The sequence below is a fragment of the Kitasatospora sp. NPDC085464 genome, from assembly GCF_044541955.1.
GTDB lineage: Bacteria > Actinomycetota > Actinomycetes > Streptomycetales > Streptomycetaceae > Kitasatospora.
In genome coordinates this window covers 1-55,586 of record NZ_JBITTM010000058.1, presented here as the reverse complement: position 1 = coordinate 55,586, position 55,586 = coordinate 1, and the positions used below count along the sequence as shown (strand labels likewise).

The 55,586-nt window shown below is 73.8% G+C and carries 42 protein-coding genes, 2 tRNA genes, 2 pseudogenes and 1 riboswitch; of the genes and pseudogenes, 14 read left to right on the top strand and 32 right to left on the bottom strand.

Annotated elements, in window-relative coordinates:
- Together ACIGG8_RS36445 and ACIGG8_RS36440 are read left to right on the top strand one after the other, a co-directional pair.
- Nucleotides 1-97: pseudogene (locus tag ACIGG8_RS36445) on the top strand (ABC transporter ATP-binding protein); the annotation flags it as partial.
- A 48-nt stretch (nucleotides 98-145) separates the two neighbouring features.
- Entirely contained in the window at nucleotides 146-2,704 is a 2,559-nt protein-coding gene (locus ACIGG8_RS36440; protein WP_396552904.1) for an ABC transporter permease, read from the top strand.
- A gap of 170 nt (nucleotides 2,705-2,874) precedes the next feature.
- On the opposite strand, the gene ACIGG8_RS36435 is transcribed toward ACIGG8_RS36440, so the two are convergent.
- The 7 genes and pseudogenes from ACIGG8_RS36435 to ACIGG8_RS36405 form a co-directional block, all read right to left on the bottom strand.
- Entirely contained in the window at nucleotides 2,875-4,242 is a 1,368-nt protein-coding gene (locus ACIGG8_RS36435) for an NAD(P)/FAD-dependent oxidoreductase (protein WP_350526160.1), read from the bottom strand.
- 428 nt (nucleotides 4,243-4,670) lie between these two features.
- Entirely contained in the window at nucleotides 4,671-5,606 is a 936-nt protein-coding gene (locus ACIGG8_RS36430) for a Ppx/GppA phosphatase family protein (RefSeq protein ID WP_350526165.1), read from the bottom strand.
- Between the two features lie 206 nt (nucleotides 5,607-5,812).
- Nucleotides 5,813-6,334 (bottom strand): annotated as a pseudogene (locus tag ACIGG8_RS36425) (DUF501 domain-containing protein); the annotation flags it as partial.
- Complete coding sequence (locus tag ACIGG8_RS36420) at nucleotides 6,306-6,788, bottom strand: septum formation initiator family protein (protein ID WP_396552903.1); 483 nt, start codon at nucleotides 6,786-6,788, stop codon at nucleotides 6,306-6,308. The pseudogene ACIGG8_RS36425 and the gene ACIGG8_RS36420, both read right to left, overlap by 29 nt.
- 141 nt (nucleotides 6,789-6,929) lie before the next feature.
- Nucleotides 6,930-8,216: a phosphopyruvate hydratase gene (gene eno / locus ACIGG8_RS36415; RefSeq protein WP_350526158.1), complete on the bottom strand. Its 1,287-nt coding sequence runs from the start codon at nucleotides 8,214-8,216 to the stop codon at nucleotides 6,930-6,932.
- Nucleotides 8,217-8,485: 269 nt separating this feature from the next.
- Complete coding sequence (locus ACIGG8_RS36410; protein ID WP_396552902.1) at nucleotides 8,486-9,289, bottom strand: transglycosylase family protein; 804 nt, start codon at nucleotides 9,287-9,289, stop codon at nucleotides 8,486-8,488.
- A 5-nt stretch (nucleotides 9,290-9,294) separates the two neighbouring features.
- Nucleotides 9,295-9,461, bottom strand: a riboswitch (cyclic di-AMP (ydaO/yuaA leader).
- Between the two features lie 243 nt (nucleotides 9,462-9,704).
- Complete coding sequence (locus ACIGG8_RS36405; RefSeq protein ID WP_396552901.1) at nucleotides 9,705-11,159, bottom strand: cytochrome P450; 1,455 nt, start codon at nucleotides 11,157-11,159, stop codon at nucleotides 9,705-9,707.
- Between the two features lie 266 nt (nucleotides 11,160-11,425).
- Here ACIGG8_RS36405 and ACIGG8_RS36400 point away from each other — a divergent pair, with 266 nt between their 5' ends.
- Nucleotides 11,426-11,851, top strand: coding sequence for an SDR family NAD(P)-dependent oxidoreductase (locus ACIGG8_RS36400; RefSeq protein WP_396552900.1), 426 nt, complete (start codon nucleotides 11,426-11,428; stop codon nucleotides 11,849-11,851).
- A gap of 4 nt (nucleotides 11,852-11,855) precedes the next feature.
- Here ACIGG8_RS36400 and ACIGG8_RS36395 read toward each other — a convergent pair whose 3' ends face one another.
- From ACIGG8_RS36395 to ACIGG8_RS36380, 4 genes are all read right to left on the bottom strand, one after another.
- Nucleotides 11,856-12,908 (bottom strand): MazG family protein, encoded by a 1,053-nt coding sequence (locus ACIGG8_RS36395; protein ID WP_396552899.1) that lies wholly within the window; start codon nucleotides 12,906-12,908, stop codon nucleotides 11,856-11,858.
- Nucleotides 12,909-13,711: 803 nt separating this feature from the next.
- Nucleotides 13,712-15,400, bottom strand: coding sequence for a protein kinase (locus ACIGG8_RS36390; protein ID WP_396552898.1), 1,689 nt, complete (start codon nucleotides 15,398-15,400; stop codon nucleotides 13,712-13,714).
- Nucleotides 15,397-16,119 (bottom strand): hypothetical protein, encoded by a 723-nt coding sequence (locus tag ACIGG8_RS36385; protein WP_396552897.1) that lies wholly within the window; start codon nucleotides 16,117-16,119, stop codon nucleotides 15,397-15,399. Before ACIGG8_RS36385 ends, ACIGG8_RS36390 begins: the two co-directional genes overlap by 4 nt.
- Nucleotides 16,120-16,300: 181 nt before the next feature.
- Nucleotides 16,301-18,532 (bottom strand): N-6 DNA methylase, encoded by a 2,232-nt coding sequence (locus tag ACIGG8_RS36380; RefSeq protein WP_396552896.1) that lies wholly within the window; start codon nucleotides 18,530-18,532, stop codon nucleotides 16,301-16,303.
- A 208-nt stretch (nucleotides 18,533-18,740) separates the two neighbouring features.
- Here ACIGG8_RS36380 and ACIGG8_RS36375 point away from each other — a divergent pair, with 208 nt between their 5' ends.
- Nucleotides 18,741-19,379, top strand: coding sequence for a DUF4352 domain-containing protein (locus tag ACIGG8_RS36375; RefSeq protein ID WP_396552895.1), 639 nt, complete (start codon nucleotides 18,741-18,743; stop codon nucleotides 19,377-19,379).
- A 129-nt stretch (nucleotides 19,380-19,508) separates the two neighbouring features.
- On the opposite strand, the gene mfd is transcribed toward ACIGG8_RS36375, so the two are convergent.
- From mfd to ACIGG8_RS36355, 4 genes are all read right to left on the bottom strand, one after another.
- Nucleotides 19,509-23,138 carry a transcription-repair coupling factor gene (mfd, locus tag ACIGG8_RS36370; protein ID WP_396552894.1) on the bottom strand — a complete coding sequence of 1,210 codons (3,630 nt, stop codon included), beginning with the start codon at nucleotides 23,136-23,138 and terminating at the stop codon, nucleotides 19,509-19,511.
- Nucleotides 23,139-23,852: 714 nt separating this feature from the next.
- A complete protein-coding gene (locus tag ACIGG8_RS36365) occupies nucleotides 23,853-25,370 on the bottom strand; it encodes a hypothetical protein (protein WP_396552893.1) in 1,518 nt (505 codons plus the stop codon).
- A gap of 265 nt (nucleotides 25,371-25,635) precedes the next feature.
- Entirely contained in the window at nucleotides 25,636-28,431 is a 2,796-nt protein-coding gene (locus ACIGG8_RS36360; RefSeq protein WP_396552892.1) for an SUKH-4 family immunity protein, read from the bottom strand.
- Between the two features lie 76 nt (nucleotides 28,432-28,507).
- Nucleotides 28,508-29,509 carry an SMI1/KNR4 family protein gene (locus tag ACIGG8_RS36355; RefSeq protein ID WP_350526146.1) on the bottom strand — a complete coding sequence of 334 codons (1,002 nt, stop codon included), beginning with the start codon at nucleotides 29,507-29,509 and terminating at the stop codon, nucleotides 28,508-28,510.
- 619 nt (nucleotides 29,510-30,128) lie between these two features.
- On the opposite strand from ACIGG8_RS36355, the gene ACIGG8_RS36350 reads away from it, so the two are divergent.
- Together ACIGG8_RS36350 and ACIGG8_RS36345 are read left to right on the top strand one after the other, a co-directional pair.
- Nucleotides 30,129-30,590 carry a YwqJ-related putative deaminase gene (locus ACIGG8_RS36350; RefSeq protein ID WP_350526145.1) on the top strand — a complete coding sequence of 154 codons (462 nt, stop codon included), beginning with the start codon at nucleotides 30,129-30,131 and terminating at the stop codon, nucleotides 30,588-30,590.
- 53 nt (nucleotides 30,591-30,643) lie between these two features.
- Nucleotides 30,644-31,222 (top strand): SUKH-3 domain-containing protein, encoded by a 579-nt coding sequence (locus tag ACIGG8_RS36345; RefSeq protein ID WP_396552906.1) that lies wholly within the window; start codon nucleotides 30,644-30,646, stop codon nucleotides 31,220-31,222.
- A 22-nt stretch (nucleotides 31,223-31,244) separates the two neighbouring features.
- Here the strand turns inward: ACIGG8_RS36345 and ACIGG8_RS36340 are convergent, their stop codons facing one another.
- Nucleotides 31,245-32,513 (bottom strand): histidine kinase, encoded by a 1,269-nt coding sequence (locus ACIGG8_RS36340; protein ID WP_350526144.1) that lies wholly within the window; start codon nucleotides 32,511-32,513, stop codon nucleotides 31,245-31,247.
- A gap of 337 nt (nucleotides 32,514-32,850) precedes the next feature.
- Between ACIGG8_RS36340 and ppc the strand changes: the two genes are divergently transcribed.
- Nucleotides 32,851-35,586: a phosphoenolpyruvate carboxylase gene (gene ppc, locus ACIGG8_RS36335; protein ID WP_396552905.1), complete on the top strand. Its 2,736-nt coding sequence runs from the start codon at nucleotides 32,851-32,853 to the stop codon at nucleotides 35,584-35,586.
- A gap of 55 nt (nucleotides 35,587-35,641) precedes the next feature.
- Here ppc and ACIGG8_RS36330 read toward each other — a convergent pair whose 3' ends face one another.
- From ACIGG8_RS36330 to ACIGG8_RS36295, 8 genes are all read right to left on the bottom strand, one after another.
- The gene (locus tag ACIGG8_RS36330; protein WP_396552891.1) at nucleotides 35,642-36,604 is read right to left on the bottom strand and encodes a hypothetical protein; all 963 of its coding nucleotides are present in this window, start codon (nucleotides 36,602-36,604) and stop codon (nucleotides 35,642-35,644) included.
- A complete protein-coding gene (locus ACIGG8_RS36325; RefSeq protein ID WP_396552890.1) occupies nucleotides 36,594-37,115 on the bottom strand; it encodes a SigE family RNA polymerase sigma factor in 522 nt (173 codons plus the stop codon). Before ACIGG8_RS36325 ends, ACIGG8_RS36330 begins: the two co-directional genes overlap by 11 nt.
- A gap of 104 nt (nucleotides 37,116-37,219) precedes the next feature.
- Nucleotides 37,220-37,534, bottom strand: coding sequence for a hypothetical protein (locus ACIGG8_RS36320; protein ID WP_350526140.1), 315 nt, complete (start codon nucleotides 37,532-37,534; stop codon nucleotides 37,220-37,222).
- Between the two features lie 136 nt (nucleotides 37,535-37,670).
- The gene (gene pth / locus ACIGG8_RS36315) at nucleotides 37,671-38,249 is read right to left on the bottom strand and encodes an aminoacyl-tRNA hydrolase (protein WP_350526163.1); all 579 of its coding nucleotides are present in this window, start codon (nucleotides 38,247-38,249) and stop codon (nucleotides 37,671-37,673) included.
- A gap of 129 nt (nucleotides 38,250-38,378) precedes the next feature.
- Nucleotides 38,379-38,966, bottom strand: coding sequence for a 50S ribosomal protein L25/general stress protein Ctc (locus tag ACIGG8_RS36310; RefSeq protein ID WP_396552889.1), 588 nt, complete (start codon nucleotides 38,964-38,966; stop codon nucleotides 38,379-38,381).
- A 280-nt stretch (nucleotides 38,967-39,246) separates the two neighbouring features.
- Nucleotides 39,247-40,224: a ribose-phosphate diphosphokinase gene (locus tag ACIGG8_RS36305; protein ID WP_396552888.1), complete on the bottom strand. Its 978-nt coding sequence runs from the start codon at nucleotides 40,222-40,224 to the stop codon at nucleotides 39,247-39,249.
- A gap of 204 nt (nucleotides 40,225-40,428) precedes the next feature.
- Complete coding sequence (glmU, locus tag ACIGG8_RS36300; protein ID WP_396552887.1) at nucleotides 40,429-41,883, bottom strand: bifunctional UDP-N-acetylglucosamine diphosphorylase/glucosamine-1-phosphate N-acetyltransferase GlmU; 1,455 nt, start codon at nucleotides 41,881-41,883, stop codon at nucleotides 40,429-40,431.
- A gap of 143 nt (nucleotides 41,884-42,026) precedes the next feature.
- A tRNA-Gln gene (locus tag ACIGG8_RS36295) sits at nucleotides 42,027-42,097 on the bottom strand.
- 248 nt (nucleotides 42,098-42,345) lie between these two features.
- Between ACIGG8_RS36295 and ACIGG8_RS36290 the strand changes: the two genes are divergently transcribed.
- Both ACIGG8_RS36290 and ACIGG8_RS36285 read left to right on the top strand, forming a co-directional pair.
- Complete coding sequence (locus ACIGG8_RS36290; protein ID WP_350526136.1) at nucleotides 42,346-43,341, top strand: fatty acid desaturase; 996 nt, start codon at nucleotides 42,346-42,348, stop codon at nucleotides 43,339-43,341.
- 179 nt (nucleotides 43,342-43,520) lie between these two features.
- Nucleotides 43,521-44,123 carry a TetR/AcrR family transcriptional regulator gene (locus ACIGG8_RS36285; RefSeq protein ID WP_350526162.1) on the top strand — a complete coding sequence of 201 codons (603 nt, stop codon included), beginning with the start codon at nucleotides 43,521-43,523 and terminating at the stop codon, nucleotides 44,121-44,123.
- 7 nt (nucleotides 44,124-44,130) lie between these two features.
- Here ACIGG8_RS36285 and ACIGG8_RS36280 read toward each other — a convergent pair whose 3' ends face one another.
- The gene (locus ACIGG8_RS36280; protein ID WP_396552886.1) at nucleotides 44,131-44,988 is read right to left on the bottom strand and encodes a methyltransferase domain-containing protein; all 858 of its coding nucleotides are present in this window, start codon (nucleotides 44,986-44,988) and stop codon (nucleotides 44,131-44,133) included.
- Nucleotides 44,989-45,099: 111 nt separating this feature from the next.
- On the opposite strand from ACIGG8_RS36280, the gene ACIGG8_RS36275 reads away from it, so the two are divergent.
- Nucleotides 45,100-45,597 carry a MarR family transcriptional regulator gene (locus ACIGG8_RS36275; RefSeq protein WP_350526134.1) on the top strand — a complete coding sequence of 166 codons (498 nt, stop codon included), beginning with the start codon at nucleotides 45,100-45,102 and terminating at the stop codon, nucleotides 45,595-45,597.
- A 12-nt stretch (nucleotides 45,598-45,609) separates the two neighbouring features.
- On the opposite strand, the gene ACIGG8_RS36270 is transcribed toward ACIGG8_RS36275, so the two are convergent.
- The 5 genes from ACIGG8_RS36270 to ACIGG8_RS36250 all read right to left on the bottom strand — a co-directional run bounded on the left by ACIGG8_RS36270 (nucleotide 45,610) and on the right by ACIGG8_RS36250 (nucleotide 49,587).
- On the bottom strand, nucleotides 45,610-46,617 hold the full coding sequence (locus ACIGG8_RS36270) for a LuxR C-terminal-related transcriptional regulator (protein ID WP_396552885.1): 1,008 nt from the start codon (nucleotides 46,615-46,617) through the stop codon (nucleotides 45,610-45,612).
- A gap of 336 nt (nucleotides 46,618-46,953) precedes the next feature.
- On the bottom strand, nucleotides 46,954-47,916 hold the full coding sequence (galE, locus tag ACIGG8_RS36265) for a UDP-glucose 4-epimerase GalE (protein ID WP_396552884.1): 963 nt from the start codon (nucleotides 47,914-47,916) through the stop codon (nucleotides 46,954-46,956).
- Between the two features lie 138 nt (nucleotides 47,917-48,054).
- The gene (locus tag ACIGG8_RS36260; RefSeq protein WP_350525998.1) at nucleotides 48,055-48,723 is read right to left on the bottom strand and encodes a response regulator transcription factor; all 669 of its coding nucleotides are present in this window, start codon (nucleotides 48,721-48,723) and stop codon (nucleotides 48,055-48,057) included.
- 162 nt (nucleotides 48,724-48,885) lie between these two features.
- Nucleotides 48,886-48,958, bottom strand: a tRNA-Thr gene (locus ACIGG8_RS36255).
- A gap of 176 nt (nucleotides 48,959-49,134) precedes the next feature.
- Nucleotides 49,135-49,587, bottom strand: coding sequence for a winged helix-turn-helix transcriptional regulator (locus tag ACIGG8_RS36250; RefSeq protein ID WP_396552883.1), 453 nt, complete (start codon nucleotides 49,585-49,587; stop codon nucleotides 49,135-49,137).
- 224 nt (nucleotides 49,588-49,811) lie between these two features.
- Here ACIGG8_RS36250 and ACIGG8_RS36245 point away from each other — a divergent pair, with 224 nt between their 5' ends.
- Nucleotides 49,812-50,408 carry a flavodoxin family protein gene (locus tag ACIGG8_RS36245; RefSeq protein ID WP_350525996.1) on the top strand — a complete coding sequence of 199 codons (597 nt, stop codon included), beginning with the start codon at nucleotides 49,812-49,814 and terminating at the stop codon, nucleotides 50,406-50,408.
- A 63-nt stretch (nucleotides 50,409-50,471) separates the two neighbouring features.
- Here ACIGG8_RS36245 and ACIGG8_RS36240 read toward each other — a convergent pair whose 3' ends face one another.
- A complete protein-coding gene (locus tag ACIGG8_RS36240; RefSeq protein ID WP_396552882.1) occupies nucleotides 50,472-51,878 on the bottom strand; it encodes an MFS transporter in 1,407 nt (468 codons plus the stop codon).
- Nucleotides 51,879-52,055: 177 nt separating this feature from the next.
- Here ACIGG8_RS36240 and ACIGG8_RS36235 point away from each other — a divergent pair, with 177 nt between their 5' ends.
- The 3 genes from ACIGG8_RS36235 to ACIGG8_RS36225 are packed head-to-tail and all read left to right on the top strand — an operon-like array spanning nucleotide 52,056 to nucleotide 54,627.
- Nucleotides 52,056-52,490 (top strand): hypothetical protein, encoded by a 435-nt coding sequence (locus ACIGG8_RS36235; protein WP_396552881.1) that lies wholly within the window; start codon nucleotides 52,056-52,058, stop codon nucleotides 52,488-52,490.
- Nucleotides 52,491-52,495: 5 nt separating this feature from the next.
- A complete protein-coding gene (locus ACIGG8_RS36230; protein WP_396552880.1) occupies nucleotides 52,496-54,133 on the top strand; it encodes an alpha/beta hydrolase in 1,638 nt (545 codons plus the stop codon).
- Entirely contained in the window at nucleotides 54,130-54,627 is a 498-nt protein-coding gene (locus ACIGG8_RS36225; protein WP_396552879.1) for a hypothetical protein, read from the top strand. Before ACIGG8_RS36230 ends, ACIGG8_RS36225 begins: the two co-directional genes overlap by 4 nt.
- A 46-nt stretch (nucleotides 54,628-54,673) precedes the next feature.
- On the opposite strand, the gene ACIGG8_RS36220 is transcribed toward ACIGG8_RS36225, so the two are convergent.
- A partial coding sequence (locus ACIGG8_RS36220) for a S8 family serine peptidase (RefSeq protein WP_396552878.1) occupies nucleotides 54,674-55,586 on the bottom strand: 913 nt, incomplete at its 5' end.

The following is a 55,586-nucleotide window of genomic DNA, read 5'->3' as shown; positions in this document are numbered from 1 at the left end:
CGCCGACGGCCGCATCGTCGACGAACTCCACCACCCCACCGCCGACACCGTCCTGGACCGCATGCGCCGCTTCGACGCCAAGGGCCGCACCAGCTGACACCCCGCCGCCCCGCAGCCAGCCCACCGACCCTTCCCAGGACACCCCATGTATCGCACCGCACTGCGCAACGTGCTGGCCCACAAGGGCCGACTGCTCATGACGGCGCTGGCCGTCATGCTCGGCACCGCCTTCGTGGCGGGCACCATGGTCTTCTCCGACACCTTCGGCAAGGCCATGCGGGACAGCAACTCCAAGAGCTACTCGGACGTCTCGGTCCAGGTGGTCGACCAGGCGGCCGGCTCCGCCGCGAGCGCCAAGCAGAAGAGCGAGAGCGGCTCCGCCGCGCTCACCGACGCCACCCTCCAGCAGCTGGCCGCCCTGCCGGGCACCGCGAACGCGCGCGGCGTGGTGAGCGGCTTCACCGGCGTGGCCGACCACAAGGGCAACCTGATCGGCCAGTTCTGGGCCGCCAAGGGCGCCAACTTCGCCCCCGGCCAGGACGGCCGGGACCCGCGCTACCCGATGGCCGAGGGCCAGGGCCCGAAGAACGCCAAGGAGATCGCACTCGACCGCAAGACCGCCGACAAGGCGGGCTACAAGGTCGGCGACACGGTGCGGGTGGCCGCCAACGGCCCCGTCATCGAGGCGAAGCTCACCGGTGTCTTCACCACCGACGACCCGGTGGTGAACACCGGCGGCACGCTCACCCTGTTCGACAAGGCCACCGCCCAGCAGCTGCTGCTGGAGCCCGGCCGCTACAGCGGCGTCGTGCTCACCGCCAAGCCCGGCACCACCGAGGACGCGCTGCTCGCCCAGGTGCAGCCCAAGGTGCCGTCCGGCAGCCAGTTCGACGTCGAGACCGGCGCCAAGCTCAAGGCCGACGAGCAGAGCATGATCACCAAGGGCACCGACAACATGCGCACGATGCTGCTGGTGTTCGCCGGCATCTCGCTCTTCGTCGGCATCTTCATCATCGCCAACACCTTCACCATGCTGGTCGCCCAGCGCACCAAGGAGCTCGCGCTGCTGCGGGCCATCGGCGCCAGCCGCAAGCAGGTCACCCGCTCGGTGCTGGTCGAGGCCCTGGTGATCGGCACCGTCTCGGCGCTGGCCGGTCTGGCCGCGGGCGTCGGGATCGGCGCGGGGATGCAGTCCCTGATCGTCGGTCTGAACGAGAACATGCCGAGCGGTGCCCTGGTGATCAAGCCGGTCACCGTCGCGGTGACCCTCGTGGTCGGCGTCGTGGTGACGGTGCTGTCCGCGCTGCTGCCGGCCCTGCGCGCCGCCCGGATCGCCCCGGTGGCCGCGATGAGCAGCGGCGACCAGCCGGCCTCCCAGAAGAGCCTGGTGGTCCGCAACACCATCGGCTCGCTGCTCGCCGCCGGCGGCCTGGCCCTGATCGGCTACGGCGCCTCCACCGGCAGCACCGACGGCCGGGTCCCGGTCGGCCTGGGCGCGTTCCTGGCCCTGATCGGCGTGTTCGTCCTGCTGCCGCTGCTCTCCCGCCCGGTGGTGGCCCTGCTCGGCCCGCTGCTGCGCGGCCTCGGCGGGACGCCCGGCAAGCTGGCCCAGCAGAACGCGGTGCGCAACCCCCGCCGGACGGCCGCGACGGCCGCGGCGCTCACCATCGGCCTGACCCTGGTCAGCGGCCTCACCGTGATCGGCGCCTCGGTGTCGGACGTGGTGGACCGGGCCGTCACCAGCTCGATGAAGGCCGACTACATCGTCTCGACCGCCAACGGCATGAACCTCTCCGAGCAGGTGCCCGCGCAGATCGCCAAGGCACCCGGGGTGGCGGCCTCCTCGCCGATGACCACGGCGTACTGGGAGCTCGACGGCACCGGCAAGTCGATCTCCGGTCTGGACACGGCGACCTTCGACCAGCTGGTCGACATCGACCTGACCAGCGGGTCCACCGCCGCGCTCGGCAAGGGCCAGCTGCTGGTGGACGAGGACGTCGCCAAGAAGTTCAACGTCACCACCGGCTCGACCATGACCGTCTCCTACCCGGACGACACCAAGGGGCAGCTCACCGTCGGCGGCGTGTACAGGACGGGCGGCATGCTCGGCCCGGCCCTGCTGGCCAACAGCGAGATCGCCAAGCACGACCCGAAGCCGTACGTCTCCGACGTCCTCGTCAAGGGCAAGGACGGCGCCACCGACACGCTCAAGCAGTCGCTCAAGGACGCCACCGGCGCCAACCCGGTGATCGAGGTGAAGTCCAAGCAGGACGTCCGCGACGGCTTCAGCCAGACCATCACCTTCGCGCTGAACCTGATGTACGGCCTGCTGGGCATGGCGGTCCTGATCGCGATCCTGGGCGTGATCAACACGCTGGCGATGTCGGTCTTCGAGCGCAAGCGCGAGATCGGGATGCTGCGGGCGATCGGCCTGGACCGCCGGGGCATCAAGCGGATGGTCCGTCTGGAGTCCGTGGTGATCTCGCTGTTCGGCGCCGGCATCGGCCTGGCCCTCGGGTGCTTCATCGCCTGGGCGATCAACGGCACCCTGAAGTCCGGCCTGGCCGGGCTGACCACCGTCCTGCCGTACGGCCAGCTGGCGCTGTTCCTGGCGCTCGCCGGAGTGGTGGGCCTGGTGGCCGCGATCTGGCCGGCCCGCCGGGCGGCCGGGCTGGACATCCTGTCGAGCATCAAGACCGACTGACCCGGGACGCGCGGAGAGCCCCTGCCGATCCCGGCAGGGGCTCTCCTACTGCTGTACTCCGCCCGGTCACAGGGCCGGCTGAGCACCACGGAGGTCGTGGTCCGGCAACGCTGCCGGGCGGAGGGCCTCCGACTCATACCCCGGCGCTCCCACACCGGGGTCTCAGTCGCTTACTTGCTCGCGAGTTCCTTGTCGGCGGCCGGCTTGGCGGCCTCGACGGGCTTGGTGGGCGGGGTGACCTCCTGGATCGGAAGCTGCGGCTTCTCCATCTGGGAGAGGCCGACCATCTCGCGCTTCAGGAACATCGCGAGGGTCCAGTCGGTGAAGACGCGGACCTTGCGGTTGAAGGTCGGCACCATCGCGCCGTGGTACAGGCGGTGGAACCACCAGGCCGGACGGCCCTTCAGCTTGTACTTGCCGAAGAGGATCGCGACGCCCTTGTGCAGGCCGAGACCGGCGACCGCACCGAGGTTCTTGTGCTTGTACTCCGCCTGCGGGAAGCCGCGCATGCCGGAGATCACGTTGTCGCCGAGGACGACGGCCTGACGGCAGGCGTGCTGCGCGTTCGGCGGGCACCAGGCGCCCTCGCCGGCGGCGAGGTCCGGGACCTGGGCGTTGTCGCCGGCGGCCCAGACGTAGTCGAAGCCCTGGACCTGGAGGGTCGGCGCGGTGTCGACGTGGCCGCGCGGGCCCAGCGGCAGACCGAACTCGGACAGCACCGGGTTCGGCTTCACGCCGGCCGTCCACACGATGGTGGAGGCGTCCATCTCCATGCCGTTCTTCAGCATGACGTGGCCGTCGACGCAGGAGTCCATCGAGGTCTCGATGTAGACCTCGATGTTGCGCTCTTCGAGCTTCTCCTTGGTCCACAGACCGAGGTCCGGGCCCATCTCGGGGAGGATTCGGTTGGCGGCCTCGACCACGACGAAGCGCATGTCGTCGCGGCTGACGGTCCGGTACAGCTTGGACGCGTCGCGCGCCATGTCCTCGATCTCGGCGATCGTCTCGATGCCGGCGAAGCCACCGCCGATGACGACGAAGGTCAGGGCCTTGCGGCGGACCTCCTCGTCCGTGGTGGACTCGGCCTTGTCGAGCTGGGCCATGACGTGGTTGCGGAGGCCGATGGCCTCCTCGACCGTCTTCATGCCGATGCCGTTCTCCGCCAGACCCGGGATCGGGAAGGTGCGGGAGACCGAGCCGGTCGCGACGACCAGGTACTCGAAGGGCAGCTCGTAGCTGTCGCCGGCCGCGGGCTGGACGGTGGCGACCTTGCGGGCGTGGTCGATGCCGGTGACGGACCCGGTCAGCACCTCCGCCTGCTTGAGGGCGCTGCGCAGCGGCGCGACGAGGTTGCGGGGCGCGACGTTGCCGCCGGCCGCCTCGGGGAGGAAGGGCAGGTACGTCATGTACGACCGCGGGTCCACGACCGTGACGGTCGCTTCGCCGTAGCGCATCTTCTTGAGGATGCGCATCGCGGCATACAGGCCGACGTAACCACCGCCGACAATGAGGATGCGAGGACGCTCCGTGGTGCTCATATCCGAAAGTATCCAGCACCGTCCGGAGCAGCCTTCGTGAGCCCGGTCACAAGCTCATGGACCCCCCGTGCTACACTGCGCGGCCACAAAACCGGCACGGGCGCGCAACCTCACGGCCCTTCACGCCCCCTCGTGAACATGCGCCGGAGCACCACCCTGCTGAGCAGCAACGATCCGTACAGGGCCCGGGTTCCCGCGCGTGGTTTTGATATTCAAACCCCGAACGAGCCCTGACCTGCGATCCAAGGGGCGTCACCGCCGGGAGGCCTTCGGTCCCACAATTCGGACGTAGCGGGCGAGCCGGTGCGACGAATGGCCCGATCGTCATGTGAAGAAATTCACGAACCTTTTCGCACGGGCCCGGGCGCGTCCCGGCCCCGGCCCTCCGAAAGGGGTGCCGGGGCCGGTCGGGTAAGCCCTGCCCGGGGTCAGGAGGCGATACCCCAGGCGATCCCGTCCAGGATGTCGTGCTCGCTCACGACCACCTCGGCGGCGCCGGTGCGCTCCATGATCTCCAGCAGCTCCAGCGCGCCGGCCGCGATCACGTCCACCCGGCCCGGGTGCATCGACGGGATGGCCGCGCGTTCGGCGTGGGTCGCGGCCAGCAGCTCACGGGCGATCTCGGCGACCCGCTCCCGGCCGATCCGCGAGTGGTGGATCGCGGCGGAGTCGTAGTCCGGCAGGCCCTGGGCGATCGCGGACACCGTGGTGACCGTCCCGGCCAGACCCACCAGGGTGGCCGCGCCGGTCAGCGGGACGACCTCCTCGGCCTTGTCCAGCTCGGCCCGCACGTGCGCCCGGGCCTCGGCGACCTGCTCCGCGGAGGGCAGCTCGGCGCCGCCGAAGTGCCGCTCGGTGAGCCGCACGCAGCCGATGTCCACCGAGCGCGCCGCCTGCACGTCCTCCGCGCCGAGCACGAACTCGGTCGAGCCACCACCGAGGTCGAACACCAGGTAGGGGGCGGGGAACTGACCCCCGGTCAGCTCCTTGGTGGCGCCCAGGAAGGACAGTCGCGCTTCCTCCTCGCCGCTCACCACCTCGGGCTCGACGCCCAGGACGTCGCGCACGCCCTTGACGTACTCGTCGCTGTTCTCGGCGTCCCGGGAGGCGCTGGTGGCGACGAAGCGCACCCGCTCCGGGCCGACCCCGAAGCCGGAGATGATCTCCTGGTACTCCCGGCAGGCCGCGAAGGTGCGGGCCAGCGCGTCCGGGTGCAGCCGGCCGGTCTGGTCCACGCCCTGACCCAGCCGGTTGACGATCATCCGGCGGTCGAGGTCGGTGATCTCCCCGGTCTCCGGGTCCAGGTCGGCGACCAGCAGCCGGATCGAGTTGGTGCCGCAGTCGATCGCGGCGACTCGGGTCATGGTCACTGCGACTCCTGCTGCCCGCCGGTGTCCCCGGCCGACCCGCCCGGGGCCGCCGGGGACTGCGCCGCGTCCTCGGCCGGCTCCTGCGCGGCACGCTTCTTGGCGGCGCGCTCGGCGGTCTTCTGCTGCTTGGCGGCGATCACGGCGTCGTGGTCCTGGTCCTTGGCGCGGTTGCGGGCGACCCGCTCACCGGCCGCCTGGACCTCGGCCGGGGAGACGCACGGGCCCTTCGCCCACCAGTCCTCCAGCATGCCGATCGCCTCGTCGCCGAGCGGGTTGACGCCCTCGCCGGCCGCCAGCGAGTGGCCGACCAGCACGTGCAGGCACTTCACCCGGTCCGGCATGCCGCCGGCGCTCGGGAAGCCCTCCAGCACCTCGATGGCGTCGCGCCGGGCGATGTAGTCCTCGTGCGCCTCCTGGTAGGCGGCGGCCAGCTCCGGGTCCTCGGCGAGCCGGGCCGTCTGGTCCTTCATGACGCCTTCCGCCTCCAGGGTGCCGATCAGCGAGGCGGCCTTGGGGCAGGTCAGGTAGTAGAGCGTCGGGAACGGCGTGCCGTCGGGCAGGCGGGGAGCCGTCTCCACGACGTCCGGGTTGCCGCACGGGCAGCGGTGGGCCACGCCGCGCAGGCCGCGCGGCACCCGGCCGAGCTGGGCGGCGATGGCCGCGACGTCGGCGTCGGAGACGGCGGGGTGGTTCTCAGTGGTCATGGGGGGAGGTGTCTCCAACGGGGGACGGTGGGAGCGAAAGGGGGGTGCCGGGGGCCGGCGCGGCGGTGTCGGCGGCGTCGACCGAGTCCCAGATGCTGGTGTACCAGGGCTTGGCGGCCGTCGCCTGACCGGCAGCCACCCCGGCGGCGGGGGCGCCGGCGGCGGACGAGGAGGGCTTGGCGGAGGCCTGGTCGGCCGGATCCACCGCGATGTACGGGGTCTCCCCCGGCACCGCGTAGTGCAGCCGGGCGCGCGCCTGCGCCTTGACGTACTCCGGGTCCTGCCAGCGGGCCCGGTCCCGGCGCAGCTGCTCGACCTGCCGGCGCACCTGGTCGGCCTTCGCCCGCTGGGCGGAGATCTCGGCGCGCTGGGAGATGAACTGCCGCGTCGGGTAGGCGAGGATCGCCACCAGTGAGCACAGCACCAGGACGAGGACGGTCGCCCGGCTCGTGAACCGAGGCCGGGCCGCCAAGCCCGGGATCCTCCAGCCTGCCATCTCCCGTATCCCCTCCTGGTCGCGACGGTGCCCCGCCGTCCACCCTACGGGGTGAACGGCGGGGCACCGGTCAGGCTTGCGCTACCGGGAGCGCTCGGCCCTCGTGACCTCGCGGTCTCAGCCCTCGTGCTTGAAGCGCGGGAAGGCGCCGCGGCCGGCGTACTCGGCGGCGTCGTCGAGGATCTCCTCGATGCGCAGCAGCTGGTTGTACTTGGCGACGCGCTCGGAGCGGGCCGGGGCACCGGTCTTGATCTGGCCGCAGTTGGTGGCGACGGCCAGGTCGGCGATGGTGACGTCCTCGGTCTCGCCGGAGCGGTGCGACATCATGCAGCGGTACCCGTTGCGCTGGGCCAGCTCGACGGCGTCCAGGGTCTCGGTCAGCGAGCCGATCTGGTTCACCTTCACCAGCAGCGCGTTGGCGGTGCCGGTCTCGATGCCCTTGCCCAGGCGGGCCGGGTTGGTGACGAACAGGTCGTCGCCGACCAGCTGGACCTTGTCGCCCAGCTTGACGGTCATGGCCTTCCAGCCGTCCCAGTCCGACTCGTCCAGCGGGTCCTCGATGGAGACCAGCGGGTAGGCGGCGACCAGCTCGGCGTAGTACTCGATGAGCTCGGCGGCCGAGAGGGCCTTGCCCTCGAACTGGTAGGCGCCGTCCTGGTAGAACTCGGAGGCGGCGACGTCCAGGGCCAGCGCGACGTCACGGCCGGGCACGTAGCCGGCCTTCTGGATGGCCTCGGTGATCAGGTCCAGGGCCTCGCGGTTGCTGTCCAGGTTCGGCGCGAAGCCGCCCTCGTCGCCCAGGCCGGTGGACAGCCCGCGCTCCTTCAGCACGCCCTTGAGGGTGTGGTAGACCTCGACGCCCCAGCGGACGGCCTCGGAGAAGGACTCCGCGCCGATCGGGGCGATCATGAACTCCTGGATGTCGACGTTGGAGTCCGCGTGCGAGCCGCCGTTGAGGATGTTCATCATCGGGACCGGCAGGACGTGCGCGTTCGGGCCGCCCAGGTAGCGGAACAGCGGCAGGTCGCTGGCCTCGGAGGCGGCGTGCGCGACGGCCAGCGAGACGCCCAGGATGGCGTTGGCGCCGAGCGAGGACTTGTCCGGGGTGGCGTCCAGGTCCAGCATGGCCTGGTCGATCAGGCGCTGCTCGGTGGCGTCGTAGCCGACCAGCTCCGGGCCGATCTGCTCGATGACGGCGAGGACGGCCTTCTCCACGCCCTTGCCGAAGTAGCGGTTCTTGTCGCCGTCGCGCAGCTCCAGGGCCTCGAAGGCACCGGTGGAGGCACCCGACGGGACAGCGGCACGACCCGTGCTGCCGTCGTCGAGGCCGACCTCGACCTCGACCGTGGGGTTGCCGCGGGAGTCGAGGATCTCACGGGCTACGACGACATCGATGGACGGCACGAGGCATCTCCTTGCGGAAGCAGGGTCCCGCTGACGGTGGCGCTGTCGGCGGGACGATTGCGGAGTCGTTACGGACCAGAGCCTAACCGCCCGGGCTCTCCAGGCCACGTCGGCCTCGGTCCCGTCTCAGCGTGTGGCCCCGCTACCCACCGGTAGTTCACCTGCTTGTCCCAGCTTGTCCCACCGGATCGGGCGAATGCGGACGAAGGGGGCCGGCCGGACCGACCCCCCGTCACGCGTGTCGCCGGTGCCACCAGGGACACGCCGGCTCAGCCGAGGTGCAGCACCTGGCCGGGCAGGATCAGGTCCGGGTCGCCGCCGACGGTGGAGCGGTTCTGCTCGTACAGCGCGTGCCAGCCGCCGGACACGCCCTGGGTGGCGGCGATGGTCGACAGCGTGTCACCGGCGTGGACGGTGTAGTCGTGGCCGGTCTGCGCGACCGGGGCCGGCTGCGCGGGGCGCGGGGCCGCGTGCTTGGGAACGTACTGCTGCGCCGACTGGTCGACGGGCTTCTCGGCCTGCACGGGGGCGGCGTGCTTCGGGGCCTGCTTCTGTACGGGCTTCGCGGCCGGCTTCTCGGCGGGCTTCTGGACCGGCTTCTCGGCCGGCTTCTGGGCCTGCCGCTTGGGCGTCTGCTGCTGAGGGGCCGACTGCGGCTTGGAGTCCGAGGAGGTGTCGACGGACGCCGGGGCACCGCCCTTGGTCAGGCCGGCCTTGACGGAGCAGACCGGCCAGGCGCCGGGGCCCTGCGAGGCGAGCACCTTCTCGGCGATCGAGATCTGCTGCGCCTTGCTGGCCTGGTTGGCCTGCGCCGCGTACGAGGTGCCGCCGTACGCCTTCCAGGTGCTGGAGGTGAACTGCAGGCCGCCGTAGTAGCCGTTGCCGGTGTTGATGCTCCAGTTGCCGCCGCTCTCGCACTGGGCGACGGCGTCCCAGGTGGAGACCGGGGCGGCGGAGGCGCCGGTCGCGGTGAGGAGCGGCATCGCGAGTCCGACGCCGGCCACACCGGCGACGGCGATGGCCTTCTCGGTCTGGGTGCGACGACGGTGACGGCCGGTTCCAACGAACAGCATGAAGAGGTCCCTCTCCGCACGCCTGCGAGGTGAGCTGTCGGGTTCGGACCGGGAGGTGGCCCGGCCGCCGTACGCGGAAACGATTCCGCTCGGGCGGCTTCACCCCAAGCCGTGGGGACGGCAACAAACCTGGTTCCCCCGCCCCTGCCCAGGGTTCTGGTCGGTTTCCCGTGACGCGGCGGGCAGGATTCGGCGTTCCGCGCACGAGGTCCGCAGCTGCGAACTCCAGGGAGAGTAGACAGATCTTCAGACCGATCACAAGCTCATATCCCGGATATCACACAGAAATTACGGCACGTGTCCGATCGCCTACCAACGGCGCCACTATGTCGGCATTGATGGGGTTTCACACCCCACCGGGAGCACGCCGGGCGACGTTCCGTCAGCGCGCCGCCCGGCGTTCCGCCACCTCGCGTCAGTTCGCCGGGGGCGCGGAAGGAGCGTGCGGCGGCGTATGCGGGGAGCGGCTCTCCGGAGTGAATTCGACCGGGAGTTCCCGCAGGCCACGCATGATCAGACCGCCCCGCCAGCGCAGATTCTCCGGGCTTTCCGCGAGCTGCAGATCGGGCAGCCGGGAAAGCAGCGTGGCCAGTGCGGCACGCCCCTCCGAACGGGCCAGCGGAGCACCGATGCAGTAGTGGATGCCGTGCCCGAACCCCAGGTGCGGATTGTCCGTCCGGGCCAGGTCCAGGGTGTTCTCGTCCGCGAACCGGGCCGGATCGCGGTCCGCGGCGGCCAGCACCACCAGCACCGGATCGCCGACCGGGATGTCCACCCCGCCGATGGTCACCGGACGCGTCGCGAACCGCCAGGTCGCCAGCTCCACCGGCCCGTCGTAGCGCAGGAGTTCCTCGATGCCCGTCTCCAGCAGCGCGCTCTCCCCGCGCGCCACCGACTCCTGCAGCAACCGGCGCTGGCCCGGGTTGCGCAGCAGCGCGTACGTCCCGTTGCCGATCAGGTTCACGGTCGTCTCGAAACCCGCGAAGAGGAGGATGAAGGCCATCGCCGCGGCCTCGTTCTCGGTCAGGTGCTCACCGTGGTCGCTCGCGCGGATCAGGCCCGAGATCAGGTCGTCCCCGAGGTCCGCCCGCTTGCGGTGGATCAGCTCCAGCAGGTACGCCCGCATCCGCTTCACCGCCCGCCCCACGCCGCCGCGTTGGCCGCCGCCGTGCCGGATCATCATCCCGGCCCAGTCGCGGAAGTCGTCCTGGTCCTCGGCCGGCACGCCCAGCATGTCGCAGATCGCGTAGATGGGGAGCGGGAAGGCGAACTCGTGGATCAGGTCCGCCGAGCCGCGCTGCGCGAAGCCGTCGATCAGCCGATCGGTGAGCTGCTGCACCCGCGGCTCGAACTCGGCCACCCGGCGCGGGGTGAACGCCTTCGACACCAGGCGGCGCAGCCGGGTGTGGTCCGGCGGGTCGATGTTCAGCAGGTGCGTCATCAGGTCCGCCTGCCGCTCCCCCGGAATGCCCACCCGGCCGGTGCGGTGCGCCTGCTCGCTGTGGTGCGCCGGGTTCTTCGACAGCCGGGCGTCCGCGAGCGCCTGCCGGGCGTCCGCGTACCTGGTCACCAGCCAGGCCTCGACACCGCTCGGCAGCTTGGTGCGGTGCACCGGGGCGTGCTCGCGCAGCCAGGCGTAGGCGGGGTACGGATCGGCGGCGAACTCCCAGGTGAACAGCTGCGGAGCGGCGGCGTCGGGCTGCGGCGCGGCGGCCTCGGGCTGCGGCGCGGCGGCGTCCGACTGCGGGGCGGCGGCGTCCGACGGGGTGGCGGCGTCCGACTGCGGGGCGGCGGGCCGGACGGGACCTGCGGGCGGGGTGGCGTCGGACGGGGTGGCTGCGGGCCGGGCGGGGTCGGGCTGAGCTGGCATGGGTCGACCGTATCCGCTGGGTGCGCTCCCCCCTCCGCCGACGGCTCGCGACCCCCGTGACAACGGCGTACGACGGGCGCGCCAACACTCCGTGGACGACCCGTGGACGGTCCGTGGACAGCTCTTGGACAGCTCTTGGCCGGACGGCGGGCGTGAGCCTGGTCACCTGAGGGGTAATCCCTGTTGCGGAGGGTCAGGTCGTGCCTACGATCCTCCGCAGTACGCGTGGGCGCCGGTGCGGTGTCGCCCACAGGGAGGAGCAGACCATGCGGGTCAGCGGGTCAGTCGTCGTCATCGCGGTACTCGACGGCGGGTCGGGCGCCGACCTCGCCCGCCGGTTCTCCGCGGCCGGCGCCGCCGGAATGCTGATCGCCGACCAGCACGTCGGCATCGCCGAGGACCTCGCCGCCGAACTCGACCGGCCGGGCTGCCCCGTCGTCGGCGTCTCCGGCGACATCCGCCGCCCCAGCGACGTGGCCGCCCTCGTCGACACCGCGGAGAAGCACCTCGGGCCGATCGACCTGTTCGCCGTCGCCGGCCCGGACGGCGAGCGGATCGTCTCCCTCGCCGACCTGCCCGACCACCTCGACCTGGAACGCCTCGCCGAACTCGTCGTCCTCGTCGGCGAGGCCATCGGCGAACTCGTCCCGCCGCAGCGGCGCCCGGTGGAGAGCACCGCCACGGCGGCCTGAGCGCCTACTTCCCGTCCGGCTCCACGCCGGGCTGCCCGACCGGCTTGAGGCCCTCGGCCGCGCGCACCGCGTCCCGGTAACCGCGCGCGGCCGAGCGCAGCGCCGCGTCCACGTCCACCCCGGCGTCGTGCGCCCGCTGCGCCACCGCGAGCAGCAGCCGGCCCGCCGACTCCGCGGTCAGCTCGGCCGGCAGCTCGTACGGCTCGTCCGGCACCCCGGAGAAGCCCGACCGGCGCACCCGCGACACCAGCTTCGCCGCGTACGCCAGCGAGGGCAGCCCGGCCGGCACGCCATCCAGCACCGACTCGCGGTCCGCCTTCTCCGCGGCCTTCAGCTGCTCCCAGTTCGCCTCCACCTCGGCGGCGCCCCCGGCCTCGACGTCCCCGAACACGTGCGGGTGCCGGTACATCAGCTTCTCGACGATGTCCCCCGCCACGTCGTCGATCGAGAAGGCCCCGGTCGGGTGCTCCTCGGCGATCCTGGAGTGGAAGAACACCTGGAGCAGGACGTCCCCCAGCTCCTCGCGCAGCGTGTCGCGGTCCCCCTCCTCGATCGCCTCGACCAGCTCGTACGCCTCCTCGACCAGGTACTTCACCAGGCTCTCGTGCGTCTGCTCGGCGTCCCACGGGCAGCCGCCCGGCGAGCGGAGCCGGTCCATCACCGTCACCAGGTCCAGCAGCCGCGCCCCCGGCAGGTCGTACGAACCCGGAAGCACCTCGATCTCCGGCACCTCACCGGCCCGCTCCACCGCGAGCCGCGCGAGCGCGTCCGTCAGCCCCGGATCCCCGTCCGGACTGCCCAGCCACACCGTCGCCCCGGCCCCGGCGGGCTGCTCGGTCAACAACCGCGCCAACGCGGGCGCCGAACCGGGCGCCACCACCTCCACCGCGACCCCGGCCTGCCGGACCGCCGCCAGCTGCGGATGCCCCTCGTCCGCCACCAGCACCCGCCCCGCCGCCCGCAACGCCTCCCACGCCGGCCACGCCAGCAACCCGGGGGCCACCCGGTGGGTCGTGGTCAGCAGAATCAACTTGGCACCGGGAACATTCGTCGTCACACCCCGAACCTACCCGCCCACCGCGGCCACCTGCGGCCCTCGCCCCACCCACCCCACCCCTCCCGGCGACCCGGGTAGGCGCGGGGCGACCCACCCCGCCCACCGGAGTCGACCAGCCCGACGGTCGAACGGCGGAACCGGGCCCCGTGCTCCCCCTCCATGGCAACGACACCCCGAGGCAGCCCCGCGCAGCCCGACAACGGAACCCAGCCCACCGGACTCCCACACCCAGGCGTACCGCCGGAGCAGGCGCACGCAGCGCCCTACGGGACGCGGCGCCCACCGGTCGGAACCGAGACCGTCCGCCTTCCGAGCCCGCCGGCCGCCAGGCGGGCTCGGGGTGGGCGAGGCGTGGAGTCCGCCGGTCGCCAGTGGACACGATCGGCTCGTGGACGAGAGGTGCCCGGCGGGGTGCGGGCACCGACCATCCCCGCACGAGAAGTCGGCCCCGCCGACTTCCAGCGCACGCTGCGTCCGCCGGAGCTGGCCTCATCCCCCACGCAGCCCTCGGCGGTCATGAACGCGGGACGGTCGAAGCTGCCCGCAGCGAGAGGCCCCAGCGCCAGAAGTCGGACCCGCCGACTTTCAACTCCCCGCCCGCGGAGGCCATCGGGTGAGGTGGGGGTGGAGAAGCGAGCGGTCCGCGAGGCCGCGAGGGCCAAGACTCCGAGCCCCATAGGGGCGCCACAGGAAGTCGGTCCCGCCGACTTCCCACTCCCGGCCTCGGTCGCAGGCCAGGGGATGCCCCGGTTGCGGTCGGGGCCACGGGGCGAGGGCGGAGGGGGAACCGCCCCGCTGGCGTCCTATGACCGGCCTGTGGGTGGGGGCCAGGGGGTGGGGTGGGGGTTGAGGGTGGAGAGGGATTGGCGGAGGCGGTGGACGGCGGGGTGGTGGGGGCCGTCGCGGCGTTCGCGGTCGAGGAGGAGGGGGAGCAGCCACTGCCAGGCGTTCTGCGGGTCGCCGGTGGCTGCGAGGTGGAGGCCGATGCGTTCGCGCAGGTCGTAGGTCCGCTCGGGGTCGGTGTCGAGGCCGGATTCGAGGCGGGCGGTGTGGGCGGTGAGGAGGGCCTGGTACTCGGCGAGGGCCTCGGCGCCGTGGCCGAGGTGTTCGAGGCAGATCGCGGCGCGGTAGCGGTGGTCGAGGCCTTGGGGGCCGTGCGGGCCGCCGTCGGCGGTGGCGGCCAGGCGGCGGTACTCGGGGAGGGCCTGCCGGGAGTGGCCCTCGTGGAGGAGGGTGCGGGCGTAGATGGTGCGGATGGTGCGGACCAGGGGTGCGGCGTCACCGAGTTCGGCCTCGGCGCGGGGCAGCAGGCCGACGGCGAGGTCGAGGACCTCGGTGTGACGGCCGGCGTCGACGAGGTCGGAGAGACGGGCGCACTGGGCACCCAGGTCGGGGAGCGACGGCGGCGGAGTGGCGGGAGCGGGCGGAACCACCGGAGCCGCCGGTACGGACGGTGCGGACAGGACGGGCGGAACGGACGGGACGGGCGTGCGCAGGAACGGGCTCGGCTCCGGGCGGACCGGCGGGGCCGGGGCGACGGCGGCGGGTTGCGGCTGGTGCGGGAACCGGTACGGCCGTACGGGGTCGGGCAGCGGCGTGTAGCGGGGCTGCGGGGTGCCCGTAGCCGGGGGCAGCAGCGGGAGCAGCCGCCCGTACGCCGTCTGGGCGTCGGCGGGGCGGTCGGCGGGCTGTTTGGCGAGGAGGTCGAGGACCAGCCGCTCCAGTCCGTGCGGCACGTCGGGGCGCAACTCCCGCAGCGGGACGGGCGGTTCGTCGACGTGTCGGCGCAGGACGCCGAGCGCGGTGGGCGCCCGGAACGGCTCCTCGCCGGCGAGCATCTCGTGCAGCAGGCAGCCGAGCGCGTAGAGGTCGCTGCGCGGGTCGGTGGTGGCGGCGAGGGCCTGTTCGGGGGCCATGTAGGAGGGGCTGCCGACGGGCACGCCGGTGAGGGTGAGGCGGGTGGCCTCGGTGTCGAGGGCGGTGGCGATGCCGAGGTCGAGCAGGACGGTGCGGCCGTCCTCGCGCACCATGACGTTGCTGGGCTTGAGGTCGCGGTGGACCACCGGGATGGCGTGGACGGCGGCCAGCGCGGTGCAGAGCTGGGCGGCGACGGCCACGGCGCGCTCGATGGGGAAGGGCGCGTCCTCGGCGATGAGGTCGGCCAGGCTGACGCCCGGGATGCGCTGCATGACGAGGTAGAGCTCGCCCTCGTCCTCGCCCGCGTCGAAGACGGTGACCAGTCCGGGGTGGTCGAGCGCCGCCGTGACCCGGCACTCGCGCAGGAACCGGCGTCGCAACTCGTCCCCGTGGCTGCCGCGTTCGCCGCCGGTACGGCCGGTGCCGCCGGGGAGCAGGTGCTCGGGGCGGAGCAGCTTGACCGCGACCGCGCGGTGCAGGCGTTCGTCCCGGCCGGCCCAGACCTGGCCCATGCCGCCGTGGCCGATCTTCTCGGTGAGCCGGTAGCGGTCGGCGATCAGCCGGGTGGTGGTCACGGCTGGTCCTTGCGGGCCTGCCGGCGCAGCAACTCGCCGAGCTCGCGCAGGTCGTGGGCGGTCCCGGGGGCCGGGGTGGCGGGCGCGGTGGGAGCCGGGGGCGTGGTGGGAGCGGCCGGTGCGGGACCGGTGGCCGGCGCGGGTGCGCCGTACCCGGGCACGGTCGCCGCGTACGGCGTGGCGGGCGGCGGGCCGTACGGCGCGGGGTAGGGCGCAGCGGACGGTGCCGCGTAGGGTGCCGCGTACGGTGCTGCCGCCTGCGGCGCGGGCCGGCCGGACGCCCACACCGCGCGGCGGTCCATCAGCAGGAAGTGCGCCGTGGGCGCCAGCCACAGCACGACCAGGGTGATCTGGCCGGTGGTGTCGGCGGTCGGGTCCTGGAGGCTGCCGGCGATTCCGGCGGAGACCATCAGGGTCAGCAGCAGCGCGCAGAACACCACGGCGCCGACGATGTCGTACGCCCGTCTGCGCCGGACGGCCAGCACCAGCGAGGGGACGACGCCGAGCAGGCCGACCGTCAGCAGCGGGGCCAGCGCGCACGCGACCCGCACGGGCGTCCCGAATCGGCCGGGCACCGGAGCGCGGCCGGCACCCGGCCCCGCGCCCGCCGGCGGAACCACGCCCGTCACCGGAGCCGCGCCCGGCCCGTACGGCGCGCCCGGCCCGTACGGCGTGCCGCCGGGCGGCGGTCCGAACTGCCCCGGGTACTGCCCTGACATGCGCGCTCCTGAGCTGGTGGGGACCGGTGGCGGTGCGAACGGTTCAGCACACCGTACCGTCCGGCCCGGTCGGCCCGGAGGCCTTCCGTCCGCTCGGTGCCGCATCGGTATCGCGCCGGTACCGCCCCGCTACTGGGCCGCCACCCGGCCGACGGCGGACCGCCGCTGAGCCTGGGTCACCTCAGTCGGTCGGCGGCGCCAGGGTGCCCGTCGCCAGTGCGTCCGTCGCGCCCTGGACCAGGGTGCGTCCGAGGGCGGCGGCCTGGCTGAGGGCGGTGTCGAAGGCGGCGAGGCCGGCGAAGGCGGCGCCGAGCCGCCGCTGGGCGGGGAGCGGGAGGCGGGGCAGCTCGACCCGGCGGATGTCGAGGCGGGCGGTGGTGGTGGCGTGGCTGGCGGCGCGCCGGGTGCCGGCGGTGGAACGGAAGTGGCCGGCCAGGAACTCGGGGTCGAGGGCGCCCGGGTCGGGCCGCAGCAGGTGGAGTTGGCGTCCGAGGGCGGCGCCGACCAGCGGGCCCTCGGCGGGGACGACGCGGGCGGTGCCGCCGCCGAGGGCGGGGACGAGGACGTCGCCGGGCCGGGTGCGGACGTCCCCGGCGGGGCCGGTTCCGGTGGCGAGGACGGCGCTGGGCGCGGCGCCGGTGGCGAGGTCCTGGTCGGTGACGACGAGGGTGCCGCCCGCTGCCTCGCCGGCCGCTCCCGTACGGCCCGTGCCCGCCCCCGCCGAGCCGGTCCCGGTCCCGGAGGAGTACACCTCCAACGCACCGCTGCGGACCAGTTCGCCGACGGTGACCACGCCGACGGACCCGGCGCCGGATTCGGCCCCCGCCGCGAAGGCCGGAGTGGCCCCCGCCGCGACGCCCGCTTGCGCACCCGGCTGCGGCAGCAGCGTGGCCGGGTCGGCCAAGCCGGCCAGGAGTTCGGCCAACCGGCCGGCGACGTGGGCGAGTTCGGCCGCGCCGCCGAGCGGGGCGGCGGGCGGGACGTGCCGGGCCGGGGAGAGGTCGGTCTCGTCGTCGAGCAGGTCGATGGCGGCCACGGCCCGGTGGACGCCGGGGCGGTCGGCCGGGACCGGCAGGCCCTCGCGGGCGGCCAGGTCGAAGCCGCGCCAGGCGCCCAGGACGGTGCGGCGCAGCTCGGGCCAGTCGACCTTGTCCCGCCCGCCCTCGGCGGCGGGCGCCGCCGCGGCCCCGCCGGCGAGCGCCGCCTTGGTGGAGTGCGCCGCCCCGGCGTCGAGCAGCAGGACCTGGCGGAAGTCGTCCCCCGGCCGGGGCGCGCGCAGCACCCACAGGTGCAGCGGGACGCCGTACGGCGGGGCGGCGCCGGCGGGCAGCGCGATGACGGCGCGCAGCGCACCGGAGCGGAGCAGTTCGGCGCGGACGCGGCGGCCGGAGCGGCGGGTGGCGACGGTCGGCGGCAGCAGGAGGGCGGCCAGACCGCCGGGGCGGGTGTGGGCGAGGCAGTGCAGCACCCAGGCGAGTTCGGACTCGCCGCGCGGCGGCACGAGCCCGCCGGGCCAGCGGGCGTCGAACTGCAACTCGTCGTGGCCCCAGTCGCGTTCGTTGTACGGGGGCTGGCAGAGCACGGCCTCGAAGGTGTCGCCGGGGTAGCCGTCGGCCCGCAGGGCGTCGCCGGTGCGCAGTTCCAGCGGGAGCGGGCCGGGCTCGTCGCCGGGGGTGTGCAGGGCGAGCCGGAGCCGGGTGAGGGCCGCGGCGACCGGGTCGGCGTCCTGGCCGTAGCGGGCGGTGGTCGGCGGGTGTGCGAGCAGGACGGCGCCGAGGCCGACGGCCGGGTCGAGCACCGTGGCGGGGACGCCGGCGACGGCGGCGAGCAGTTCGGCGGCCTCCGGCGGGGTGGGGCTGAGCTGACGGGTGTTGGCCTCGGCGTGACGGGTGAGCAGCTGCTCGTACGCGCCGGCCGGGCCGGCGTCGGCGGCGAGCGCGGCGAGCCGTCGGGCGAGGTCCAGTTGGGTGCTGCCGAGCAGGCCGGGGAGGCCCAGGAGGCGGGCGCCCGCCGGACCGAAGGTGTGAACGGAGGTGTCGGCCACGGCCCGGGGCAGCGCGAGGGCGAGCCGGGTGTCGGGCTGGTCGGCGAGCTCGGCCCAGCGCGCGGGCGCCCGGTGCAGCAGCAGGAGCAGTGCGCCCGCCTCGACCAGCGGGGCGGCGGGGTGGCCGGCCGGGTCGCGGAGGGTGTCGACGAGCTGCCACACCTGCTCCAGCAGCGGGAGTTCGGCGATCTTGCCCTGGGCGCGCAGCCAGGAGTCCACGTCGGCGAGCGCGAAGGTCGGGCTGGCGTCGGTGCCGCCGACCGGGCGGGGGAAGTCGGGGTGGCGGCGGCGCCAGTTGCTGACCGCGGCCCGGCCGACGCCGGCCAGCCGGGCGATCTCGACGGCGGTGACTTCGGGGCGGTCCGGCACGGGGGCCTCCTTCGGTGGGGGCTGTGGCCACACAGCGGGGCTCTGTGACCACACAGCATAGCGAGGCGCCTCACGATCAGAGTTCACATGTGAACAGAGATCTTTCGTGAATCATCGTTGACAGGGTTCACAGTCGAGTGGTGTGATTTCTCCGTCGCCACCGACCGGGGGCGACACGGGGAAGACCACCGATCACCGGGAGACACCCATGTCCACGACCGCCCGCCGCACCGCTGTCCGCCGCTCCACCACCCGCCGCGCCGCCGCTCTGCTGCTGGGCGCCGCACTGGTGACGCTCTCCGCGACGGCGTGCAACTCCACCGGCGGCTCCTCCGTCTCGACCGAGGCGAAGCAGACCGTAGCCGCCCCCGCCGCCGGCACCGACGCCGCGAAGCCGGCCGAGAGCAAGCCGGCCGACACCGCCAAGGCCCCCGCCAAGGTCGGCGACACCATCGCGCTCAAGGGCAACGACCCGGCCGACACCGCCGACGTGACGCTGGTGAAGGTGGTCGACAACGCCGAGGGGGCGGACGAGTTCACCCACCCGGCCGACGGCAAGCGCTTCGTGGCGATCCAGTTCCGGATCAAGGCGAGCGGCAAGAAGGCCTACAGCGACGCGCCGGGCAACAGCGCCAAGGTGGTCGACGCCCAGGGCCAGGCCTTCGGCACGACGATCGCGGACACCAAGGCCGGCCCGAGCTTCCAGGTCCCCGCGAACATCGCCCCCGGTGAGAGCGCCCTCGGCTTCGTCACCTTCGAGGTGCCGAAGGACGCCAAGCTCGACAAGGCCCAGTTCGGCCTGGACAGCGGCTTCGCCCCGCAGACCGGCCAGTGGAAGCTCGGCTGACGGCCCTGTTCACAGCCGTCGGAGCCGCACAGCCGTCGGAGCCGGACAGCCGTCGGGGCTGCAGAACGCGCAACGGCGGCCCCGGGCCGAAGCCCGAGACCGCCGTCGTGGACACCCCTGGGGGCGGTGCTACTTCTTCGCCCCCGCCAGATCGTCGAACATGGCCGACAGGAACTCCCGGCACCAGCCCAGCAGTTCCCGGCCGACCAGCGGCTTGCCGCCGATCCGCCCGGTGCTCGGCCGGGGCACCAGGAGCTGCTGGGCCGCCGCCTTGACCTGGCTGCGCGGGTAGAGCCGGTTCAGTCGCAGCTGCTGGGACTCCCGCAGCTCCACCGGCCCGAAGCGGACGTTGGAGCCCTGCAGGGTGATGTCCGAGATGCCGCACCGCCGGGCGTACAGTCGCAGCGCCGCGACCAGCAGCAGGTTCTCCACCGGCTCGGGCAGCTTGCCGTAGCGGTCCACGAGTTCGTCCCGGACCTGCTTGATGTCGTCCTCGGAGTTGACCGCCGCGATCGAGCGGTACGCCTGCAGCCGCAGCCGCTCGCCGGGCGCGTAGTCGTGCGGCACGTGCGCGTCGACCGGCAGCTCGATCTTCACCTCCAGCGGCTCCTCCTCCGGCTCGCCGCCGCTCGCCAGCGACTCGCGGAACTCGGCCACCGCCTCCCCGACCATCCGCATGTAGAGGTCGAAGCCGACGCCCGCGATGTGCCCGGACTGCTCGCCGCCGAGCAGGTTCCCGGCGCCGCGGATCTCCAGGTCCTTCATCGCGACGTACATGCCGGCGCCCATCTCGGTGTGCTGGGCGATGGTGGCCAGGCGCTCGTGCGCGGTCTCGGTGAGCGGCTTCTCCGGCGGGTACAGCATGTACGCGTAGCCGCGCTCGCGACCGCGCCCCACCCGGCCGCGCAGCTGGTGCAGCTGGGAGAGGCCGAAGGTGTCGCCGCGCTCGACGATCAGGGTGTTGGCGTTGGAGATGTCGATGCCGGACTCCACGATCGTGGTCGACACCAGGACGTCGAACTCCTTCTCCCAGAAGTCGACGACGACCTTCTCCAGCGCGGTCTCCCCCATCTGTCCGTGCGCGGTGGCGATCCGCGCCTCTGGCACCAGGTCCTTCAGCCGGGCGGCCGCCTTGTCGATCGACTCCACCCGGTTGTGGATGTAGAACACCTGGCCCTCGCGCAGGAGTTCACGCCGGATCGCGGCCGAGATCTGCTTCTCGTCGTACGGCCCGACGAAGGTCAGCACCGGGTGCCGCTCCTCCGGCGGGGTGGTGATGGTGGACATCTCGCGGATGCCGGTGACCGCCATCTCCAGGGTGCGCGGGATCGGGGTCGCCGACATGGTGAGCACGTCCACGTTGGCCCGCAGCTTCTTCAGCTGCTCCTTGTGCTCGACGCCGAAGCGCTGCTCCTCGTCGACGATGACCAGGCCGAGGTCCTTGAACCTGGTCTCGGAGGAGAACAGCCGGTGGGTGCCGATGACGACGTCCACCGAGCCCTCGAACAGCCCCTCCAGCACGGCCTTGGCCTCGCTGTCGGTCTGGAAGCGGGACAGCGCCTTCACCGTCACCGGGAAGTTGGCGTACCGCTCGGCGAAGGTCGAGAAGTGCTGCTGCACCAGCAGCGTGGTCGGCACCAGCACCGCCACCTGCTTGCCGTCCTGGACCGCCTTGAACGCGGCCCGCACGGCGATCTCGGTCTTGCCGTAGCCGACGTCGCCGCAGATCAGCCGGTCCATCGGGACGGACTTCTCCATGTCGGACTTGACCTCGGCGATGGTGGTCAGCTGGTCCGGGGTCTCCGCGTACGGGAACGCGTCCTCCAGCTCCCGCTGCCACGGGGTGTCCGGGCCGAAGGTGTGGCCGGGGGCGGCCATCCGCGCCGAGTACAGCTTGATCAGGTCGGCGGCGATCTCCTTGACCGCCTTCTTGGCCCGCTGCTTGGTCTTCGCCCAGTCCGCGCCGCCGAGCCGGTGCAGCGTCGGGGCCTCGCCGCCGACGTACTTGGTGACCTGGTCGAGCTGGTCGGTCGGCACGAACAGCCGGTCGCCGGGGTGGCCGCGCTTGGCCGGGGCGTACTCCAGCACCAGGTACTCGCGGGTTGCGCCCTGGACGGTGCGCTGCACCATCTCGACGTACTTGCCGACGCCGTGCGCCTCGTGGACGACGTAGTCGCCGGCGGCGAGCGCCAGCGGGTCGATCGCGTTGCGGCGGCGCGAGGGCATCCGGCGCATGTCCTTGGTGGAGGACTTCTGGCCGGACAGGTCGGTCTCGGTGATGACGGTGAGCTTCAGCTCCTCGTCCACGAAGCCGTGTTCGATCGAGCCGCAGGACACGTGGACGACGTCCCGGGTGGGCGCCTCGGCGAGGTCGGCGACCAGCCGGGCCGGGATGCCCTCGTTGCCCAGCACCTCGGCGAGGCGGGAGGCGGGCCCGTGCCCCTCGGTCACCATGACGACCCGCCAGTCGGCGGCCAGCCGCTCCTTGGCGTCGGCGATCGCGCGCGCGGTGTCGCCCCGGTACGCCTCGACGGCGTGCATGCCGAGGGTCAGCGTGTTGGCGTCGAACTCCAGGATGCCGTCGACGGCCGACTCGCTGGTCGCGAACGGGCTGACGGACCACCAGGGCAGCCCGATCTCGGCGGCGTGCTCGCGCACCTCGGCGAGCGAGCGCAGCGAGGCGGCGGAGACGTCGATCGCCTCCAGGTCGATCGGCCGGTCCCCGCCGGCCGCGGCCGCGACCCAGGAGGCGTGCAGGAACTCCTGGCTGGTCGCCACCAGGTCGGCGGCCCGGGTGCGGACCCGCTCGGGGTCGCAGACCACCGCGACCGAGCCGAGCGGCAGCACGTCGACCAGCAGCTCCATGTCGTCCACCAGCACCGGCGCCAGCGACTCCATGCCCTCGACCGCGATGCCCTCGGCGATCTTGTCCAGGATCTCGGCCAGTCCGGGGTGCTCGGCGGACAGCTCGGCGGCCCGCGCCCGCACCTCGTCGGTGAGCAGCAGCTCACGGCAGGGCGGCGCCCACAGGCCGTGCTCGGCGATCTCCAGCGAGCGCTGGTCGGCGACCTTGAAGTACCGGATCTCCTCGACCTCGTCGCCCCAGAACTCCACCCGCAGGGGGTGTTCCTCGGTCGGCGGGAAGACGTCCAGGATGCCGCCGCGGACGGCGAACTCACCGCGCTTCTCGACCAGTTCGACCCGGGCGTAGGCGGCTGCGGCGAGCCGGCGGGCCACCTCCTCCAGGTCGTGCGACTCCCCCCGCCGGACGGCCACCGGCTCCAGCTCGGCCAGGCCCTTGACCTGCGGCTGCAGGACCGAGCGGACCGGGGCGACGATCACCTGCACCGGCCCGGCCGCCGGGTCGTCCGCCCGCGGGTGGACGATGCGGCGCAGCACGGCCAGCCGGCGGCCCACGGTGTCCGAGCGGGGCGACAGCCGCTCGTGCGGCAGCGTCTCCCAGGCGGGGAACTCGGCGACCGCGTCGGCGGGCAGCAGCGAACGCAGCGAGGCGGCCAGGTCCTCGGCCTCCCGGCCGGTGGCGGTGACGGCGAGCACCGGACGGCCCCGGTCCCCGGCAGCCTGCCCGGCGAGCGCCCGGGCCAGTGAGGCGATGGCGAATGGCCGGGCGGCGGGCGGTCCGACCAGGTCCAGGTGGCGGCGTCCGCCGGCCGCGGCTCCGGTGGCGGTGGCCGCCTCGATCGCCTCGGCGAGCGCCGCGTCCCGCGCGACGACATCGAGCAGTCCGGTCAGGCTCATCTGGGGTCTCTTCTTCGTCCCGTGGCTGGAGCTGCCCCCGGGCGACGAGGGCCCGCCAGGGCAACACGAACGACCCGGCACGCCGAGCGGCCGGGGGTCTCCAGACTACGCCGCGGCAGGGACACGCACGCGGCGTACCGCCCCGGCGGGGCCGGGCGGGGACGAACCACCGGACGGAACGCCGACCGGAACGCCGGACCGGCGGGTGGACGAACCAGCCGGACACCGCGCCCCACCGGCCACGGCCATCCGCCACGAACTGGACATACTCCGGTCACTGGCCGTCCATGGAGATCGCGCACCATGGTGAACGTGCCCGCCGCACCCAACCGTGGGGGATGGCTGTGGCGGCACTGTCGCACCCCCGATGGGGGTCGGAGGTGCGAGGCCGGGCGACCCTGGGTGGGGGCGCCCGCCCAAGCGCCGGGAACCGTGGCGCCCTTTCCTGGAGGGCGCCACGGGTCTCGGCCTACTTCGTTTCCCCGGCCGGCGCGTGGTTCGCCGCACCGGACGGCCACCACTGTGGGCCACCGATGCCGGCCACCGTTGCGGGCCGCCACTGCCGATCACCGATGCGGCCGACCGCACGGCGGAGGCCCCGACCGCCCGGTAGGAGGCGGTCAGGGCCCGGGACGGGACACTCACCCGGCCGCTCGCGGGCGGGGCGAGCCGGACGGCACCGTGGCGCGCAGCCGCCGGAGGACCGGCGCGCCGTCAACGGCGCCGGTAGCTCACGGTATTGGGGGTCGCGTAGCCGCTGCCGTCGTCGACGATGATGATCTTCGGGACGATCCGGGTCTCCTCCTCCGACTGCCACGGGGCACGGGCTCCGGCCTTCCCTTCCGTACCGCCGTCCCCGTCGACCGCCGTGTCAGCCGTCGCTTCGGACGGCGAGGCGGACGGCGCTTCGGACGGCGAGGCGGACGGCGACGCGGACGGCGACGCGGCCTGCGGGGACGGCGGCGACGCGGGCTTCGGCGGGACGGCGGCCGGAGCGACCGGACCGGTCACCACGGCCTCGGCGGACGCCTTGGCGGCGCCCCCGCCGACCACCGGCGAGCGCAGCGCCGTCGTCGCCTTCTCCGCCGCCGTGCCCGCACCCGCACCCGCGGCCCGCAGGGCGTTCGGCGCCTGCCCGGAGGTCGAGGCCTTCCGCAGGTTCGTCACCGGGATCTCCCCGGTGTCCGCCTCCGAGTCCACCGACCCGGCATCGGCGACCGCGTCCGTCGGAGCCGGAGCCGGAGCGGAGTCCGGTGCCGACGCCGGTGCCGGGGCCACAGCCGGGACAGGAGTCGCGGGCGCCGCAGGCGCCGCGGGAGCCGCCGCAGCGGCGGCCACCACCTCGGGCTCGATCTGGCCGACCGCCGCCCCGGTGAGCGAGGCCAGCGTGGCCTTGATGTGATCCAGGTGCTGCTGCACCGTGTCCAGCCGGGTGTCGAACTCGCGCTGCTCGCGCTCGCTCGCCGCGTTGATCTTCTCGGCCTCCCGGCGGGCCTGCTCGATCAGCTGGTCGGCCTTGGCCTGGGCGTCCGTCTCCTGCTGCTTGATCCGGTTCAGCACGGTCTCCCGGTGCTGCTCCGCCTCCTTGACCCGACGCTCGGCGGTCGAGGAGACCTCCGCCTCCTCGGCGTCGGCCTCGGCCTGGGCGGCGGCGAAGGTCTCGTCGGCCTTGCGGCGCCGGGCGGCCAGCTCGGCCTCGGCCTGCTCGCTGGCCTCGGCGGCGGCGACCCGCACCTTGGCGGCGTAGGCGGTGGCGGAGTCCCGGACGGCGCGGCTCTCCCGGTCGGACTCCGAGCGGATGCCCTCGGCCTCGGCGCGGGTGCGCTCGTCGGTGCGGCGGGCGGCCGCGTCGGCCTCGGTGCGGGTGGTGGTGGCGTACTCCTTGGCCTCCCGGTCGAGCGTCTGCCCGGCCTCGTAGACCTCGTCGCGCAGGTCCTCGGCGAAGCGCTCCGCCTTCTCCCGGACGGCGCGCGCCTCGTTCCCGGCCATCACGGCCAGTCCGGCGGCCTGCTCGCTGAGCACCTGGTAGTCGGGCTCCGGAGCCTCCTCGGCGGTCCGGCGGATGTCCTCCAGCCGGGCCTCCATCTGCCGGATCCCGGCACCCAGGACGCTGAGCCGTTCCCACGCCTCGTCGCGCTGCGCGGTGAGCGCGACGAGCGCTCGCTCGACCTGCTCGGGCGCGTAGCCGCGCCGTGCCTGGGTGAAGCCGTACTGGGGGACGGCGTCGCTCATGGGCTCTTCCCCTCGTTCGCGGGCTGCGGAGCCCATGATCGGACGGAACGGCCGGATCCGGAACCGGTTCGGTGCCCGGGGCCGGATTCGGTCGTCGTGCGGACCGGAATACGTCGAGGACCGGACGAATAGATCCATCCTCTTGACCTATTTTGCGCAGATCCGGGCGAAACCCCAACGAGGCACAGCCACGGCGGCACGCCGGAGGGGCCGTCCCGGACACCGGAACGACCCCTCCCCACCTGCGAGGATCCGCGACGGTCCGCTACAGCAGACCGTCCCAGAACTGCTCCAGCAGCACGGCCCACCACGTGTCCGCGTTCTGCAGGGCCGCCGGGTCGATCGCGGCGAGCTGGGCCTGGAAGTCGGTCGTCCAGCGACCGGCCTGGTCCGGCGTCAGCCCGTACCGCAGCCGCCACATCCGGCCCAGCAGGGCCAGCGCGCGGACGAACTCCGGTACACCGCTGTTGACGAACCGGGGCGGCTGGCCGGTTCCATCGACGTCCACCGCGACCACGTTCGCCGTGCCGTACTGGACGCAGAGCTGGCGGCCGTAGTCGTTGCCGAGCACCAGGTAGCCGCCGAAGTCCGGGCCCCCGGCCAGGCCGCGCTCGGCGGCCAGCTCGGCGAGCGTCGGGATCGGACGGCCCTCCTGTGCCTGCGCCCAGAAGAACGGCCCGAAGTCGCGCGGCAGCCCGGCCCACATCAGGCTCTGGGACACCGGCTCGGGCACGCCCTGGCGGGAGACGGCCCGCTGCTCGTAGCGGAACACGTTCTGCCCGAAGGCGGCGCCGACCTCCTGGGCCAGCTGCTGCGGCGGGAGCGGCGGCAGCGCCTGGACCGTCCCGGGCGCGGGCGGCGGCACCCGGAACGGGCGGACCCGCTGGGCGCCGGAAGCCAGCTGGTGCAGCTCGTCCAGGTGGTCGAGCAGCTCGGCCATCCCCGCCTGCCGGGACGCGTGGTCGCGGCCGTACGGGGCGGTGTGGGTGAGCCGGACGTTCGGCCAGGACGCGGCGATCATGCGGTTGCAGTACCCGCCGGGCAGGTCGCACGACTCCAGCTCGGTGTAGAGCTCCAGCACCTGCTCCGGCGGCACGTTGAGCCTGCGCAGGTCCTGCAGGATCTTCCACTCCGGGTGCGGGGTGCCGGGCTCGCTGCGGTGCAGCAGCTTCTGCTCCGAACCGTCCGGGCCCCGGTAGCTGAGCGCGGCGAAGTAGCCCGGGCCGACCGCGGGCACCCCGGGGGGCACCGGCGCGGCCTGCGGCGAGCCGGTCACCGCCGCCGGGGGGACGACCCCGGCGGCGCCGCCCGCGTTCGGGTAGCCGTAGCCGGCCGCGGGCGTGGCCGGGGCCGCCGGACCGCCGGGCGGCGGCGGGACGGCGGGGCCGCCGGACGGCGGGGTGCCCGGGTCCGCCGGGCCGGCGCCCAGCAGGGCCGGGTCGATCGCGCTCGCCAGCTGGGTCGCCTCGTACGCCACCCCCGCCGAGGGCGTGCCACCGGCCGGAGTGCCCTGGGGCGCCGGGGCGCCGCCGCGCAGCCCCGCCGGGGGCGGGGGCGGCGGGGCGGAACCGGCCCCGCGACCGCCGGGGGCGCCGGCGGGCGTGCCGGAGCCCCCGGTGTGCTTCAGCCCGGCGGGCGGGGGCGGCGGCGGGGCGGAGCCGCCGCCGCGGCCCAGCACGCCGGGGGCGGCGCCCGCACCGGGCGAACCGGCGGGGCCGCCGCGCAGCGCGGCCGGCGGGGGCGGCGGCGGGGCCGAGCCCGGGGCGCGGCCGAGCCCGCCCTGCGGCGCGCCGGCGGCGGGCGTCCCGGTGGGCGGGGTGCCCGGGGCGCCGGGCAGGCCGGCGAGGCCGGGGGCTCCCCCGGGCGGGGCCAGCATCGTCGGCGCGTGCTCCACCGGGGCACCCGGCGGGGTGCCCGGGGCGCCGGCCGGGGCGCCGGGCAGGCCGGCGAGGCCGGGGGCTCCCCCGGGCGGGGCCAGCATCGTCGGCGCCTGCTCCACCGGCGCGCCCGGCGGGGTCGCCGGCGCACCGGGCAGGCCCATCAGCCCGGGCATGGCGTCCGGCGGCGCGAGCAGCGTCGGCGCCGGTTCGGCAGCCGGGGCCGGGGCGGGTGCCTGGGTCGGCGGTGCGGCCGGGGGCTGGGCCGCCGGCGGCTGGGCGCCGGACGGCGGGACCGGGGGCATGCCGTAGCCGCCGCTCGCCGGCGGCATCAGCATGGTCGCGGCCTCGGCACCCGGCGCGGGCGCGTCGGGCAGGTCCGAGCCGGTGGTCCGCAGTCCGTCGGGCATCAGGACGGTCGCCGCCTCGGCACCGGCCGGAGGTGCAGGCGGTCCGGCCGGAGCGGCGGTCGGCGGGACGGGCATGGCGGCCTGCGGCTGCGGCGCGGCGCCCGGCCCGTCGAATCCCGGCGGCGGGGCGAGCATGGTCGGCGCGTCCCCGGCGGGCCGGTCGGAGACCGGCGGCTCGGTCAGGACGGCGGGCGCGGGCGGCACCGGCGGAGCGAACGGCTCCTCGACCGGCACCGGAGCGGGCGCAGGCGTCGGCGTCGGCGTCGGCGCAGACGCAGGCGCGGCAGCGGCAGTGGGCGCAGGCGCGCCGGCCTGCGGGACGGCCGGACCGCCCGCCAGCCGCTCCGCCTCCGCCGCGATCGCCGCGGCCCCCGCCTCCTGCAGCCACTGCGGCGGGCTGAGCAGGAAGGACGTCGCCTCCACCGGCCCGGGCGCGGGCTTCGCCGCCCCCGCCGGGTTGGCCGCGACCGGCCGCCCGTAGACCTCCTCGTACTGCCGGACCACCTCGTTGACGGGCAACGCCGGCCAGAGCGTGCTGGCGCCCGTGTCCCGGGCGATCACCAGCCGCGCCTCACCCGAGCCACCGCCCGGAGCGACCGAGCCGTCCGGCCCCACGGCCCCGGCCGCGTTCCCGGTGCCGTCCCCGGGCGGCATCGCCCAGCAGACGAAGCCCAGGTCGAACTCCCGGACCCGCACCTCGCGCTGTTGCGAGCGCGGCACCCCGCCGTTGATCCACTCCTCGGCGAGCTCCTGCGCCTGCGCGTACGTCACCACGCCCGGTTCACCCCTGTCCGCATCCTCGTCGTCCCCCGTTCCACCAGCACCACCACGTCCACCGCGATCCCGTGCATCAGCCCACCGGGACGGCCCTGGCGAACCCGCCGTCCACCATCAGCTCCGCGACCGTCTCCAGCTCCGGCGGGCTGCCCGCCAACCGCAGCAGGAAGGCGTCGAAGTCCTCTCCGCAGGGCAGCAGCAGTCGGGCGCAGCGGTCCTCCGGGGCCTCCGGGCCACCGGAGTCGCGGGCGTCGTCGTACAGGTGGAACCAGACCGAGCCGGTCCGCTCGCCGCGCACCTTGAGCGCGACGAGGCCGCCCTGCGCGTAGGCGACCGCCAGGTAGTCCTTGGTGAGGTGGTCGCGCAGGCACTTGTTGGCGTACACGACGTCATCGGTGCCGTACTCCTCGGTCAGCGTCAGGAACGGCTGGTCGAGCAGCAGGCCGAGGTCGGTGTCCAGCGCCACGCCGACGGGGGCGCGGCCGCCGCCCAGCTTGAGGAAGGTGCGGTAGGCGCCGGGCAGCCGGTAGCCGAGGCGCTCCTCGGCGCGCTGAACCAGGTCCTCGGGGACGCCGATCGGGTCGCCGCCGTCCTTGGCCAGCGAGAAGTGGACCGGCCGGCGCTCCTGCAGCGGGCGGGTGCCGCGCCGGGTGTGGTCGGCGGCGGAGGTGGCCAGGCCGCCGTGGTGCCGCAGCAGTGCCTTGACCTCGACCGGGACGAGCTCCATCCGCCGCCAGCCGGGGGCGGCGCGGCCGACCGCGTGGTGCCAGGTCCAGCCGGGCGGGGTGGCCACGGCGGTCTCCAGGTCGGCCCAGAGCGGGTGGCCCTGGGTGTAGAGCGCGGCATTGGCCGAGACGTAGTCGGTCAGCCGCAGTTCGTCCACGCCGAAGCCCTCCGGCGGGTCGGCGACCTCGGCCGCGGCGGCGGCGTACGGGCCGAAGTCCGGGTAGCCGTACTCGTCCACGCTGACCCCGGCGGGGTGCCGCTCGGCACGGACCGGATCCGGGAACTGCACCACCTGACCTGCGTACGCCGCGTTCGGTGCGGCGGCGACGCCGGGCCGACCTGTCGTCATCTGGGAGCCCCCACTGGCTGCTGCAAATACTCGGTGCTTGCTGGCACCAGCCTAGGGGGTCCCCTCAAGGCCCGGACCCCCGCCTTTGGACAACCCCCGCCCCCGGGGACCGCCCCGCCGACCGCTCGCGTCGGCCGCCCCGGCCGCGCCCGGTGGGGTGCGGCCCCGACACCCGACCCCGACACCCGGCCCCGACACCCGGCCCCGACACCCGGCCCCGACACCCGGCCCCGACACCCGGCCCCGACACCCGGCCCCGACACCCGGCCCCGACACCCGGCCCTGACGCCCGGCCCCGCGACCCGGCCTCAACACCCGCTGCGGGCACCGGAGCCGGCCCCGCCGGAAGCCTCCCTGATCGCCGGCCGCACCCGCCCGGCCCGCCGCCGGAACGGTACCGGCCGCCGCCCCGGCCGGTGACCTTTTCGGTGAATCGGCGGACAAGTCATGACGAGGGGGTGCGCATTCGGCCAGCATCGGGGAACGGCCCGCGCGGTCCGCCCGGTATCCGCCACGCCCGCACCCCGGTTGTACGGATGTCGGTGTCGTTTGACAGGCTTGCCCAGGACCGGCCGGGCCACCCCGGCCGACGGCCGGGTAACGAGGAGGAGGACGACGGATGACCACCGGTGAGCCGGCGGACCCGCCCGTGCTGCGCCACCACCGCGACAGCCTGCTGCCCGCCGTCGCCGCCGCGCTGTCGCTCAAGGGCGGCGAGGTGCACACCCTGGCGGGCGGCAAGGACGACCGCCGCCCGGTCCTGCACCACCTGGTCACCGGCTTCCTGGACACCCTGCCGCTGGAGGCCCGCGAGCGGTTCACCGGCCGCTGCCCGGAGGCCGTCCTGCTCTCCCAGTACCTGGCCGCGGTCGACGGCCGGCGCTCCAAGCGCGCCGCCCGCAAGCCGATGAGCCTGAACGAGGCCCGCAAGGCGCTCAGGGGCTCCCGGATGACGACCCTGCGGATCCGCGAGGAGGGCGATCCGGCGCACGGTACCCACGCCCCGCCGTGCCGCTCCTGCGCGCCGATGCTGGAGCACTTCACCGTGCAGAGCGTCGCCGTCGGACCGACCGTGCGCTGACCGGTCGAGCGCCGGTCCGTCCGTCCCCCCGTCCCCGAGCCCTGGAGGCCACCCTGAATCCGCCCAGTCCGCCCCCGCCGCCGGCGACCCTCTCCGCCCCCGGCGGTGGAGCCGCCGGCGACTCCGCCACCGGCACCGTCGGGCGGACCCGCCCGCGTTTCCCCGCCGACGTCGCCGCCGAGCTGAAGGCGGCCGGCTGGCACCCCGGCCGCTGGGAGATGGGGCAGGCCGAGGAGTGGGCCGACGCCCTGGTCGGGTACGGCGCGCCCAACGGCGTGGCGCACTCGGTCTTCCCGGCAGCGGTGGAGGCCTGGGCCGAGTTCGGCGGCCTCGCCTTCGACCTGTCCGGCCCGGGCCGCCAGCTGGCCCGCACCCCGTTCCTGGTCGACCCGCTGTGCGGCCTGCACCAGCCGCGCACCCTGCTGGACCTCGGCCGGGCGCTGGGCACCCAGGTCGCGCCGCTCGGCGAGGAGGCGTACGGGCAGGCGCTGCTCGCCGTCGACGAGGAGGGCCGGGTCTACAGCCTGGACCACACCGGCGAGTGGTTCCTCGGCCACGGCATCGACCAGGCGATCACCGCGTTGGTGCTGGGCACCTCCCCGGAACGGCTGCGCACCGCCGACGACCGCTGAGCAGGGCGGGAGCGGCGGCGGTTCACCGCAGCCGCTCGGCCCGTACCGCCAGCCGGGAGGGCAGCACCGCCTCGACGCGGAACCCTCCGTCCGCCTCCGGCCCGGACGAGAAGGTGCCGCCGAGCGCGATCACCCGTTCCCGCATCCCGACCAGTCCGTTGCCCCCGCTGGGCAGCTTGGCCGCCCCCCGCTCCCCGCCCGGGCAGGCGTTCACCACGCTCACCCGCACCCCGTTCGGCGCGTACGCCAGCAGGACGGACACCTGGGCGCCGCCCGCGTGCTTGTGCGCATTGGTCAGCCCTTCCTGGACGACCCGGTAGGCGGTCTGCTCGGCCTCGCCGGTGAACTCCTGGCGGCTGCCGCTGACCGTCAGCGTCACCGCCATCCCGGCCGCCCGGGACTGGTCGACCAGCCGCGGCAGCCCGGCCAGCGAGTCCGGCTCCGGCTGCCGCTCGTCGTCCATCCGCAGCACACCGAGGATCTCGCGCAGCTCGTTCAGCGCCTGCCGGCCCACCTCGCCCATCAGCTTGGCGCTCTGCGCGGCCTTCTCAGGGTCCTTGACGACGATCCGCTCCAGCGCCCCGGCGTGCACCACCATCAGCGAGACCCGGTGCGCCACCACGTCGTGCATCTCGCGGGCGATCCGGGTGCGCTCCTCCAGCCGGGCCCGGCGGGCACGCTCCTGCGCCTGTTCGGCCAGCAGGTCCAGCTCGGCCTCCAGGCCGTGCGCGCGGTCCTTGAGCGACTCGATCAGCCGCCGCCGCGCGCCCACGTACAGGCCCGTCACCACCGGGGGGACGGTCAGCCCGACCGCGACCAGCACCGCTATCAGGACCTGGCCCCACAGCGGCGGCGGCTCCGCGGCCGAGTCGCCGGGGGTCAGCATCGACACCATCATCACGGCGACCGCCTCGGCGAAGGCCAGCGCGGACAGCGCCACCACCCGCCATCGCCGCGAGGGCCACTCCCAGGTCTCCGCCAGCGTGTACAGCGCCACGACCAGCAGCAGGACGCCGAGCATCCCCGGCATCGCGAGCAGGGTGACCAGCACCGGAACGGCCGGCCAGCGCCGGCGCAGCACCAGCGAGCCGCCGGCCAGCGAGCCCAGCACCGCGACGCCGATCACGCCGGCGGTCGACAGGTCGACGCGGGCGGAGAGGAAGGCGATCGTGCTGACCGAGCACTCCAGGGCGGCGAGCACGGCCAGCCCGATGTCCAGGAAGGCGCTGCGCGGCCGCTTCCACCACCAGAACGACCGGTCCTGTGCGCGCTCCCCCGGCGACAAGCTCATGCCCGACAGACTATGCGGCAATCCCCACCCCTCCCCACCGGGATTGTCCGGCACACCTTCCGAGTCCGCCAAGTGGTCCAGACCACCGCCGCTTTTCGGCAGCTCTGTCCGCCATCCGGCCACCTCGCGGACAGCGAACGCCCCGACACCTATGCTGGTCGCGTCGGACAGCGCGGTCCGCACGCGTCACAACCGCCACACGCGTGTGGACCTGTGACGATGAGCCGTTGCCGAACCCCACCACCACAGGGAGCCAGCCGTGACCGCTCCGGTCCCCGCCCCGGCGGACAGCCCCACCAGTCATGCCAGTGCCGTCGCCGGCCCCGACAACTCGGCCCTGCGTGCGGACATCCGCCGCCTCGGCGACCTGCTCGGCGAGACGCTGGTCCGCCAGGAGGGCCCCCAGCTGCTGGGCCTGGTCGAACAGGTCCGCCTGCTCAGCCGCACCGACGGCGAGGCCACCGCCGAACTCCTCTCCGACATCGACCTGGACACCGCCGCCAAGCTGGTCCGGGCGTTCTCCACCTACTTCCACCTCGCCAACGTCACCGAGCAGGTGCACCGCGGCCGGGAGTTCGCCACCCGCCGCGCCCGGGAGGGCTCGCTGCTCGCGCAGACCGCCGACCAGCTCGCCGAGGCCGACCCCAAGCACCTCGCGGACACCCTGGCCCACCTCGCGGTCCGCCCGGTCTTCACCGCGCACCCCACCGAGGCCGCCCGCCGCAGCGTCCTCAACAAGCTGCGCCGGATCGGCGAACTCCTCGACCGCATCCACCGCGAGGAGCTCGCCTCCGGCCTCGTCGCCGCCGACCCGGCCCGCACCAGCAGCGCCAAGCGCTCCGCCGACCGCCGCCTCGCCGAGGTCATCGACCTGCTCTGGCAGACCGACGAGCTGCGCATCGCCCGCCCCGAGCCCACCGACGAGGCCCGCAACGCCGTCTACTACCTGGACGAGCTCTACCGCGAGGCCGTCCCCGAGGTCCTGGAGGAGCTGCAGGAGGAGCTCGCCCGGGTCGGCCTCAACCTGCCCGACGGCGTCCGCCCGCTCACCTTCGGCACCTGGATCGGCGGCGACCGCGACGGCAACCCCAACGTCACCCCGCGGGTCACCTGGGACGTCCTCAACCTCCAGCACGAGTACGGCATCAAGGACGCCCTCGACGCCATCGACGACCTGCGCAACACCCTCTCCACCTCCGAGCGGCTGGCCGGGGCCTCGGTCGAACTGCTCGCCTCGCTCAACAACGACCTGCACCTGCTCCCCGAACTGAGCCCGCGCTACAAGCGGATGAACGCCGAGGAGCCCTACCGCCTCAAGGCCACCTGCATCCGGCTCAAGCTGGAGAACACCCGCGAGCGCCTGGCCGGCGGCACCCCGCACATCGACGGCCGCGACTACCGCGGCACCCGCGAACTCGTCGCCGACCTGCGGCTGATCCAGGACTCGCTGCGCGCCCACCGCGGCGAACTCATCGCCGACGGCCGCCTCGCCCGCGCCATCCGCACCATCGAGGCCTTCGGCCTCCAGCTCGCCACCATGGACGTGCGCGAGCACGCCGAGGCCCACCACCACGCCCTCGGCCAGCTCTTCGACCGTCTCGGCGAAGAGGCCTGGCGCTACGCCGACATGCCCCGCGAGTACCGGCAGAAGCTCCTCGCCAAGGAACTCCGCTCCCGCCGCCCGCTCGCCCCGACCCCGGCCCCGCTGGACGAGGCCGGCACCAAGACCCTCGGCGTCTTCAACACCATCCGCGAGGGCTTCGAGCGCTTCGGCGACGAGATCGTCGAGAGCTACATCATCTCGATGTGCCAGGGCGCCGACGACGTCTTCGCCGCCACCGTGCTGGCCCGCGAGGCCGGCCTGATCGACCTGCACGCCGGCGTCGCCAAGATCGGCATCGTGCCGCTGCTGGAGACCACCGACGAGCTCCAGCAGGCCGACCGCATCCTCGACGAGATGCTCTCCGACCCCTCCTACCGCCTGCTCGTCTCCCTGCGCGGCGACGTCCAGGAGGTCATGCTCGGCTACTCGGACTCCTCCAAGTTCGGCGGCATCACCACCTCCCAGTGGGAGATCCACCGCGCCCAGCGCCGACTGCGCGACGTCGCCCACCGCTACGGCATCCGGCTGCGCCTCTTCCACGGCCGCGGCGGCACCGTCGGCCGCGGCGGCGGCCCCTCGCACGAGGCCATCCTGGCCCAGCCCTGGGGCACCCTGGAGGGCGAGATCAAGGTCACCGAGCAGGGCGAGGTCATCTCCGACAAGTACCTGCTCCCCTCCCTCGCCCGGGAGAACCTGGAGCTCACCCTCTCCGCCACCCTGGCCGCCTCCGCGCTGCACACCGCCCCGCGCCAGGCCCCCGAGGAGCTGGCCCGCTGGGACGCCGCGATGGACCGGGTCTCCGAGGCCGCCCACACCGCCTACCGCGGCCTGGTCGAGCAGGAGGACCTGCCGAAGTACTTCTTCGCCTCCACCCCGGTCGACCAGCTCGCCTCGCTGCACCTGGGCTCCCGCCCGTCCCGCCGCCCCGACTCCGGCGCGGGCCTGGACGGCCTGCGGGCCATCCCGTGGGTCTTCGGCTGGACCCAGTCCCGCCAGATCGTCCCCGGCTGGTACGGCGTCGGCTCCGGCCTCGCCGCCGCCCGCGCGGCCGGCCTGGGCGACGTGCTGGACGAGATGTACGGCGAGTGGCACTTCTTCCGCAACTTCCTGTCCAACGTCGCCATGACGCTGGCCAAGACCGACCTGCGGATCGCCCGCCACTACGTCGAGCAGCTGGTGCCCGGCGAGCTGCGCCACGTCTTCGACCAGATCAAGGACGAGCACGCCCTCACCCTGCGCGAGGTGCTCCGGCTCACCGGCGAGAGCGAACTGCTGGAGCACAACCCGGTGCTGAAGCAGACCTTCGCCGTCCGCGACGCCTACCTCGACCCGATCTCCTACCTCCAGGTCGCGCTGCTGCGCCGCCAGCGCGAGGAGGTCTCGGCCGGCCGCCACGACGACCCGCTGCGCGCCCGCGCGCTGCTGCTCACCGTCAACGGCATCGCCGCCGGCCTGCGCAACACCGGCTGACCCCGGGAACGCGGAGGGGCCGACGGCGCGCGCCGTCGGCCCCTCCGCGTTCCGGTCAGCGCGGCCGCACCTCGATCACCTCCGACCCGTAGCGGGCCAGGACGTCGGCCCTGACGGCCGCGAACTGCGGGGTGTGCACGAGCACCCCGGTGCCGTCCTCGGAGATCGTCACCCCGGAGATGGTCACCCCCCGCGCCGCCCAGTAGCCACCGTCGTCGACCGTGATCCGCCGCGCCAGCGCCAGGTAGTGCCGACGCGACCCCGGCACGTCCACGAAGTTGATCGTGACCCCGTGGTGGCTCACGGCGGCCGACACGACGGCGTCGAGGTCGGAACCCGGCACCCGCATGACGTACACCTGGCGGTCCAGGGTCTCGCAGACGCCGAACCAGTGGTCCGGGTACTTGTCGGCCCCCACCCTCCTGATGTCGGCGGCCACCCGGACCGGGTCGAGGTCGAGGGCGTCCGGCCCCCCGCTCGTGCTCGCCCCCGCGGACGGCACGTACGGGGGCGTCGTCGTCGACGACACGGGCGGCGGCACCGACGGCAGGCCGGACGGCCCGCTCGACGGCGGCCGCGAGGACGTCGTCCCCGAAGCCGTCACCTGGTCCCACGTGGGCAGCCGCAGCGAGGCCGGCCCGCCCTGGCAGAGCAGCAGCGGCCCCCCGGTGTCCGGCGCCGACGACGACGGCGAGCCCGGTGACGCCTGCGGGACGGGCGGCCGGCTCCCCGTCCCCGGGGACGGGGACGGGGACGGGGACAACGACCCCCCGCCCACGACCTGGGCCGACCCCCGTACGGCCCCGGTCGTGCTCCCGCCCCACTGCGCCAGCGCGCCCACTCCCAGGGCGAACACGGCCGCCCCCGCCACCGACCGCACCACCAGGCGCGACCGCGCCCGGCGCCGACCGGCCTCCCGCAGTCGGGGCAGCGGCGGACTGGCCGCCACCGACCCCGCCCGCGCGCCGAGCCGGACGACCAGTTCCTCCTCGAACCCGTCCGGGTGTTCAGCCGCCATGCCCCACCATCTCCCTCGCCGGTGCCAGCTCCTGCCGGAGCGTCCTCATCGCCCGCGCCAGATGCGTCTTCGCCGTGGCCTCCGAGCAACCGAGCTCCTGCGCGACCCGCGCCACCGGCAGGTCGACGTAGTAACGCAGCACCACCACCGCCCGCTGCCGGGGCGGCAGGGCCCGCAGCGCCGCCGCCAGCTGCTCGTCGTGCTCGGCCACCGTCGCCTCCGGGGAGTCCGGCAGCACCGGCGTGAGCACCTCCCGCCGGGTGCGCCGCCAGCGCGAGACGTGCGTGCGGACCATCGTCGTCCGGACGTACCCCTCGGCGGCCGCCACGTCCCGGATCGCCGTCCGCTTCGGGTACACCCGGGCCAACGCGTCGTGCAGCAGGTCCCGGGCGTCGTGGACGTCCCCGGTGATCAGGTACGCCCCCCGCAGGAGGGCCTGGTAGCGAGCCGCGACGAACTCGTCGAACGGATCGGCCCCCGAGCCCCCCGGGCGCAATGATTCGCGCTTCATACCCCCATGACGCCCGGCGCGCCGGAAACGGATGACACCCCCGGGAAAGTACGACGAAGGGCCGGTGCCCACCGTCGTGGACACCGGCCCCTGAGGACTCGTGACTACTCCGCGGGCTCGCCCGCGCGCCGGCGCTTCAACCACAGCGCCGCTCCGCCGCCCGCCACCAGCAGGCCGCCGCCGACCGCCAACAGCCCCGCGTCGGGGCCCATCGACTCGCCGAGCACCGGCTGGGCGGCCGGCTCCGGGGCGATCAGCGGATCCGGCTCCGCCACCGGGTCGGCGTGCGCCAGCGCACCGCTCGACAGCAGCACTCCGGCCGCCCCCAGCGCACCGGCCGTACCGATCCGCCGTCCGAACTGCTTCAGCCGGACCACCCGGATCCGCCGCAGCGGGCGGACCGGACCCAATCCCCGCATCGAGAACTCCCCAGGACTCGTTCGCGTACCCGGGCCGACGCTATCCGATCCCGCACAGGCTTCTCACACGGATTCAGGTTTGACCGGTCAAGCGTTGTACGACTGTTGCGTACCCGCCACGACTGTTGACGGACGTTCAGGAGTTGTACGTGCCCTGGGCCCGCTCCAGACCCTCGGACAGCAGCGCCTCCACCGCGTCCGCCGAGCGGTCCACGAACCACTCCAGTTCCTTGCGCTCGGTCGAGGAGAAGTCCTTCAGCACGAAGTCCGCGACCTCCATCCGGCCCGGCGGGCGGCCGATCCCGCAGCGCACCCGGTGGTACTCCGGGCCCAGCGACTTGGTGATCGACTTGAGCCCGTTGTGGCCGTTGTCCCCGCCGCCCAGCTTCAGCCGCAGCGCCGCGTAGTCGATGTCCAGCTCGTCGTGGACCGCGATCAGCGCGGCGGCCGGCACCTTGTAGAAGTCGCGCAGCGCCGTCACCGGCCCGCCGGAGAGGTTCATGAAGGACATCGGCTTGGCCAGCACGACCCGCTTGCCCGCCAGCCGCCCTTCGGCCACCTGCGCCCGGCTCTTGTGCGCCTTGAACCTGGCGCCCATCCGCTGCGCCAGCAGGTCCACCACCATGAACCCGATGTTGTGCCGGTTCCGGGCGTACTGCTCGCCCGGGTTGCCCAGCCCGACCACCAGCCAGGGGCCCTCGTACTCGTCCGCCATCGCGCCCTCACTCCTCGCCTTCACGCTCGACGCCATCATCCCCGGAGACACCGCGTCCCGGACACACCGCTGCCCCGGCCGCTCCAGCGGGAGCGACCGGGGCAGCGGTCAAAGCTTTCGGGGCGAGGCTCAGGCCTCGGCGCCCTCGACCTCCTCGGTCTCCTCCTCGGCCGGGGCGGCCTGGGCGGCGATGACCTGCAGGACGACGGCGTCGGCGTCGACGGCCAGGGCGACACCGGCCGGCAGGACGATGTCCTTGGCGTGGATCGAGGCGCCGGCCTCCAGGCCCTCGACCGAGACGGTGACGGCCTCGGGCAGGTGGGTGGCCTCGGCCTCGATCGGCAGGGCCTGCAGGACGTGCTCCAGCAGGTTGCCGCCCGGGGCCAGCTCGCCCTCGGTGTGGACCGGAACCTCGACGTTGACCTTCTCGCCACGCTTGACCAGCAGCAGGTCGACGTGCTCGATGGTGCGCTTGATGGCCTCGCGCTGGACGGCCTTCGGCAGGACGTACTCGTCCTTGCCCTCGATCGGGACGACCAGCAGGGCGTTCGGGGTCTTCAGGGCCATCATCAGGTCGTGGCCGGGCAGGTTCAGGTGAACCGGGGCGTGGCCGTGGCCGTAGACGACACCGGGGACGAAGCCGGCGCGGCGGGCGCGACGGGCGGCACCCTTGCCGAACTCGGTACGGGTCTCAGCGGCAATACGGATCTCGGACACGACTGCACTCCTCGTGGAAAATGGCGCGGGGGTGCAGGCAACGCGAAAAACCGCCGGGACCACACCCTCAGTACGTTCGGGGGTCACTCGGCGGCAACGGCCTGCCGGCGGACGGGAATCCGGCACCGGCAGCGCGTCGATCACGGAGCGAGCGCCCGTCGAGCAGGCACACGGCATCCCTCGCCGAGCAGTTTCACGAGTCTAACCGCACCTACCGCCTCCCGCGAAATCGGCGGCGGCCCCGGCCCGCTGGGGACCGGGGCCGCCTGCGCGGGCTTCGTCAGTGCACGCCCTCGAAGAGGCTCGTGACCGAGCCCTCCTCGAACACCTCGCGGATCGCGGCGGCGATCGACGGGGCGATGGACAGCGTGGTGATCTTGTCCAGCTGGAGCTGCGCCGGGGTGGGCAGCGTGTTGGTGAACACGAACTCGCTGACCCGCGAGTTCTTCAGCCGGTCCGCGGCCGGGCCGGAGAGCACACCGTGGGTGGCCGCCACCAGGACGTCCGCGGCGCCGTTCTCGAACAGCGCGTCGGCCGCGGCGCAGATGGTGCCGGCGGTGTCGATCATGTCGTCGACCAGGACGCAGACCCGGTCCTTCACGTCACCGACGACGTCGGCCGACAGGATGGTGTTGGCCTGGGTGATGTCGCGGCGCTTGTGGATGATCGCCAGCGGGGCGTCCAGCCGGTCGCACCACTGGTCGGCCACCTTCACGCGGCCGGCGTCCGGCGAGACGACGGTCAGCTTGGAGCGGTCGACCTTCTCGCCGATGTAGTCGGCCAGCAGCGGCAGCGCGAACAGGTGGTCCACCGGGCCGTCGAAGAAGCCCTGGATCTGCGCGGTGTGCAGGTCCACGGCCATCAGGCGGTCGGCACCGGCCTGGCGCAGCAGGTCGGCGACCAGCCGGGCCGAGATGGGCTCGCGGCCGAGGTGCTTCTTGTCCTGGCGGGCGTACCCGTAGAACGGCAGGATCGCGGTGATGCTCCGGGCGGAGGCCCGCTTCAGAGCATCGATCATGATCAACTGCTCCATGATCCACTGGTTGATGGGAGCCGTGTGGCTCTGCATCACGAAGCAGTCCGCGCCGCGGGCGGACTCCAGGAAACGGACGTAGATCTCGCCGTTGGCGAAGTCCAGGGCCTTGGTGGGGACCAACTCGGTCCCGAGCGCCGCGGCCACCTCCTTCGCCAGCTCCGGGTGGGCACGGCCGGAGAAGAGCTTCAGCTTCTTCTCACCCGACGTCGTGATCCCGCTCACTGCACCGTCTCCTCGCGTTTGCGGACGCTGAACCCGCGACCCGGTGCCGGGCAGGCGAGGCCCACGCGCGGTACGGGGTCGGGGAATTGTCGGTACGCCTGGACACGGGCGGTAAGCCCAGTGGCGCACGTATGTCCCCAAGGTTACGCGCCCGCGCAGAAACCGTCCGCCCCGGGACCGCCCCGCGGTCCCGGGCCCGCCGCGTCAGGCCTCCGCGGCCGCGTCCGTCGCGGCCTTCGCGGCCTGCGCCGACACGGTGCCGGGGCGCTTGCGCTCGACCCAGCCCTCGATGTTGCGCTGGTACGCGCGGTTCACGCCGAGCGCGCCCGGCGGGACGTCGCTGGTGATCACCGAACCGGCGCCGGTGTAGGCGCCGTCACCGATGGTCACCGGGGCGATGAACATGTTGTCCGAGCCGGTGCGGCAGTGCGCGCCGATGACGGTGCGGTGCTTGTTCACGCCGTCGTAGTTCACGGTGACCGAGGCCGCGCCGACGTTGGTGCCCTCACCGATCGTGGCGTCGCCGATGTACGAGAGGTGCGGGACCTTGGCGCCCTCGCCCAGCTCGGAGTTCTTGATCTCGACGTAGGTGCCGACCTTCGCCTTGCGGGCCAGCTTCGCGCCCGGCCGCAGGTAGGCGTACGGGCCCGCGACGGCCAGCTCGCCCACCTCGGCGCGGTCGGCCGTGGTGTTGCTCACACGGGCACCGGCGCCGATCAGGGTGTCCTTCAGGGTGGAGTTCGGGCCGACCTCGCAGCCCTCGGCCAGGTGGGTGGCGCCCTGCAGCTGGGTGTTGGGCAGCACCACGGCGTCCGGCTCGTAGCTCACCTGGACGTCGAACCAGGTGGTCGCCGGGTCCACCACGGTGACGCCCGCGCGCATCGCCCGCTCCAGCAGGCGGTCGTTCAGCAGCCGGCGGGCCTGTGCCAGCTGGACCCGGTCGTTGATGCCCAGGATGTCCCGGTGGTCCTCGGCGACCACGGCGCCGACCCGGTGGCCCGCCTTGCGAAGGATCTCCAGGGTGTCGGTCAGGTACTCCTCGCCCTGCGAGTTGTCCGTGGTGAGCGCGGCCAGCGCCTCGACCAGCAGCTTGGCGTCGAAGGCGAAGACGCCCGAGTTGATCTCGGCGATGGCGCGCTGGGTGTCGGTGGCGTCCCGCTCCTCGACGATCGAGGCGACCGTGCCGTCCTCGTCGCGCAGGATCCGGCCGTAGCCGAAGGGCTCGGGGACGACGGCGGTCAGCACGGTGACGCCGTTCTGCTGGGCGGTGTGCGCGTCCGCCAGCCGGCGCAGGGTCGCCCCGGTCAGCAGCGGCGAGTCGCCGGCGGTGACGATCACCGTGCCGTCCAGGACCACGTCGTCCGCGGCCAGCGCCTCCAGCGCCGTCCGCACCGCGTGCCCGGTGCCGTTCTGCTCCTCCTGCACCGCGGTCCGCACGGCCGGGTAGTGCTCCACCAGGTGCCCCTGGACCTGCTCGCGCTGGTGGCCGACGACCACCACGAGCTGCTCCGGCGCCAGTTCCCCGGCCGCCGCCACCGCGTGCCCCACCAACGACCGTCCGCACACCTCGTGCAGCACCTTGGGCAGCTTGTTCGACTTCATCCGGGTCCCGCCTCCGGCGGCGAGCACGACAACGGCGGCAAGCGAATTGGCACCCATGCGGGGAGGCTCCTCGGTAGGTTCACAGAGAGGGCAGAGCGGACCCGGCCGGGACCCAGGCCGGTCGCCATATGCACAGTCCGCCGAGCAGCACCGACAATACCGGCGTGATGGGAGACGCCCGAACCGGAGGCGTGCAGAGGCTCCGCCGCTAGGATTCGAACCCAGACAAAGGCCTCCAAAGGGCCCTGTGCTGCCATTACACCACGGCGGACAGACGTGTCAGACCCTACCCGAGCGGACCCCACCGTGGGTATCGACTTGCGCCGATCCGAGGCCCGGATTCGAGCCCCCCGACCGATCTCCCCGGGCCCCGGGTTCATCCATCCAGTCGGGTGAATTCACTCAAGTGCCGCGCGGTGGAGTGTTCCCCTGGACACGGAGTGCAACCTACGATGCCGTAAGTTACGCCGACGTAGGCTCCGCTTCTCTCCCGTTCCGGGACGCCGCAAAGGGACGCCCATGACCATCCAGGCAGGCGAGGCGCGCGCGGGGACCACCGCGTCCCGCACTCCGACTCCCGAACCCGATCCCGACACCGCAGCCACGCAGCTGTCCGCCACCCGTGGCGGGGAGAAGCAGGGCGTGGCCGAGCGGCTCGCGCTCGGCCTGTTCATCCTCGTGCCGTTCACCGCACTGCTGGCCGCCGTACCGGTCGCCTGGGGCTGGGGGCTGGGGTGGACGGACGTCGCGATCACCGTCTCCATGTACTTCCTCACCTGCCACGGCATCACCGTCGGCTACCACCGCTACTTCACCCACAGCGCGTTCAAGGCCGGCCGGCCGATGCGCCTGGCCCTGGCCATCGCCGGGAGCCTCGCCGTCGAGGGCCCGCTGGTGCGCTGGGTCGCCGACCACCGCAAGCACCACCGGTACAGCGACAAGGACGGGGACCCGCACTCGCCCTGGCGCTACGGGGAGAGCGTCCCGGCCCTGCTGAAGGGCCTGTGGTGGGCGCACATGGGCTGGATGTTCGACGAGGAGCAGACCCCGCAGCTCAAGTACGCCCCGGACCTCGTCCGCGACCCGGCCATAAGGCGGATCTCCCGGCTGTTCTGGCTCTGGACCACGATCTCGCTGCTGGTGCCCCCGCTGGTCGGCGGCCTGGTGACGCTGACCTGGACGGGCGCGCTGTCCGCCTTCTTCTGGGGTTCGCTGGTCCGGGTGGCGCTGCTGCACCACGTCACCTGGTCGATCAACTCGATCTGCCACGCCGTCGGCCGGCGCCCGTTCCGCTCCCGGGACCGCTCCGGCAACGTCTGGTGGCTCGCGGTGCTCTCCTGCGGCGAGTCCTGGCACAACCTGCACCACGCCGATCCGACCGCGGCCCGGCACGGGGTGCTCCGCGGGCAGATCGACTCCTCGGCCCGGCTGATCCGCTGGTTCGAGCTGGCCGGCTGGGTCCGGGACGTCCGCTGGCCGGACGCACAGCGGATCGCCGCCCGCCGCACCGCATGAGGCGGCGCTTCCAGCATGATGTAGGGGTGAACGGGAGCAGCGCAGACACCACAGGCGGTCACCACGGCACGCGGACGGACGCGGCGCCCGCCCGTCCGCGGGCCGCTGCACCGGCGGGCGGGCCGGCCGACGGGGCCGACGCCCCGGCCGCCCCGCGCCGCCGGGGCGGCCGGGTCCGGATGACCGGCAAGCAACGGCGCGAGCAGCTGCTGGAGATCGGCCGGACGGTCTTCGCCGAGCGCGGCTACGACGGCACCTCGGTGGAGGAGATCGCCGAACGCGCCGGGGTGTCGAAGCCCGTCGTGTACGAGCACTTCGGCGGCAAGGAGGGCCTGTACGCGGTGGTGGTGGACCGCGAGATGCAGCTGCTGCTCGACATGGTGACCGGGGCGCTGACCGGCGGGCACTCGCGCGAGCTGCTGGAACAGGCCGCCTTCGCGCTGATGGACTACATCGACACCTCGACGGACGGCTTCCGGATCCTGGTCCGGGACTCGCCGGTGGCCCAGTCGACCGGCACCTTCGCCTCGCTGATCAGCGACATCGCGACCCAGGTGGAGGACATCCTGGGCCTGGAGTTCAAGTCGCGCGGCTTCGACGCGCGGCTGGCCCCGATGTACTCGCAGATGCTGGTCGGCATGGTCGCGCTGACCGGCCAGTGGTGGCTGGAGGTCCGCAAGCCGGACAAGGCGACGGTGGCGGCGCACCTGGTGAACCTCGCCTGGCATGGCCTGGAGGGCCTGGAGCGGCACCCGAAGCTGGTCGGCGACCGCAAGGGCTGAGCCCCGGCTATCGCTTGACCCCCACCGCGAAGATCCGCCGGAACGGGAAGACCGTCCCGGACGGCCCGGCCGGGTAGGCCTCGCGCAGCAGCCGCCCGTACTCGGCGAGGAAGGCGGCCCGGTCGGCCGGATCGGTGAGCCGGGTCAGGACGGGGCGCAGCGCGGTGCCCTTGACCCACTCCAGGACCGGGTCCGGCCCCGGCAGGGCGGTGAGGTAGGTGGTATCCCAGACGTCCGGGTCGCAGCCGGCGGCGGCGAGGGCTTCGAGGTAGCGCGCGGGCGGGTGGACCCCGGCCCGGACGGCGTCCTCGCCGAGCAGGGCGCGCCAGCGGGTGCTGCGGCGCAGGTCGGCGAGCAGGGTGTGGCTCGGGGCGTCGAAGTTGCCGGGGACCTGGAACGCGACGACGCCGCCCGGGCGCAGGGCGGCGGCCCAGCGCGGGACGATGTCGAGGTGGCCGTCCACCCGTCCCTCCTCGCCCGCCTTCGGCGAGGAGGGTCCCTGTCGGGGCCGGCGATCGCTCCGGTTCATCCACTGGAGGGCGGCGTTGGAGACGACGAGGTCGGGCCGGGCCGGGGCCGGGTCGTAGTCGCGGGCGTCGGCGAGCAGGTAGTCGGCGTCGGGTTCGCCCTCGGCACGGGCGGTGGCGAGCATCGGTGCGGAGTTGTCGACGCCGGTGATGCGGGCGTGCGGCCAGCGTTCGCGCAGGACGGCGGTGGAGTTGCCGGGGCCGCAGCCGATGTCGAGGACGGTCTCCTCGCCGGGGTGCGGAAGGGTGGGGACGCGGGCGAGCAGGTCGCGCAGCGGGCGGGTGCGTTCGTCGGCGAAGCGCAGGTACTGCGCAGGGTCCCAGGCGGTGGTGCTCATGGTTCACCTCACAGGTATCTCGATATCAAGATATCTCGGTGAAGCCTCGTCGGCACATTTCTCGATGTCAAGAGACTTCACATCGACACATCCACCGATACACTGATCGTCATGGAGGACGAGGTCGACAGGCTGGTCGCAGCATGGCGCCGGGAGCGCCCCGACCTCGACGTGGAGCCGCTGGAGGTGCTCAGCCGGGTCAGCCGGCTCGCCCGGCACCTGGACCGCGCCCGCCGCACCGCCTTCGCCGAGCACGGCCTGGAGCCCTGGGAGTTCGACGTCCTGACCGCCCTGCGGCGGGCCGGCACCCCGTACCAGCTCTCCCCCGGCCAGCTGCTCACCCAGACGCTCGTCACCTCCGGCACCATGACCAACCGGATCGACCGGCTCACCGGCAAGGGCCTGGTCAAGCGGCTGCCCGACCCGGACGACCGGCGCGGCGTCCTGGTGCGGCTCACCGACGACGGCCGCGACCGCGCCGACCAGGCACTCGCCGGGCTGCTCGCGCACGAACGCGAACTCCTCGCCCAGCTCACCTCCGGCCAGCAGACCGAACTCGCCGCACTGCTGCGGCTGCTGATCGCCCCGTTCGACAACATCCCGGGCTGAGCCGCGACCGGCCTACGCCCGCTCGACGGTCGCCGCCACGGACGGCGGCGGTACGGCCGGTGGCGGCACGGCCGGCTCGGCGGGGCTGACCCCGGCCCGTCGGGCGACCGCGACGGCGGCCAGCGTGGAGTGCACCCCGAGCTTGCCGAGCACGTTCTGCATGTGCGTCCGGACGGTGTGCGGCGACAGGTAGAGCCGTTCCGCGACGGCCTGCCGCCCCAGGCCGGCGACCATGCAGCGCAGGATCTGCTTCTCCCGCGGGGTGAGGGTGTCCACCAGGCGCTCGCTCTCGGTGCGGTCCCGCCGCGCGGTGGTCAGTTCGCGGATCACCCCGGTGAGCAGCGCGGGCGGCAGGTGCGTCTCGTCCCGCAGCACGCCCCGGACCACCGCGAGCAGCCGGGCCAGTGAACTCTCCTTGGCCACCCAGCCGGTGGCGCCCGCGTGCAGGGCACGGGCGGCGCGATGCGGATCGTCGGCGGTGGCCAGCACGACGGCGCGCAGACCGGGGTGGGCGCGGCGGAGGCGGGCGAGCAGGGTGATGCCGTCGGGCGGCGGGGCGCCGGGTCTGAGCTGGTCCGCCCGGAGCGGGTCGGCCGCCGACCGGGCCCCGCCGGGCGGCGCACCCGGCACCGCGGCGGACGACAGCGGGGAGGGCGCCCCGGGTGGTGCGGCCGGCCGCCGCGGCGGCGGTACGGGCGGGGCCACCCGGCGCCGGGCCTCCTCGGCGGGGTCCGTACCGGGCCGTCTGCGGGCCGTCGGCGGAGCCGCCCCGGGCGGCCCGACCGCTCCGGCCCCACCGGCCGCTCCGGCACCTGCGCCCCCGCCGGCCCCGAGATCGGCGTCGATCAGCGCCACGTCGTAGGCCCGGCCCTCGGCGGCGGCGCGCTCCAGCGCCCGCTCGGCGGCGGCCGCACTGCCGGCCGCGCCCACCTCCACGTCGGGCTCGGCGGCGAGCGCCGCGGCCAGTGCTTCGGCGAAGATCCGGTGGTCGTCGACCACCAGGACGCGAATCCGCCCCATCGTCCCTCCCCCTGCTCAGACCGCCCGAGCCCGGGAGCGGGGACCGGCCCGGCGTCCGCGTTCCGGACCCGCCGTTCCGCCCGCCCACCGGTGGCCGGTGAGATCGAAAGGGCGCCGGCCCCCACCGGTACCGCACTCAGCGTACGGGGTCGGGAAACGCCCTCGTGGCGATTTGGTGAAGTTTCGTCAGAAGGTGCGTGAGTGTCCGGACTTGGTTCCCGGGCCGTGCCGCGCCACCGTCGCGGCCGCCGTTCCCGGACGTTCCGGGTGCGGCGGCCGCGACGGCCGGCGGCCGTGCCGGGCCCGCCGACAAGGCATGCAGGGCCTACAGGGCCTCTACAGGCCGTTCTTCTCCAGGGTGAACTTCCAGGCGTCGGCGACGATGTCGTCCAGGCTCGGGCGGCGCGGGGTCCAGCCCAGCGCCTCGTGGGCGCGGGCGGCCGAGGCCACCAGCACCGCCGGGTCGCCGGCCCGGCGGCCCTCGACCTGCACCGGGATCTCCCGGCCGGTGACGCGCTTGACCGACTCGATCACCTCGCGCACCGAGAAGCCGCTGCCGTTGCCCAGGTTGCAGATCAGGTGCTCGCCCGACGTGGCCGCGCCCAGGGCCAGCAGGTGGGCGTCGGCCAGGTCCGCGACGTGGATGTAGTCGCGGATGCAGGTGCCGTCCGGGGTCGGGTAGTCGTCGCCGTACACCGCGATGTGCGGGCGCTGCCCGAGCGCGGCCTGGAAGACCAGCGGGATCAGGTGCGACTCGGGGTCGTGGCGCTCGCCGTACGCACCGTACGCGCCGGCCACGTTGAAGTAGCGCAGCGAGACGGCGGCCAGGCCGTGGGCGACGGCCTCGCTGGTGATCAGGTGGTCCACGGCGAGCTTGGTGGCGCCGTAGGTGTTGGTCGGCGCGGTGCGGGCGGTCTCGGCGATCGGCACGGCCTCCGGCTCGCCGTAGGTGGCCGCGGTGGAGGAGAACACGAGCTTGCGCACGCCCGCCGCGCGCATCGCGCTGATCAGCTCCAGCGAACCGGCCACGTTGTTGCGCCAGTACTTCTCCGGGTCCACGACCGACTCGCCGACCTGCGAGGAGGCGGCGAAGTGCAGCACGCCCTCGAAGGAGCCGTCCAGGACCTCGCCGGCCTCCTGGATCCGGCCCTCGACGAACTCGGCACCGGCCGGAACGCCCTCGCGGAAGCCCGTCGAGAGGTCGTCCAGGACGGTCACCTGGTGCCCCGCCTCCAGCAGGTGGGCGGCCACCACGCTGCCGACGTAGCCGGCGCCACCCGTGACCAGGTACTTACTCATGTTGCGACCTCCAGCGGGCGATGGTCCGCGCGGTGGGCGTGGCCATCGACGGAATCCGTACGACTGGGGCCATTCTCCCAACCCGCCGGGGTGCTCCGGACCACCCGGGCAGCTGCTCGCAGGCTCTTCACCAAGTCATCAGCCCCCGGACATCCGCTCCAGCAGCCCGGTGCGCGCCGCCACCGCGGCCGCCTCCAGGCGGGTCCGCGCGCCGAGCTTCATCAGCACCCGCTGGACGTGCGTCCGGGCGGTGCTGGCGGCGATCCGCATCCCGGCGGCGATCGCGGCGGTGTCCTCGCCGTCCGCGATCCGGGCCAGCACCTGCACCTCACGCCGGGTCAGCAGGCGCAGCAGCCGGACGGCCTCGTCGTCCGGTTCGGCCGCCGGGCGCAGCAGCTGGTCGAACGCGCCGCGCAGGACGTCCACCGTGACCGCGGCCTCACCCGCCCGGGCCCGCCCGATGGCCCGCTCGACGACCTCGATCCGCTCGTCGCTGGGCACGTACCCGGCCGCGCCGGCCGCGAACGCCCCGGCCACACCGCGCAGTTCGCCCACCGGCCCGAGCACGATCACCGCCACCTCGGGGCGCTCCCGGCGGATCCGGCGCAGCCCGTCGAAGGCGCCCGGCTCCCCCGGCGCGGCCACCCCCAGCAGGCACACCTCGGGCCGCCGGCCGGCCACCAGGTCAGCGGCGACACCGGCCGGGGAGCCCACCGCGAGCACCCGGTGTCCGCGCAGCTGGAGCGCGGTGGCCAGCGCCTCGGCCAACAGCCGGTGGTCGTCCACCACCACGAGTCGAACGCCCATGACGCCCTCCCGGTCAGGGTTCGGCTCGCGCCCGCGCCCTTCGGGCGGGCGGCCGATGACGCACCATCACAGCGCATTCCGTACCCGACCCGCCAGCCGTCGCGCGTCGACTGCGGCCGGAAACGCGAAAGACCCCCGCCAGAGGCGGGGGTCTTCCAGTTGAGCCCCCATGCGGAATCGAACCGCAGACCTTCTCCTTACCATGGAGACGCTCTACCGACTGAGCTATAGGGGCTTGCCGGGTTTTTGTTTTCCCGGGCCGGTCGAACAAGGAAGACATTACACGGCCGTCGGCCCGGAAGGGAAATCGGCTCCGCTCCGGGCTTCCCGATCGCTCCGCGGCCTCGATCGCCGGCGGGCGCCGTGGCCCGCGCGCGTGTTCCGCGGCCCCAGTCCTCGGTGTGCGCGGCGTCAGCCCTCGGCGTGCGCGGCGTCGAACTCCTCGCGGGCCGCCATCATCTGCCCGGCGCGATGCTCGGTCCACTGCCCGACCGGGGTGACCAGCTCGGCCAGCTCGCGCCCGAGCGGCAGGAGGTCGTAGACCACGCGCGGCGGCGTCTCCGGGAACACCGTGCGGAGCACCAGGCCGCTGCGCTCCAGGTTGCGCAGGGACTGGGTGAGCATCTTGCGACTGACCCCGCCGACCCCGCGCTGGAGCTCGGAGAAGCGCTGCGGCCCGCAGGCGGCGAGGCTCATCAGGATCAGCAGCGACCACTTGTCGGCCAGCTCGGCGAACACCTCGCGGCTGGGGCAGAGCCGGGCGAAGAGGTCGAACCCCTGCTCCGCCGCGCCTTCCGGCCCGCCCGGCTCCTGCTGCTCCTCGCGCTGCCCCGCCCGGGCCCGGGTCGCTTCCTCCGTCGTCATGCCCTCCAGGGTAGCCCGCCGGTCTCCAATCCGCCCTTGGTAACCAATGGAGACCTGGTCTATATTGGAGACCACAGACGGACCGGGGTCGGCCGGGCCGCGTCAGTGCGTCCTGCCCCGGCGCCGTGCCCTGTCCTCTGCCGTCTGCATTCCGCTTTCTGCTTGCCGCCTGCTGCCGTCGCACCGGCTTCCGCCGGTCCACGCCGTCCCCCTGGAGCGCCCACATGACCGCCATCCGCCCGACCGTCGTCCTCGCCTACCACTCCGGCTACGGCCACACCGCCGTGATCGCCGAGGCCGTCGCCCGCGGCGCCGCCGCCGCAGGTGCCGAGGTCGTCCAGATCGCCGTCGACACCATCACCGAGGAGCAGTGGGCCCAGCTGGACGCCGCCGACGCGATCGTCTTCGGCTCCCCCACCTACATGGGCACCGCCTCCGGCGCCTTCCACGTCTTCGCCGAGGCCTCCAGCAAGCGCTGGTTCACCGACGCCTGGAAGGACAAGGTCGCGGCCGGCTTCACCAACTCCGCCTCCAAGAGCGGCGACAAGGCCGGCACCCTCGGCTTCTTCCAGACCCTCGCCGCCCAGCACGGCATGAACTGGGTCAACCTCGGCCTCAAGCCGGGCTGGAACGCCACCACCGCGTCCGAGAACGACCTCAACCGCCTCGGCTTCTTCAGCGGCGCCGCCGCCTCCTCCCCCTCCGACGCCGGCCCGGAGGCCGTCCACAAGGCCGACATCGCGACCGCCGAGCACCTCGGCGCCCGCGTCGCCCAGCACACCGCCGTGGTGCTGGCCGGCCGCGCCGCCCTGGCCGGCTGACCGCTCCGACCGAGGCGGTCCGACCGACCCGCTCGGCCCGACCCGACCGCCCCTCGCGCGCGCCTACGCCGCCGGATCCGCCCCCAGCAGGGGCGCCCGGCGGCGTCCGCCGTCCACCGCCCCGAGCTCGGCGCCGGTGGTCTCCGGCAGCAGCCGCAGGCAACCCAGGGCCAGCACGCCCAACCCCGCCAGGTACCAACCCACCGGCTGCGCCGTCCCGTACGCCTCGGTCAACCGCGTCGCCACCAGCGGGGTCGTCGCCCCGCCGATCACGCCGCCCAGGTTGTACGTCAGCGCGGCACCCGTGTAGCGCACCCGCGTCGGGAACAGCTCCGGCAGGAACGCCGCCACCGGCCCGAACATGCACCCCAGCACCACCATCGCGCCCGCCAGCGCGACGAACATCAGCGACCGGCTCGCCGTCTCCAGCAACGGGAACAGCACCAGCGACCAACCCGCGGCGAGGACCGTCGCCCACCACAGCGTCCGCCGCCGGCCCCACCGGTCGCTGCGCGCGGCACTCAGCCACACCGTCGCGGCCATCCCCACCGCGCCGATCAACAGCATCGTCAGGACCAGCGTGCTCGCCACCCCGAGCCCCGAGGTCGCGTACGCCAGCGCGTACGTCGTGGTCAGGTAGAACAGCGCGTACCCCACCGTGATCGCCCCGCCGCCCGCCAACACCGGGCGCCAGTGCTCACGCAGCACCTCCAGCGACGGCGCCCGCTCCCCACGCCCGGCCGAGCGGAACAGCGGCGACTCCTCGATCCGCAGCCGCACGAACAACCCCACCGCGACCAGCGCGAACGAGGCCAGGAACGGCACCCGCCAGCCCCAGGCGCGGAACGCCCGCTCGTCCAGCCCGAGTTGGAGCGCCAGGAACACCCCGTTCGCCAGCACGAACCCGCACGTCGGCCCCAACTGCAGGAACCCGCCGTACCGCCCCCGCCGTTCGGCCGGCGCGTTCTCCGCGATCAGCAGCGCCGCCCCGCCCCACTCCCCGCCCAGCCCGACGCCCTGGCACACCCGCAGCGCCACCAGCACGGCGGGCGCCCACCACCCCCACGCCGCGAACCCCGGCAACACCCCCACCGCCGCCGTCGCCAACCCCATCAGCAGCAGCGACACCACCAAGGTCGCCTTCCGCCCCACCCGGTCCCCGAAGTGCCCGAACACCACCGCCCCCAACGGCCGGGCCAGGAACGCCACCGCGTACACCGAGAACGCCGCCAACAGCGCCCCCACCGTGCCCAGTCCGGGGAAGAACACCGGCCCGAACACCAAGGCGGCCGCCGTCCCGTAGATGAAGAAGTCGTAGAACTCGATCGCCGTCCCGATCAGCGCCGCGGCCGCGGCCCGGTGCAACTGGCCCGCCTGTCCCGGCTGTTCCGCCCGCTTCGACCGCTCCGCCTGCCCCGACTGCCCCAACTGCCCCAACTGCACTGCCTGCCAGGCATCCTCCGCATCCATACCAGCACCCTCACCACCCCGCCCCACCCCCACCAGCCCCCACCCGGGTGACCACGGCGCACCCCCGCGGACCCGCGCCCGGCCCGCACCCCACGCGCTCCCCGCAGCCCGCCGAACCCGGCCCCACCGCACGTATGCTGACCGTCCGGAGACCATCTCGACATACGGGGGGAAACCGTGCCGGGCCCCTATTCACGCGCCGCTCTCGCCGTCAATCCGGCCGTACTGGAAAACTGCGGGCAGACCGCCCAGCACCTCGGCAGCCGGATCCCGTCCGAGACGACGAAGATCACCGCCCCCGGCGACCAGGCCGCCGCCGCCCTCCGGGGCTGGCTCACCGGGCCCGCCATCCACGACTGCGCCGCCGGCTGGAAGACCCTGCTGGACAAGCTCGCCGCCGACATGGCCGGCAGCGGCACCAAGCTCTCGACCGCCGCAGCCGACTACCGCCGGAACGAACAGAGCCTGTCCACGGCCCTGACCGGCAGCGCGGCAACCACCCCGTACGCCCACCGGCCCCCGGCCGCCGACCCGTTCGGAACCGTCCTCACCAAGGACCTGTCCCCGGCCGCCGAAGCCGCCCGGACCAACGGCGCCGGCAAGGCCCGGTGAGGCCGATGGACATCGCCACCCTCCGGAACGCCGACATCAACGGCATCACCACGGCCGGAGCCGCCTACGACGCCCTCGTCACCGCGCTGGGACGGCACGCCGAGTCCTGGCAGCACGAGGTCGCCGACCGGCTCGGCGCGGCACAGTGGACCGGGACCGCCGCCGAGAACGCCACCGCCGAGATCCAGGCGATCGGCACCGAACTCCGACTCGCCGCGCAGGAACTCTCCTTCGTCAGCCGGGCCCTCGCCGAGGCCGCCGAAGGCTTCGCCGCCGCCCAGGCACACCTGATCAACGCCCTGGACGACGCCGAGAAGCAGAAGTTCACCGTCGCCCCCGACGGGCGCATCACCTGGGACGCCGAACCCACCTCCGCGAACCACCCCGGCGACCGGGCCGAAGAGACCGCCAAAGAACTCGGCCGCCGCATCACCGCCGCCCTCAACGAGGCCGCCCACGCCGACTCGGAGATCGCACAGCGGCTCAACCACCTCGCCCGCAACGCGAGCAGCGGCACCGGCCTGGACGCCGCCACCGTGCGGAAGGACCGGGAAGCGTTCGCCGCCCGCGAGGCCGTACCCCCCACCGGAACCGACCCGGAGGCCGTGAAGCGCTGGTGGGACAGCCTCACCGAAGCCCAGCAGCAACGCTTCGTCCTCAACCACCCCGACCGGATCGGCAACCTCGACGGCATCCCCGCCGTCGCCCGCGACCAGGCCAACCGGATCAACCTCGCGCGGAGCAAGCAGGACCTGCAGGCCCGGCTCGACCGGCTCGGCCCCGAGCCGGCGCAGTTCCTCGGCTGGGCCAAGGGCGAGCCCATCCCGAACCCCGACTACGTCGCATGGCACCGCCGGCAGCAGGACCTGCGGGAGAAGCTGACGGCGATCGCGGCCATCGAGGGCCGCCTGACCGGCGACGGTGCGGAATCCCGCGACGGCACCCCGGCCTACCTGCTCGGCTACGACACCGAGGGCAAGGGACGCGCGATCGTCTCCGTCAACAACCCCGACACGGCGGACAACGTGGTCACCCTGGTCCCCGGCACCACCTCCCGGCTCGCCACCGCCATCGGAGACGTCGACAAGGCCGACGAGATGGTCAGGGCCGCCGACCGGACCGACCCCGGCAGCCCCAGGACGACCGCCGCCATCGCCTGGGTCGGCTACGACGCCCCGCAGAACATCTTCCCGGAGGCGTCCACCGACGCGTACGCCGAGAACGCCGAGGAGGACCTGGCCCGCTTCCAGCACGCCCTGCGCACGACCCACGAGGGCACCCCCTCGCACAACACCCTCATGGGCCACAGCTACGGCAGCGTCGTCGTCGGCTTCACCATGCGCGACCACACCCCGCCGGTGGACGACGTCGTCCTCGTCGGCAGCCCCGGCGTCGGCGTCGACCACGCCGAGGACCTGAACATCGACCCCTCCCGCGTCCACGTCGCCCGGGGAAGCCAGGACACGATGATCAAGACCGCCGCCGGCACCGGCCTCCTGTTCGGACGCGACCCCATGGACACCGACTTCGGCGCCCGACACCTCCCGGCCGGCACCACCGACCACTCCCACTACTGGCTGCCCGGCACCGAATCCGTCAGGTCCTTCGGCGCCGTGATCACCGGCAACGGGAACGACCGGTGAGGCCACACCGGGCGATCGCGGCCACGGTGACCGCCGGACTGCTGTGGACGGTCCCGGCGTGCACCGGCGAAACCGACGCCCCCACGATGACGCGGGCCCAGGCGAAGCAGCAGACCGCGGACTACGCGGGGCAGGCCATCGCCGACCTGCCCCAACCGGTCACCACAGCGAACGGGCGGGAGAACGGCACCAACTGCTTCAAGAACGACGCCCCCTCGGAGTACGACGGCCGAGTCGTGGAGGTCACCGAAAAACGCCTCGCCGGCATCCCGGCGGACCGCCAGGCCGAATACGTCGAACGGCTCCGGGCCCGGATCGAATCCATGGGCTTCCACCGCGACGACTCCGAAGCCCTGCGCACCTCCATCCACTTCACGAACGCCGCCAACCGCTTCACCGGCTCCATCGACGGCATCGGCAGCTCGCACGGGATGCTCGTCATCGGCTTCACCTCCCCCTGCGTGTGGCCCGACGGCACCCAGCCCCCGCGCTGACCACCCGCCGCCCGCCGTCTGCCCCGGCGCATCGTCCGGACCTGGACTACTTCGTGTACGGGTTGTCCTCCGGCGCCACTGGCGGCTGGTACGACGGCGGCGGCGCCGCACCCATCGGCTGCTGCTGCGGCACCGGCGGCACCTGAGCCCCGGGCTGCACGGCCGACTTCCGCCGCCGCACCACGAAGAGCGCACCACCGGCCACCAGCGCCAACCCGGCCACCACACCACCCACGATCGGCACCACACTGCCCGACCCCGACGACGCATCAGCCTTCGGCTGCGCCGACGGCGCACCCGCCGCCACACCGCCCGTCGGGCTCGGCACCGACGGCGCGGGAGCCGACGCGGAGGCCGAAGCAGAAGCCGACGGGGCCCCCGACGGCGAAGCCGCGTCAGCCGCGAGCGGCGACACATCCGCCGGCCCCGGATCACCCGGATCCGTCAACGCAACACGCGGCCGAACCGCACCCCAGCCGGCACCGTCCGTACGGCCGTCGCCGCCATTGGATCGGCCGGCGGTATTGATGAGCACCCGCAGAACCTGATTCGCAGTCCACTCCGGGTGCACCGCCCAGACCAATGCAGCCGAGGCGGACGCCAGGGCGGTCGCATCGGATGTGCCGTGACCTTTGCAGTAGCCCGACGGTTCCGTGCAAGCCGCAATCGTGTCCTTGCCCGGCGCGACAAGCGCTACCTGAGGCCCTCGCTCGGACTCGTCGGTCACGGTCCCATTCCGGTCAACCGCCCCGACACCCACGACGTTAGGAAGCCCGCCCGGATAGTCGATCGGATTCCCCGACTGGGCCTCATTTCCCACAGCAGCAAAGATCAGCACGCCCTTCGCGCGCGCTGCGGCAAGAATTTTGTTCAGCTTTGCCACATCTGCCGGGACGGCTGTTACCGAATTGATTCCCTGCGAAATGCTGACGACCTTGACTCCCTGGTCTACTGCATAT

Excerpts from the sequence above, each read along its gene's own strand:
- ACIGG8_RS36230 (WP_396552880.1), top strand. The coding sequence starts at position 52,496 with ATGGACATCGCCACCCTCCGGAACGCCGACATCAACGGCATCACCACG.
- ACIGG8_RS36270 (WP_396552885.1), bottom strand. The coding sequence starts at position 46,617 with ATGGGGCGGATTCGCGTCCTGGTGGTCGACGACCACCGGATCTTCGCC.
- ACIGG8_RS36365 (WP_396552893.1), bottom strand. The coding sequence starts at position 25,370 with ATGAGCGACGCCGTCCCCCAGTACGGCTTCACCCAGGCACGGCGCGGC.
- ACIGG8_RS36325 (WP_396552890.1), bottom strand. The coding sequence starts at position 37,115 with ATGAAGCGCGAATCATTGCGCCCGGGGGGCTCGGGGGCCGATCCGTTC.
- galE (WP_396552884.1), bottom strand. The coding sequence starts at position 47,916 with ATGAGTAAGTACCTGGTCACGGGTGGCGCCGGCTACGTCGGCAGCGTG.
- ACIGG8_RS36240 (WP_396552882.1), bottom strand. The coding sequence starts at position 51,878 with ATGGATGCGGAGGATGCCTGGCAGGCAGTGCAGTTGGGGCAGTTGGGG.
- ACIGG8_RS36385 (WP_396552897.1), bottom strand. The coding sequence starts at position 16,119 with ATGTCAGGGCAGTACCCGGGGCAGTTCGGACCGCCGCCCGGCGGCACG.
- ACIGG8_RS36290 (WP_350526136.1), top strand. The coding sequence starts at position 42,346 with ATGACCATCCAGGCAGGCGAGGCGCGCGCGGGGACCACCGCGTCCCGC.
- ACIGG8_RS36400 (WP_396552900.1), top strand. The coding sequence starts at position 11,426 with ATGCGGGTCAGCGGGTCAGTCGTCGTCATCGCGGTACTCGACGGCGGG.
- ACIGG8_RS36350 (WP_350526145.1), top strand. The coding sequence starts at position 30,129 with ATGACCACCGGTGAGCCGGCGGACCCGCCCGTGCTGCGCCACCACCGC.
- pth (WP_350526163.1), bottom strand. The coding sequence starts at position 38,249 with ATGGCGGACGAGTACGAGGGCCCCTGGCTGGTGGTCGGGCTGGGCAAC.
- ACIGG8_RS36430 (WP_350526165.1), bottom strand. The coding sequence starts at position 5,606 with ATGACCCGAGTCGCCGCGATCGACTGCGGCACCAACTCGATCCGGCTG.
- ACIGG8_RS36440 (WP_396552904.1), top strand. The coding sequence starts at position 146 with ATGTATCGCACCGCACTGCGCAACGTGCTGGCCCACAAGGGCCGACTG.
- ACIGG8_RS36355 (WP_350526146.1), bottom strand. The coding sequence starts at position 29,509 with ATGACGACAGGTCGGCCCGGCGTCGCCGCCGCACCGAACGCGGCGTAC.
- ACIGG8_RS36405 (WP_396552901.1), bottom strand. The coding sequence starts at position 11,159 with ATGCCAGCTCAGCCCGACCCCGCCCGGCCCGCAGCCACCCCGTCCGAC.
- ACIGG8_RS36410 (WP_396552902.1), bottom strand. The coding sequence starts at position 9,289 with ATGCTGTTCGTTGGAACCGGCCGTCACCGTCGTCGCACCCAGACCGAG.
- ACIGG8_RS36275 (WP_350526134.1), top strand. The coding sequence starts at position 45,100 with ATGGAGGACGAGGTCGACAGGCTGGTCGCAGCATGGCGCCGGGAGCGC.
- ACIGG8_RS36340 (WP_350526144.1), bottom strand. The coding sequence starts at position 32,513 with ATGAGCTTGTCGCCGGGGGAGCGCGCACAGGACCGGTCGTTCTGGTGG.
- glmU (WP_396552887.1), bottom strand. The coding sequence starts at position 41,883 with ATGGGTGCCAATTCGCTTGCCGCCGTTGTCGTGCTCGCCGCCGGAGGC.
- mfd (WP_396552894.1), bottom strand. The coding sequence starts at position 23,138 with ATGAGCCTGACCGGACTGCTCGATGTCGTCGCGCGGGACGCGGCGCTC.
- ACIGG8_RS36250 (WP_396552883.1), bottom strand. The coding sequence starts at position 49,587 with ATGACGACGGAGGAAGCGACCCGGGCCCGGGCGGGGCAGCGCGAGGAG.
- ACIGG8_RS36330 (WP_396552891.1), bottom strand. The coding sequence starts at position 36,604 with ATGGCGGCTGAACACCCGGACGGGTTCGAGGAGGAACTGGTCGTCCGG.
- ACIGG8_RS36260 (WP_350525998.1), bottom strand. The coding sequence starts at position 48,723 with ATGGGCGTTCGACTCGTGGTGGTGGACGACCACCGGCTGTTGGCCGAG.
- ACIGG8_RS36280 (WP_396552886.1), bottom strand. The coding sequence starts at position 44,988 with ATGAGCACCACCGCCTGGGACCCTGCGCAGTACCTGCGCTTCGCCGAC.
- ACIGG8_RS36320 (WP_350526140.1), bottom strand. The coding sequence starts at position 37,534 with ATGCGGGGATTGGGTCCGGTCCGCCCGCTGCGGCGGATCCGGGTGGTC.
- ACIGG8_RS36285 (WP_350526162.1), top strand. The coding sequence starts at position 43,521 with ATGACCGGCAAGCAACGGCGCGAGCAGCTGCTGGAGATCGGCCGGACG.
- ACIGG8_RS36435 (WP_350526160.1), bottom strand. The coding sequence starts at position 4,242 with ATGAGCACCACGGAGCGTCCTCGCATCCTCATTGTCGGCGGTGGTTAC.
- ACIGG8_RS36245 (WP_350525996.1), top strand. The coding sequence starts at position 49,812 with ATGACCGCCATCCGCCCGACCGTCGTCCTCGCCTACCACTCCGGCTAC.
- ACIGG8_RS36375 (WP_396552895.1), top strand. The coding sequence starts at position 18,741 with ATGTCCACGACCGCCCGCCGCACCGCTGTCCGCCGCTCCACCACCCGC.